The 57,671-nt window shown below is 64.8% G+C and carries 47 protein-coding genes (2 of these 47 running past the window's edge); 26 read left to right on the top strand and 21 right to left on the bottom strand.

Annotated elements, in window-relative coordinates:
- Positions 1–1,088 carry the 3' end of an ABC transporter permease/M1 family aminopeptidase gene (locus ACZLHH_RS05515; RefSeq protein WP_049461458.1) on the top strand. It extends 2,497 nt beyond the left edge of the window, so only the last 1,088 of its 3,585 coding nucleotides appear in the window; its start codon lies beyond the left edge, outside the window; the stop codon is at positions 1,086–1,088.
- 115 nt (positions 1,089–1,203) lie between these two features.
- On the opposite strand, the gene ACZLHH_RS05510 is transcribed toward ACZLHH_RS05515, so the two are convergent.
- Entirely contained in the window at positions 1,204–1,497 is a 294-nt protein-coding gene (locus ACZLHH_RS05510) for a hypothetical protein (RefSeq protein WP_049461457.1), read from the bottom strand.
- Positions 1,494–1,958, bottom strand: a complete 465-nt coding sequence (locus ACZLHH_RS05505; protein ID WP_049461455.1) for a GNAT family N-acetyltransferase — start codon at positions 1,956–1,958, stop codon at positions 1,494–1,496. Before ACZLHH_RS05505 ends, ACZLHH_RS05510 begins: the two co-directional genes overlap by 4 nt.
- A gap of 269 nt (positions 1,959–2,227) precedes the next feature.
- On the opposite strand from ACZLHH_RS05505, the gene ACZLHH_RS05500 reads away from it, so the two are divergent.
- Positions 2,228–3,190: an IS110 family transposase gene (locus ACZLHH_RS05500; RefSeq protein ID WP_132808894.1), complete on the top strand. Its 963-nt coding sequence runs from the start codon at positions 2,228–2,230 to the stop codon at positions 3,188–3,190.
- A gap of 46 nt (positions 3,191–3,236) precedes the next feature.
- Here the strand turns inward: ACZLHH_RS05500 and ACZLHH_RS05495 are convergent, their stop codons facing one another.
- The 4 genes from ACZLHH_RS05495 to ACZLHH_RS05480 form a co-directional block, all read right to left on the bottom strand.
- Positions 3,237–3,623 carry an SseB family protein gene (locus ACZLHH_RS05495; protein ID WP_049462191.1) on the bottom strand — a complete coding sequence of 129 codons (387 nt, stop codon included), beginning with the start codon at positions 3,621–3,623 and terminating at the stop codon, positions 3,237–3,239.
- Between the two features lie 122 nt (positions 3,624–3,745).
- Entirely contained in the window at positions 3,746–5,461 is a 1,716-nt protein-coding gene (locus ACZLHH_RS05490) for an alpha-amylase family glycosyl hydrolase (RefSeq protein WP_049462190.1), read from the bottom strand.
- Positions 5,461–6,948 (bottom strand): MFS transporter, encoded by a 1,488-nt coding sequence (locus ACZLHH_RS05485; protein ID WP_049462189.1) that lies wholly within the window; start codon positions 6,946–6,948, stop codon positions 5,461–5,463. Before ACZLHH_RS05485 ends, ACZLHH_RS05490 begins: the two co-directional genes overlap by 1 nt.
- On the bottom strand, positions 6,945–9,137 hold the full coding sequence (locus tag ACZLHH_RS05480; RefSeq protein WP_049462188.1) for a glucosidase family protein: 2,193 nt from the start codon (positions 9,135–9,137) through the stop codon (positions 6,945–6,947). The genes ACZLHH_RS05485 and ACZLHH_RS05480 overlap by 4 nt, the downstream gene beginning before the upstream one ends.
- 237 nt (positions 9,138–9,374) lie before the next feature.
- Here ACZLHH_RS05480 and ACZLHH_RS05475 point away from each other — a divergent pair, with 237 nt between their 5' ends.
- Both ACZLHH_RS05475 and ACZLHH_RS05470 read left to right on the top strand, forming a co-directional pair.
- On the top strand, positions 9,375–11,426 hold the full coding sequence (locus ACZLHH_RS05475; RefSeq protein WP_180845374.1) for a glycoside hydrolase family 97 protein: 2,052 nt from the start codon (positions 9,375–9,377) through the stop codon (positions 11,424–11,426).
- A 251-nt stretch (positions 11,427–11,677) separates the two neighbouring features.
- Positions 11,678–14,446, top strand: a complete 2,769-nt coding sequence (locus ACZLHH_RS05470; RefSeq protein WP_049462193.1) for a TonB-dependent receptor — start codon at positions 11,678–11,680, stop codon at positions 14,444–14,446.
- Between the two features lie 205 nt (positions 14,447–14,651).
- Here the strand turns inward: ACZLHH_RS05470 and ACZLHH_RS05465 are convergent, their stop codons facing one another.
- On the bottom strand, positions 14,652–16,265 hold the full coding sequence (locus tag ACZLHH_RS05465) for an alpha-glucosidase family protein (protein WP_049462186.1): 1,614 nt from the start codon (positions 16,263–16,265) through the stop codon (positions 14,652–14,654).
- Between the two features lie 214 nt (positions 16,266–16,479).
- On the opposite strand from ACZLHH_RS05465, the gene ACZLHH_RS05460 reads away from it, so the two are divergent.
- A complete protein-coding gene (locus ACZLHH_RS05460; protein ID WP_049443874.1) occupies positions 16,480–17,478 on the top strand; it encodes a polyprenyl synthetase family protein in 999 nt (332 codons plus the stop codon).
- 159 nt (positions 17,479–17,637) lie between these two features.
- On the opposite strand, the gene ACZLHH_RS05455 is transcribed toward ACZLHH_RS05460, so the two are convergent.
- Positions 17,638–18,429 carry a dienelactone hydrolase family protein gene (locus ACZLHH_RS05455; RefSeq protein WP_049462185.1) on the bottom strand — a complete coding sequence of 264 codons (792 nt, stop codon included), beginning with the start codon at positions 18,427–18,429 and terminating at the stop codon, positions 17,638–17,640.
- Positions 18,430–18,563: 134 nt separating this feature from the next.
- Here ACZLHH_RS05455 and ACZLHH_RS05450 point away from each other — a divergent pair, with 134 nt between their 5' ends.
- The gene (locus tag ACZLHH_RS05450; protein ID WP_049462184.1) at positions 18,564–19,157 is read left to right on the top strand and encodes an SMI1/KNR4 family protein; all 594 of its coding nucleotides are present in this window, start codon (positions 18,564–18,566) and stop codon (positions 19,155–19,157) included.
- Positions 19,158–19,217: 60 nt separating this feature from the next.
- On the opposite strand, the gene murD is transcribed toward ACZLHH_RS05450, so the two are convergent.
- From murD to ACZLHH_RS05435, 3 genes are all read right to left on the bottom strand, one after another.
- Positions 19,218–20,627, bottom strand: coding sequence for a UDP-N-acetylmuramoyl-L-alanine--D-glutamate ligase (murD, locus tag ACZLHH_RS05445; RefSeq protein WP_049462183.1), 1,410 nt, complete (start codon positions 20,625–20,627; stop codon positions 19,218–19,220).
- The gene (gene murL / locus ACZLHH_RS05440; RefSeq protein ID WP_049398826.1) at positions 20,608–21,960 is read right to left on the bottom strand and encodes a UDP-N-acetyl-alpha-D-muramoyl-L-alanyl-L-glutamate epimerase; all 1,353 of its coding nucleotides are present in this window, start codon (positions 21,958–21,960) and stop codon (positions 20,608–20,610) included. The genes murD and murL overlap by 20 nt, the downstream gene beginning before the upstream one ends.
- Positions 21,961–22,036: 76 nt before the next feature.
- A complete protein-coding gene (locus ACZLHH_RS05435) occupies positions 22,037–24,631 on the bottom strand; it encodes a bifunctional aspartate kinase/diaminopimelate decarboxylase (protein WP_049462182.1) in 2,595 nt (864 codons plus the stop codon).
- A gap of 75 nt (positions 24,632–24,706) precedes the next feature.
- On the opposite strand from ACZLHH_RS05435, the gene ACZLHH_RS05430 reads away from it, so the two are divergent.
- Positions 24,707–25,579, top strand: coding sequence for a PhzF family phenazine biosynthesis protein (locus tag ACZLHH_RS05430; RefSeq protein WP_049462181.1), 873 nt, complete (start codon positions 24,707–24,709; stop codon positions 25,577–25,579).
- A gap of 131 nt (positions 25,580–25,710) precedes the next feature.
- A complete protein-coding gene (locus tag ACZLHH_RS05425) occupies positions 25,711–26,589 on the top strand; it encodes a PhzF family phenazine biosynthesis protein (protein ID WP_049462180.1) in 879 nt (292 codons plus the stop codon).
- A gap of 99 nt (positions 26,590–26,688) precedes the next feature.
- On the opposite strand, the gene ACZLHH_RS05420 is transcribed toward ACZLHH_RS05425, so the two are convergent.
- Complete coding sequence (locus ACZLHH_RS05420) at positions 26,689–27,120, bottom strand: OsmC family protein (RefSeq protein WP_005408443.1); 432 nt, start codon at positions 27,118–27,120, stop codon at positions 26,689–26,691.
- Positions 27,121–27,491: 371 nt separating this feature from the next.
- On the opposite strand from ACZLHH_RS05420, the gene ACZLHH_RS05415 reads away from it, so the two are divergent.
- The 4 genes from ACZLHH_RS05415 to ACZLHH_RS05400 all read left to right on the top strand — a co-directional run bounded on the left by ACZLHH_RS05415 (position 27,492) and on the right by ACZLHH_RS05400 (position 29,735).
- Positions 27,492–27,890: an HU family DNA-binding protein gene (locus ACZLHH_RS05415; RefSeq protein ID WP_010483539.1), complete on the top strand. Its 399-nt coding sequence runs from the start codon at positions 27,492–27,494 to the stop codon at positions 27,888–27,890.
- A gap of 254 nt (positions 27,891–28,144) precedes the next feature.
- Positions 28,145–28,453 carry a DUF3861 family protein gene (locus ACZLHH_RS05410; protein ID WP_032129232.1) on the top strand — a complete coding sequence of 103 codons (309 nt, stop codon included), beginning with the start codon at positions 28,145–28,147 and terminating at the stop codon, positions 28,451–28,453.
- 55 nt (positions 28,454–28,508) lie between these two features.
- A complete protein-coding gene (locus ACZLHH_RS05405) occupies positions 28,509–29,057 on the top strand; it encodes a hypothetical protein (RefSeq protein WP_049462179.1) in 549 nt (182 codons plus the stop codon).
- Between the two features lie 81 nt (positions 29,058–29,138).
- A complete protein-coding gene (locus tag ACZLHH_RS05400; protein ID WP_012510326.1) occupies positions 29,139–29,735 on the top strand; it encodes a YceB family lipoprotein in 597 nt (198 codons plus the stop codon).
- Positions 29,736–29,807: 72 nt separating this feature from the next.
- Here ACZLHH_RS05400 and ACZLHH_RS05395 read toward each other — a convergent pair whose 3' ends face one another.
- Positions 29,808–30,275, bottom strand: a complete 468-nt coding sequence (locus ACZLHH_RS05395; RefSeq protein WP_012479369.1) for an SET domain-containing protein — start codon at positions 30,273–30,275, stop codon at positions 29,808–29,810.
- 209 nt (positions 30,276–30,484) lie between these two features.
- On the opposite strand from ACZLHH_RS05395, the gene ACZLHH_RS05390 reads away from it, so the two are divergent.
- The 5 genes from ACZLHH_RS05390 (at position 30,485) to ACZLHH_RS05370 (ending at position 35,787) form a co-directional block, all read left to right on the top strand.
- A complete protein-coding gene (locus ACZLHH_RS05390; protein ID WP_005408436.1) occupies positions 30,485–30,940 on the top strand; it encodes an SUF system Fe-S cluster assembly regulator in 456 nt (151 codons plus the stop codon).
- A gap of 17 nt (positions 30,941–30,957) precedes the next feature.
- Positions 30,958–32,433 (top strand): Fe-S cluster assembly protein SufB, encoded by a 1,476-nt coding sequence (sufB, locus tag ACZLHH_RS05385; protein ID WP_043396952.1) that lies wholly within the window; start codon positions 30,958–30,960, stop codon positions 32,431–32,433.
- Positions 32,434–32,507: 74 nt separating this feature from the next.
- On the top strand, positions 32,508–33,272 hold the full coding sequence (gene sufC, locus ACZLHH_RS05380) for a Fe-S cluster assembly ATPase SufC (RefSeq protein WP_019337095.1): 765 nt from the start codon (positions 32,508–32,510) through the stop codon (positions 33,270–33,272).
- The gene (gene sufD / locus ACZLHH_RS05375) at positions 33,272–34,534 is read left to right on the top strand and encodes a Fe-S cluster assembly protein SufD (protein WP_049462178.1); all 1,263 of its coding nucleotides are present in this window, start codon (positions 33,272–33,274) and stop codon (positions 34,532–34,534) included. Before sufC ends, sufD begins: the two co-directional genes overlap by 1 nt.
- Positions 34,531–35,787, top strand: coding sequence for a cysteine desulfurase (locus tag ACZLHH_RS05370; RefSeq protein ID WP_005408431.1), 1,257 nt, complete (start codon positions 34,531–34,533; stop codon positions 35,785–35,787). Before sufD ends, ACZLHH_RS05370 begins: the two co-directional genes overlap by 4 nt.
- A gap of 548 nt (positions 35,788–36,335) precedes the next feature.
- Here ACZLHH_RS05370 and ACZLHH_RS05365 read toward each other — a convergent pair.
- The 8 genes from ACZLHH_RS05365 to ACZLHH_RS05330 all read right to left on the bottom strand — a co-directional run bounded on the left by ACZLHH_RS05365 (position 36,336) and on the right by ACZLHH_RS05330 (position 47,960).
- Positions 36,336–36,869: a hypothetical protein gene (locus ACZLHH_RS05365; RefSeq protein ID WP_239684302.1), complete on the bottom strand. Its 534-nt coding sequence runs from the start codon at positions 36,867–36,869 to the stop codon at positions 36,336–36,338.
- Positions 36,870–36,886: 17 nt separating this feature from the next.
- Positions 36,887–37,150, bottom strand: a complete 264-nt coding sequence (locus ACZLHH_RS05360) for a hypothetical protein (RefSeq protein ID WP_049462176.1) — start codon at positions 37,148–37,150, stop codon at positions 36,887–36,889.
- 246 nt (positions 37,151–37,396) lie between these two features.
- Complete coding sequence (locus ACZLHH_RS05355; RefSeq protein WP_152911145.1) at positions 37,397–37,903, bottom strand: hypothetical protein; 507 nt, start codon at positions 37,901–37,903, stop codon at positions 37,397–37,399.
- 1,401 nt (positions 37,904–39,304) lie between these two features.
- The gene (locus ACZLHH_RS05350; RefSeq protein WP_143048183.1) at positions 39,305–39,628 is read right to left on the bottom strand and encodes a hypothetical protein; all 324 of its coding nucleotides are present in this window, start codon (positions 39,626–39,628) and stop codon (positions 39,305–39,307) included.
- A 386-nt stretch (positions 39,629–40,014) separates the two neighbouring features.
- Positions 40,015–40,584, bottom strand: a complete 570-nt coding sequence (locus ACZLHH_RS05345; RefSeq protein WP_180844675.1) for an RHS repeat domain-containing protein — start codon at positions 40,582–40,584, stop codon at positions 40,015–40,017.
- 648 nt (positions 40,585–41,232) lie between these two features.
- The gene (locus tag ACZLHH_RS05340) at positions 41,233–41,694 is read right to left on the bottom strand and encodes a hypothetical protein (protein WP_143048182.1); all 462 of its coding nucleotides are present in this window, start codon (positions 41,692–41,694) and stop codon (positions 41,233–41,235) included.
- Positions 41,695–41,699: 5 nt separating this feature from the next.
- Positions 41,700–42,638: an RHS repeat-associated core domain-containing protein gene (locus ACZLHH_RS05335; RefSeq protein ID WP_080355180.1), complete on the bottom strand. Its 939-nt coding sequence runs from the start codon at positions 42,636–42,638 to the stop codon at positions 41,700–41,702.
- A gap of 3 nt (positions 42,639–42,641) precedes the next feature.
- Entirely contained in the window at positions 42,642–47,960 is a 5,319-nt protein-coding gene (locus ACZLHH_RS05330; protein ID WP_049463143.1) for a wall-associated protein, read from the bottom strand.
- Between the two features lie 241 nt (positions 47,961–48,201).
- Here ACZLHH_RS05330 and ACZLHH_RS05325 point away from each other — a divergent pair, with 241 nt between their 5' ends.
- The 9 genes from ACZLHH_RS05325 to ACZLHH_RS05285 form a co-directional block, all read left to right on the top strand.
- On the top strand, positions 48,202–48,741 hold the full coding sequence (locus tag ACZLHH_RS05325; RefSeq protein ID WP_049463142.1) for a GNAT family N-acetyltransferase: 540 nt from the start codon (positions 48,202–48,204) through the stop codon (positions 48,739–48,741).
- Entirely contained in the window at positions 48,738–49,070 is a 333-nt protein-coding gene (locus ACZLHH_RS05320) for a non-heme iron oxygenase ferredoxin subunit (protein WP_032129243.1), read from the top strand. Before ACZLHH_RS05325 ends, ACZLHH_RS05320 begins: the two co-directional genes overlap by 4 nt.
- Before the next feature lie 707 nt (positions 49,071–49,777).
- The gene (locus ACZLHH_RS05315) at positions 49,778–52,102 is read left to right on the top strand and encodes a catecholate siderophore receptor Fiu (protein ID WP_049463141.1); all 2,325 of its coding nucleotides are present in this window, start codon (positions 49,778–49,780) and stop codon (positions 52,100–52,102) included.
- Positions 52,103–52,149: 47 nt separating this feature from the next.
- Positions 52,150–52,827, top strand: coding sequence for a Fe2+-dependent dioxygenase (locus ACZLHH_RS05310; protein WP_049463140.1), 678 nt, complete (start codon positions 52,150–52,152; stop codon positions 52,825–52,827).
- A gap of 164 nt (positions 52,828–52,991) precedes the next feature.
- A complete protein-coding gene (locus ACZLHH_RS05305) occupies positions 52,992–53,393 on the top strand; it encodes a hypothetical protein (RefSeq protein WP_049463139.1) in 402 nt (133 codons plus the stop codon).
- 146 nt (positions 53,394–53,539) lie between these two features.
- Positions 53,540–55,966, top strand: coding sequence for a TonB-dependent receptor domain-containing protein (locus tag ACZLHH_RS05300; protein ID WP_049463138.1), 2,427 nt, complete (start codon positions 53,540–53,542; stop codon positions 55,964–55,966).
- 176 nt (positions 55,967–56,142) lie between these two features.
- Complete coding sequence (locus ACZLHH_RS05295) at positions 56,143–56,781, top strand: PepSY-associated TM helix domain-containing protein (protein ID WP_049463137.1); 639 nt, start codon at positions 56,143–56,145, stop codon at positions 56,779–56,781.
- 26 nt (positions 56,782–56,807) lie between these two features.
- Positions 56,808–57,326 carry a DUF2271 domain-containing protein gene (locus ACZLHH_RS05290; protein WP_004147429.1) on the top strand — a complete coding sequence of 173 codons (519 nt, stop codon included), beginning with the start codon at positions 56,808–56,810 and terminating at the stop codon, positions 57,324–57,326.
- 75 nt (positions 57,327–57,401) lie between these two features.
- Positions 57,402–57,671 carry the beginning of a DUF4198 domain-containing protein gene (locus ACZLHH_RS05285; protein ID WP_049398797.1) on the top strand. The gene runs 534 nt beyond the window's last position, so only the first 270 of its 804 coding nucleotides appear in the window; its start codon is at positions 57,402–57,404; its stop codon lies beyond the right edge, outside the window.

Below are 57,671 nucleotides of genomic sequence, written 5' to 3'. Positions count from 1 at the left end.
ACCTGTCGGCACGCTGGGAGGTGCGCAGGGCGAAGTACAAGGACATCCCGATCGAGGTCTACTTCGATCCGGCGCACGGCTACAACGTGGACCGGATGATCGAAGCGGTGCAGAAGTCGCTGGCCTACTACGAAGCGAACTTCACGCCGTACCAGCATCGCCAGGTGCGCATCATCGAGTTCCCGGGCTATGCGCGCTTCGCACAGTCGTTCGCCAATACCATCCCCTACTCCGAGGCCATCGGTTTCATCGCCGACCTACGTGATCCGGACAAGGTGGACTACGTGTTCTACGTGACCGCGCACGAGATCGCACACCAGTGGTGGGCGCACCAGGTGATCGGTGCCAACGTGCAGGGCGCGACGGTGCTCTCCGAATCGTTGTCGCAGTACTCTGCGTTGATGGTGATGGAGCAGGAGTACGGCCGCCAGCACATGCGCCAGTTCCTCAAGCGCGAGCTGGATGGCTACCTGTCCGGACGCGGTGGCGAGGCCATTGAGGAGCAGCCGCTGGAGCGCGTGGAGAACCAGCAGTACATCCACTACCAGAAGGGTTCGCTGGTGTTCTACCGGCTGCGCGAGGAAATCGGCGAGCAGGCGCTGAACCGCGCGTTGAAGCGCTTCCTGCAGGACAAGGGCTATCAGCAACCGCCGTACACCACCTCACGCGAACTGCTGGACTACATCCGGGCGGAGACCCCGGCCGACCGCCAGCAGCTGGTCACCGACCTGTTCGAGAAGATCAGCTTCTACGACAACCGGGTGATGGCCGCCAGCGCCCGCAAGCGTGCTGACGGTCGCTACGACGTAACCCTGGACCTGCACGCCGCCAAGCAGTACGCAGATGGCAAGGGCAAGGAGAGCGACGGCACGATGGATGACTGGGTCGAGATCGGCGTGTTCGCCAACGGGCCCTCCGGCAAGGAACGCGACCAGAAGGTGCTGTACCTGCAGCGCCACCACATCACCAGTGCCGAGCCGAAGATCACGGTGACGGTGGATGAAAAGCCGGATGAAGCAGGCTTCGATCCCTACAACAAGCTGATCGACCGGGTGAGCGATGACAACCGGCGCAAGGTGACGATGTGAGGCAACGGGGCGCCGGCCTGTCCGCCGGCGCTCCACGCAACAGCTGCGGGCTTGGCTCGGCCTTACTGTAGTGCCGAGCCATGCTCGGCATACTGCCCACGGTGACCGCGAAGCTTCAGCGCACCGTCGCCTTCGGCCCCAGCAACGCCAGCAGCACATAGACCACGATCGAGGCGACGGTGCCGAGCGCCGCCGGCAACCCGAATGCCCACGCCGAACGGCCCTGCTGGCGCGCCCACTGGGCCAGATGCCAGGCCGCGCCCAGATTGATCAGCCAGGCAATGACGAACACCGGCCACAGCACCATGCCCAGGGCGCGCAGCAGGGGCATGGAGACCAACGCGGCAACGATCGCCGCGATCAGGAAGATCAGGGCGGAGCGGGAGTGCCGGGCCGTTGCGGTGCTCATGCCGCCAACCTGCGCACCATCACCAGCACGCGGTGGCTGCGGTTGTCGGATTCCTGCAGCGGCTTCCAGCCCAACCGCGCATACAGGCCGCCATCCAACGATTCGGTCTGCAGGTACAGTTCGGAAACGCTCATCCGCACCGCCTGCGCCGCGGCCTGTTCGACCAGCGCGCCAGCCAGCCCACGCCCGCGATGACTATCGGCCACGAACACGCTGCCCAGCCAATGCTCGTACTGCGGGAAGGCCTGCATTTCCCGGCGCTTGAGCTGCACGGCACCGACCACCTGGTCTCCATCGAAGGCGGCGATCAGGTGCGGGAAACCCTCGGCGTCCTGAGGTGTGTTCAGCCGCTGCAGTTCCTGTTCCAGCGACAGGCCGGCGTCGCGGCCCCATTCGGCGTGGTACCACCGGGCCAACTGCTGCCGTTCCGGTGCATCGGCGGGTAATACCCTGAATTCCATGGCAATGCCTCGATGGGGAAGCGTTCTGTAGAGTCGAGCCAAGCTTGTATGTTCCTCCCGGCTCCTACGCGGTATGTAGGAGCCAGGGTGGAGGGACCGTCAAGCATGCATCTGCGGATACTAGCCGACAGACGAGTCGAGCGATCCCCATCCCGCACACGAACGTCGATAAAGGATCGTACGGCCCCCAAAGGGGATCGTCGATGTAGGCAAGCTAACGTCGGTGCGGTACCACCCCAGCCCCTTAAAGATAGCTGGGAGCCGTACAAATGTCTGATTCTCTCGATATTGGCGTGGACGTGGACTCCAAGGAGTTCGTACCGGCAGTGGCCGACCGCAAGGCCGGCGACAGGATCGCCAACACCCGGGCCGGCATAGCCCAGTGGCTCAACACCTTGCCCCAGCGATGCCGGATTGGCATGGAGGCGACGGGGCGGTACTACGAGTTGTTGGCTCGGATGGCTGGCCAGGCAGGCCACGTTGTCTATGTGATCAATCCACGTCTGATCAAGCACTACGGCCGGGCGACGGGCTCGCGTGGCAAGACGGACGCCATGGACGCCGAAGCGATCGCCCGGTACGTGAAGAAGGAGAACGATCGCCTGCGTGAATACGTACCGCGTACCGACGAGCAGCAACAGATGCACGATTTGCTGCGCAAGCGGCAGACGCTGGTAAAGACACGCGCGCGCCTGGAGCAATCCTTCGGGGTAAGCAAAAGTGCCCCCGGGGAGCTGTCAGATCTGTTCTGCGCTCTGGCTGGGACGCTGTCCGAGCTGGAAAGCGAACTGCAGCGCTTGGGTCGCGATGGAGAGCATGGCACGCTCTACAAGCGCCTGTTGACCATCCCTGGTATCGGCCCCGCCGTCGCCGCTCACCTGATTTACTACATGACGCGCTGGCCGTTGGCCAACGCCAACGCGTGGATCGCCTGCACGGGCCTGGATCCCCGGCCCAACGAGTCTGGCGGCAGAACGGGACGGCGTCGGCTGTCCAAACAGGGCGCGCCAGTGCTGCGCCAGATGCTCTACATGGCCGCCATGGGGCTCAAGCGGTGTCGTCGGGGGCAACCGCTCTACGACGAGCTGTCAAAACGCGGTCACCCCAGCACCGCCGTCTTCAACATCCTGGCCAGAAAGCTGGCCAGGATCGCCTGGGGTGTCTTCAAAAGCGGCCGGGACTTCGATCCGGCCATGCTGAAGGTGGGTCAAGCCTGCTTCCAGCAGGCTTGACCACGAACATAGGATCTCGACTCTACAAATATAGCGCGGTGGCGGTTCAGCCCTGGGCGAAGTCCTTCAGGATCTCGCCCACGCCGCTCGGCGAAATCTCAAAGCCCAGCGAAGTGCCCGGATTGATCACCACGCCATAGCCACCCGGCACGCGGCGCAGCACGTCCAGCATCAGCCAGCGGATCTGATGTTCGGCCTGCTGGCTGTAGATGCCCACCCGCGACGGGTCGGTGAACACGGCCACGTGCAGGGTGCCCTGCTTGTCGAACAGCAGCGGGTCGAAGCCGCTACCGTCGGGGGTGACCAGGCTGCCGGTCAGCAGCACCACTTCGGAGGCGACGAAGGCCTCCATGAAGGCGCGGATCGGCACCGCCCCGTCCATCGCCGCCTTCAGCAGGGTTTCGATCGGGGTCTGCGGGGCGAGGTCGGTCATGGCGGTACGGTGGGGCGTGAGGGGTGCCTATTGTGCCGGATGCAGGCAAACCAGGTAGTGCCGGCCGCTGGCCGGCACCTGAAGGTGCCATGGATTCATGGGTTGCCGGCCAGCGGCCGGCACTACCGTCCCAGACGCAGATCCCGCGCCTTCTGGTCGGCCATCGCCTTGTCCAGCTCAGCCTGCAATGCCGGTTGCTGCACGGCGGCATCCAGCACGTACACCTTCACGCCGTGCGCGGGCACGTCGGCCTTCAGGGATGCATCCACCTGCAACGAACCGCCGTCCAGTGCATCGCGCCAGCGGCCCGCCTGCACGTAACGCGACACGGTGAGGGTCCTGGTCCGGTCGCCCTTGTTCAGCAGCACCAGCGCGGTCTGCGCCACGTCGCCATACTGCAGCACGCGGAAGAACACCGCCTCATCACCCTGCAGGCGCTCGTTCACCTGCAGGCCACGCTGCAGCGCCGGCGTGGCTTCGCGCAATCGCGCGATACGCTGCAGCGGCGCGAAGATCGGACTCTCCGGTGCGGCATCCACACGCGGCTGGCCGAAGTAGGCACGATTGCCGGCATGCTCGGCGCGGCCGCGCATGAAGCCGGTTTCCGAGCCGTAATAGACCACCGGAATGCCGCGTGCGGTGAACAACCAGTTGTGCGCATCGATGAAGCCGCTGTCGCTGGCCTGCAGGCGCGGCATGTCGTGGTTGTCGTAGAAGCTCATCAGCTCATACGGGTTGGCGTACGGGTCACCGCTCAGGTGCAGCGGCTCGGCCAGGGTCTCGAAGCCCTTTCCGGCGGTGCCGAAGGTCTGTTCCAGTGCGCCGCGCAACGGGAAATCGAGCACGCTGACGTTGGCGTTGGCCGGCCAGGTGTGCTCGGCAATGCGCGCGGCATCGTAATCGAACGCTTCGCCGAACATGAACATGCCTGGGTGCTCGGCGCGGATGCGTTTGACGAAGGCATGCCACCACGGGTGCGGCAGCCAGCCAATGGTGTCGATGCGCAAAGCGTCCACGCCCTGCGCGGTCCACTGCAGGTAAGCGCCGACCAGGTAGTCCATCACTGCCGGATTGTCCTGATTGAAGTCGGACAGCTCGGCAAGGTTGCCGTCGAAGATCGATCCGTTCTTGCCGTCGACCGGACCGATGTTGTTGTAGAACGCGTGCAGCGGGTTGTGCTTCGGGTCCAGTTTCTGCGGCGGCAGGTTCTGGTGATCAGCGATCAGCGCTCCGTCCTTGTCGAAGATCTGGCCGAACTGCGGCTGCCGCGTCGGCATGGTCCAGGCTGGCGAGCCGTGGTTGCCGACGATGTCCAGCACCACCTTCAGGCCTGCGCCGTGCAGGCCCTTGGTCAACCCCGCGAAGTCCAGGTCCTTGCTGGGCAGGTGCTCATCGAGCTTGTAGAAGTTGATGCCCCAGTAGCCGTGGTAGCCGGTCTTGCCGCGATCGGTCAGCGTACTGGTGCAGCTGATCGGCTTGCTGCCGGTGAACGCCTCGTCCGGGTTGTCAACGATCGGCGTGATCCATACCGCGCCGAAGCCGAGGTTGCGGATGTACTGCGCATTGTCGAGCACGCCGCGGAAGTCACCGCCGAGATAGCCGATGTTGCCGTCCACCTTGTCCGGGCACGGCACCGGGATATCGAAGGTGCGATGCGTGCCGCCCTGGTCGCGATGGTCGTTGGACGGGTCGCCGTTGACGAAGCGGTCGGTGACCACGAAGTACACCGCATCGCTGGCGAACGGTTCGGTGGTGCCCACATAGTCCGGGCGTGGCGCGGCCGCCGCATGGCCGGCCAGCAGTACCAGGGAAACAGCAACAGACAGCGCACCACGCATCACACCACCTCCGGACGGGAAGGAACCCGCAGCACGCACAGGCCGGCGACGAACAGGCTGCAGCCGCCCAGCACCAGCACATGCATCGGCTGGCCACCCAGCCAGGCGCGCAGGGCGAAGCCGAGCGCACTGGCCGCGACCAGCTGCGGGATCACGATGAAGAAATTGAAGATGCCCATGTACACGCCCATCTTCGATGCCGGCACGCTGTCGGACAGCAGCGCATAGGGCAGCGAAAGGATGGACGCCCAGGCGAAGCCGACGCCGACCATCGACAGCAGCAGCCAGTGCGGGTCGCGGATGAACATCAGCGAGACCAGGCCGGCGCCGCCCAGCCACAGGTTGACCAGGTGGCTCCAGCGCAGGCCGATCGCACGCACCATCGGCGGGATCAGTACTGCGGCCAGCGCGGCGAAGCCGTTGTAGGCACCAAACAGCACGCCCACCCAGTTGGCGCCCTCGTTGTAGGCCGCTGACTGCGGATCGGTCGAGCCGAAGTGGGTACCCGCCACCGCGGCGGTGGTGTAGATCCACATCGCAAACAGCGCGAACCACGAGAAGAACTGCACCCACGCCAAACGACGCATGGTCACCGGCATCGCGCGCAGGTCGCCGACGATGGCGGCCAGCATATGCGTGGCCGGCAAGGCACGCGCGGCCGCCAGCAGCACGCCGTAACCCGCACACAAGCCCGCCAGCACGTACAGCATCTTGTCGCCCTGCCGCCAGGCGATCAGCAGCGCCAGCACCACGCCGAGCCCCAGCCACAGCGCCACCTGCGTCCACGGTGCGGGGCCACTGATCGCAGCCCCTGCGTGGTGCGCCGGCGGCTCGGCATCGTCAAACCCGGCCAGCTCTGCCGGCGAGTACTCGCGGGTGCTGACCACCGTCCAGGTGATCGCCGCCAGCAGCACCACCGCGCCGAAGTAGAACGCATAGCGCACGGTATCGGGCACTTCGCCGGCAGCTGCGGTATTGGCAACACCGAAGTGGGCCAGGATGAACGGCAGGAAGCTGGCGACGATGGCACCCACACCGATGAAGAAGCTCTGCATGGCATAGCCGGCCGGACGCTGGCGTGGTGCCAGCTGATCACCGACGAAGGCGCGGAACGGTTCCATCGACACGTTGATGGAGGCGTCCAGCACCCACAAGGTACCGGCGGCGATCCACAGCGTCGGCGAATTCGGCATCACCAGCAGCGCCAGCGTGGTCAGTACCGCACCGATCATGAAGAACGGGCGGCGACGGCCCCAGCGCGTCCAGGTGCGATCGGACAGGTAACCGATCACCGGCTGCACCAGCAGGCCGGTCAATGGCGCCGCGATCCACAGCCCGGGCACCGCGTCCATGTCCGCGCCCAGGGTCTCGAAGATGCGGCTGGCGTTGGCGTTCTGCAGGGCGAACCCGAACTGGATGCCGAGGAAGCCGAAACACATGTTCCAGATCTGCCAGAACGACAACTGCGGTTTGGCGGGACGACTCATCGTGCGCCCTCTTCCATCGCCACCGGCGCCACCTTCAGCGCCTGCACCTGGGCCTGGTTGAGCACACCCTCGCGTCCACCCTTGCCGCCGGTGTAGTGCGCGAAGTGCTGCAGCGCGCTCATGTTGAAGCCCTCTTCAAGCGCGACCGTGCATTGCCCCTTGGGCACCGTGAATGTCGCCGAGGTCGAGTCCTGCATCGCCACGCTGTGCGGCAGGGTGACCGTATGCTGCTGCAACGGCTGGCCCGGGCACTGCAGCACCAGCTGCTTGACCGCAGCGGTGACGCCAGTGTTGATCGGCCCGTTCGGGTTGCGGTACTGCAGGCGCAGGCGCACCTGCCCGGCCCTGGCCGAGGTGAACTGCCAGCGATCATCGCCCTTCAGCACCTGCTGCGGACCGACGCAGAGCGTCGGGCTGTGCAGTGATTCCAATGCACCCACGCGCCGGGTCAGGCTGAGGCAGTGCTGCAGGCCATCGTCGCTGATGTGCACCTGGCCATTGCTGGCGGCGACATGCCTGCCGTCCTTCCATAGCGTCTGGTCAGCCGCAACCGGGACGCTCCAGCCAGTGCCTTTGCGGGTGGCCTGCGGCGTAGTCGGTGTAGCTGGCGCACGCGCGTTGGCATCCGCAGTCGTGGCAGCGAAACCGGTTGCTGCCGGGGCAGCGACCAGCTGCACCGTGGTGGTCGTGCCACGTGTGATGGTGCTGCCGGCCACCAGCAGGCCATCACCCACGTTCTGCGGGCGCTCCAGCACATAGCGCCTGCCGTTGGCTTCCAGCGTGATGCGGGGGTGCGTACCGAACAGCTCCGGCACCAGCACGGCCGGCAGCTTGGGCTGCATGCGGCCATCGTCCTGCACACCGAACACACCTTCAAGCACCATCGACAGGTAGCCGGCCACCGACCACAACTGGCGTTCGGAGTTGACCACCGGGCCGCTCAGCGCACCTTCCTCGACATGCACGGCCTGGCTGACCAGTTCGTAGTTTTCCATGTTGGAACCGGCCAGCGCAGCGCCCTGCATCAGCGAACGGATCTCGGCGGCGATGCGCGGCGCATCATCCAGCTGCCGTGCGGCACGCAGCGAGTAGGCACTGACGAACGGCCAGATCGCGCGGTTGTGGTAGATCGGCTGCTGCACCTCCTGCGGCCACACCACTGGGCTGCCGGCTGGCCCCATCGGGTAGGCAGCCAGTGCACGGCGCGCGCGCTCCGGCGGCAGCACCTCGGCGAGGATGCCCAGCGACAGGCCAAGCAGATCGACCTTGGCGTACGGCACCGGGTGCGCGGCTTCGCCGATGTAGCTCATGTACTGGCCGATATCCTCGCGCCAGAAGCGCGCATCGATCTGCTGCGCCAGCGCATCGGCCCAGGCCTTGTAGTCGGCTGCGCGGGCGTCGCCGTGCTGGCCGGCCAGGCGTTCGGCCAGGCGCAGTGCCTGGTAGTGCAGCACGTTGGTGGACAGCGCATAGGAATCACCGATGAAGCGCACGTCCTCGCGGGTCCAGTCCGGATAGGTCTGCTCACGCCAGTCCAGGAACGAGGTCTCGCCACGGTACAGGCCCATCTGCGCGTCGAACACCATCGCGCGATCCTGCGCCAGCGTGCCCTGCAGCGCCTGCCAGACCTGGTCGGCAAACGCGCGATCTTCCAGCAGGTGACGTGCCGCCAGGAACCACACCACGCGGTCGCTGCTGATCGGCCAGCTGCCGCCGGAACCGGTGTCCTGAGCGACGAACAGGCCGGGCATATGGCCATCGCGCGCTGCCGACAGCTTGAACTGCAGCGACTGCCGGGTGCGCTGCGGATCCAGCCGCGCCAGCGCCAGGTCGGCGGCGAAGCTGACATCGCGGGTCCACACGTAGGGCCAGCGCGCGCCCGTCTGGAAGCACTCGCACGGCACCGGCCGGCCTTCGTCGAACGCGGGATCGCGGATCGCATCCACGCGGTCCTGGTCCATCTCCTGCTGGGCCAGCGCGAACAGCGCATCGAACATCACGCTGCCGGTCTGGCTGCGCATCGGCATGGGCGCGATACGCACCTCACCCTTCGGCGCATGCAGCACGAAGCTGCCGTTGGCAGCGGCTTCGGCACGCGCATGGCGGCCGTCGAATTGCAGGTCGGCCGCCTGCGCGGTCGATCCCAGCGCTGCCCCCAGGGCAGCGGTCAGGCAAATGATCTTCAGCATCGAAGCGGCGGACCGGCTTGCGCCCGTCGGCCTCCCTCCCTCTCTGCACGCGTTGTAGGTCCGCACCGTCGTTGCCGGCGGGCGGGCGCGGCCCCTCCCTCAAGGTGCCTTGGCCCCATGGTAGACGCGGGGCTGTCGGCTGCGTCCAGCTGCATACGTATTCATGGCGTTGCACGGTAGCGGGCCTGCCGCGCTGGCTTATGGTCCGGGTCTGCCAACGGCGCCTTGGGAGGGGAAATGCCGATGTCACCCACTGCTGTACGCGCGGTGTTCGCGCACCTGCTCGGTCTGGCTCTGCTGGGCCTGGCCACGCTGGCGCAGGCCGCGCCGCAGGTGGCCAGCGTCGAATCACCGGGAAAGGTGCTCAAGGTCAGCCTGGTGCTGGACGGTGGCGCCGCGCGCTATCGCGTCGAGCGTTTCGGCGAGACCGTGGTGGAAGATTCGAAGCTGGGCTTTGCCTTGCGCGATGGGCGCCTGGACCGGGATTTCGCCCTGCTCGGCCAACAGCAACGCAGCGTCGATGACCGCTGGGAACAGCCCTGGGGCGAGCGCCGGATTACCCGCAACCGTTTCAACGAACTGACCGTGCAGCTGGCCGAAACCACCGGCAGCAAGCGGCGGCTGGACGTGGTGTTCCGCGTCTACGACGATGGCGTTGGCTTCCGCTATGTGTTCCCCGAGCAGCCGAACCTGCACGAAGCGATCATCGATGACGAGCTGACCGAGTTCGCCATCGCGCAGGATTCCACCGCGTGGTGGATCCCTGCCGGCGAACCGATCCACTACGAGTACCTGTACCAGCGCACGCCGCTGCGCGAGGTTCCGCTGGTGCATACACCGATGACCCTGCGCAGCCGCGACGGCCTGCACGTGGCGATCCATGAGGCCGCGCTGGTGGACTACGCCGGCATGTGGCTGCGCCGCACCGAAGGCCAGCGCCTGCGCGCGCAGCTCTCGCCCTCGGCCGAAGGCTGGAAGGTGCGCCGCGCCCTGCCCTTCGCCACGCCGTGGCGCACGCTGCAGATTGCCGACCGTGCCGGTGGCCTGGTCGAATCGGACCTGATCCTCAACCTCAACGAACCCAATGCGCTGGGTGATGTGAGCTGGGTGAAGCCGGCCAAGTACCTGGGGGTGTGGTGGTCGATGCACCTGGACAACGAGAGCTGGGCGACCGGGCCGAAGCATGCGGCCACCACCGCGAAGACGAAGAAGGTGATCGACTTCGCCGCCGCGCACGGCTTCCGTGGCGTGCTGGTGGAAGGCTGGAATCCGGGCTGGGACGGCATGTGGGTGGGCAATGGCTACGACTTCGATTTCACCCGTGCCACGCCCGATTTCGACATTGAAGCGCTGTCGGCGTATGGCCAGAACAAGGGCGTGCACCTGATCGGCCACCATGAAACCGGCTGCGCCATCGAGCACTACGAGGAGCAGCTGGACGCTGCGCTGGACCTGTACGCGCGGCTGGGCGTGGACCAGTTCAAGACCGGCTACGTCTGCGACGACGGTCAGGTCGACCGCCGCAATCCCTCGGGCGGCCCGCTGTGGCGTGAGTGGCATGACGGGCAGTTCATGGCGCGCCACCACCTGAAGGTGGTCCAGGAATCGGCACACCGCCATCTGTCGGTGAACCCGCATGAGCCGATCAAGGACACCGGCCTACGCCGCACCTATCCCAACTGGATCTCGCGCGAAGGCGCACGCGGCATGGAGTACAACGCCTGGGGCCAGCCGCCGAACCCGCCGGAACATGAGGTCAACCTGGTGTTCACCCGCATGCTGGCCGGGCCGATGGATTACACCCCCGGCATCCTCAGCCTGAAGGGCCGCCACGGCCAGGCCATCCCCAGCACGCTGGCCCGCCAGCTGGCGCTGTACGTGGTGCTGTACAGCCCGATCCAGATGGCCGCCGACCTGCCCGAGCACTACCTGCAGCACCGCGAGGCATTCCGCTTCATCGAGGACGTGGCGGTGGACTGGGAGCAGAGCCGCGTGCTCGATGGCGAAGTGGGCGACTACGTGACGATCGTGCGCCGCGACCGCGACAGCCGCGACTGGTTCCTGGGCAGCATCACCGACGAGCACGGCCGTGTGCTGCCGGTGTCGCTGGGCTTCCTGGAGCCGGGCGTGCGCTATCGCGCCGAGATCTACCGCGATGGCGAGGGCGCGGATTTCCGCAGCAATCCCTTCGCATTCGCGCGCGAAACCCGAGAGGTGACCAGCGCCGACGAGCTGACGCTGGTGCTGGCACCGGGGGGTGGGCAGGCCATTCGTTTCACGCCGCTTTGAATGCCGCGGTAGTGCCGGCCGCTGGACGGCAACCCGGTGAACGCGATTGCCGGCCAGCGGCCGGCATTACCGCAAACAGAACCTGAAAGCGATTACATCCCTGCAAACGCCATTGAATACGTATGCAGGGTGATTCCCGCGAAGAACGCGCTGCCTACCATAGCGGCGACGACAGCGGCCACCGCGTCGCACGTCCACGGTCACTCCGGGACGTTCACGAATCGATCTGCAACATTGCCTGGGAGGGGAAAATGTTGAACCACAAGCGCAGCGCGCTGAGCATCGCGCTGGCCGTTGTCCTGGCGCCGACGCTGGCGTCGGCACAGTCCACGCAGAGCACCACCACGCCGGCCGCCACCGCCGCCACCAACCTGGATACGGTGCAGGTCACCGGCATCCGCCGCGGCATCGAGAACGCAATCGCGATCAAGCAGGACGCCACCTCGGTGGTCGAAGCGATCTCCGCCGAAGACATCGGCAAACTGCCCGACGTCAGCATCGCCGAATCCATCTCGCGCCTGCCCGGCCTGGCTGCCCAGCGCGTGGCCGGCCGTGCGCAGGTGATCAGTGTGCGTGGCCTGTCGCCCGACTTCGCCACCACCCTGCTCAATGGCCGTGAAGTGGTCAGCACCGGCGACAACCGCGGCGTCGAATTCGACCAGTACCCGTCCGAGCTGGTCAACGGCGTGACCGTGTACAAGACCCCGGACGCGGCGCTGGTCGGCCAGGGCCTGTCGGGCACCATCGACATGCAGACCGCACGCCCGCTCAGCTTCGGCGAGCGGGTGATCGCGGTCAGCGGCCGCTACCAGAAGAGCTCCCTGGGCCGCGCTGCCAACATCGACCCGTATGGCAACCGTTTCAGCGCCAGCTACATCGACCAGTTCTTCGACAACACCCTGGGCATCGCCATTGGTTATGCGCACAGCGACATGCCGATCCAGGAGAACCAGGTCGGCCTGTACGAGCCCTGGACCACCGAACACACCGACAAGGGCGAGCGTCGCGGAATCGCACCTGGCACCTACTTCACCGATGGCATCAAGGCCCTGCGCCGCACCGGCAACAACAAGCGCGACGGCGTGATGGCAACGATCCAGTTCCGCCCCAGCAACAGCTGGACCAGCACCTTCGATGCGTTCCACACCGAAGCCGAGCAGATCGACACCGCCAACCAGTTCGAGCTGAGCCTCAGCGGCAACGGCGAGGACAGCAACAATCCCAACGCGATCCTGCCGGTGTTCAGCAATGTCGGCCGCAATGCCGATGGCAGCTTCACCGGTGGCACGATCAACAATGCGTACCCGCTGGTGCGCGGCATGTACAACAAGCGCAAGGACAAGATCGATGCGTTCGGCTGGAACAACGAGTTCAACGTCGGTGGCGTGAAGCTGGTCGCCGACCTGAACTATTCGAAGGCAACCCGCCGCGAGATCAACCTGGAGAACAACCTGCAGCTGGTGCCGCGCCCGCAGTTCGACACGATCGGCCTGGTGGTGAACAACAACAGCTTCTCGCAGATCACGCCGGGGCGCGACTATTCCAATCCGGACAGCCTGTTCCTGACCAACACGATCTATGGTTCCGGCTACGGCAAGGTGCCGGAGGTCGAAGACCGCTTGAAGGGCGCCAAGCTGGCGGCGACGCTGCCGGTTCCCGAGGCCATGTCCAGCTGGTTCTCGGATGTGGACGTGGGCGTGAACTATGCCGACCGTCGCAAGCAGAAGGCTCAGGCCGAAGGCAACATCCTGCTCGGCGCCCAAGGCGAATCCACCATCGCACCGGACCTGCAGTACCGCCCGGTCAACCTCGGTTTCGCCGGCATCGGCTACATCCCGTCGTGGAATGTGCCGGCAGCTGTCGGTCGTTACATGACCTTCAACCTGGTCGACAACCTGGACTACCTGATTCCGAAATCCTGGACGGTCGAGGAGAAGATCACCACGGCGTGGGCACGCCTGAACATCAACACCGACATCGGCGTGGTCGGCGTGCGCGGCAACATCGGCGTGCAGATGCAGCACACCGACCAGAGCTCGGACTCGCGCTACTGGGACAGCTCGCAGCCGGCGGGCAGCAACATCCAGCCCTTCTCTGCCGGCAAGACCTACAAGGATTGGCTGCCAAGCTTGAACCTGGTGTTCATGTTCCCGCACCAGCAGACGCTGCGCTTCGCCGCCGCCAAGCAGGTCGCGCGCCCGCGCGTGGACCAGATGCGTGCCGGCCTGGAATTCGGCGTGGATACCAACAACGGCCGCCCCGGTGGCAGCGGTGGCAATCCGCTGCTGGATCCGTGGCGCGCCACCGCGCTGGATCTGTCCTATGAGAAGTACTTCGGCGAGAAGGCCTACGTGGCTGCGGCGATCTTCTACAAGGACCTGAAGAGCTACGTCTACACGCAGTCGGTGGACAACTACGACTTCAGCGGCCTGCTCGGCAACTACGTGCCACCGCCGGGCATGACCGCACCGGTGCTGACCACCGGCACCTTCTCCACGCCGCAGAACGGCAAGGGCGGCACGTTGAAGGGGCTGGAGCTGACCGGGTCGTTCCCGCTGGAGATGCTGACCGACAGCCTGCGCGGCTTCGGCGTGCAGGCCAGCGCGACCTTCAACAAGAGCGACATCACCATCCTGGATCCGGAGAGTGCCTCCAGTGTGGGCACCGACCCGATCAGCCTGCCGGGCCTGTCCAAGCGCGTGTACAACTTCACCGCCTACTACGAGCGCAGTGGCTTTGAAGCACGCGTGAGCCAGCGCCGCCGCTCGGACTTCATCGGTGAGATCGGCAACTTCAACGGCAACCGCACGCTGCGTTACGTGGTGGGCGAGAACGTGACCGATGCACAGGTCAGCTACACCTTCAGCGACAGCAGCAGCCTGCGCGGGCTGACCCTGCTGCTGCAGGGCAGCAACCTGACCAACGAACCGTACCGCACCTACGCCGGCAGCAAGGACCGCCCGCTGGAATACATCGAGTGGGGCCGCACCTACATGCTGGGCGTGAACTACAAGTTCTGAGGTAGCGCCGGGCCGCGCCCGGCAACCCGGACCCGGTAGTGCCGGCCGCTGGCCGGCAACAGAAAACAGGGAGCAGGACCGGAAACCCGCTGCGCAGGCAGCGGGCTTTCTTTTGCGCGAATGCCCTTCACCGGCATCCCACCCACAAAAAAGGGACGGGGCGCTTCGGCCCCGTCCCCGCAAGTACCGCCACCGGAGAAAACGGTCAGCTGCGTCGGGCGCAATACACCGCGCGCGGCGGCAGCTGGAGTTCATTGCCCTGCACCGTGCCCGCATCCGGGCCCGGCACCGCCACCTGCTGCCAGTTGCCCGGCGGCAGCGGATGGCTCACCGCTTCGGCCGACAGGTTGAAGGCCAGCAGGAGGGTTTCATCTGCAAGCATACGCTCGAACAGCAGCACTGGCTCGGCGCTTTCGATGAATCGGATGCTGCCATGCAGGAGTGCCGGCTGGCTATGCCGCCAGGCCAGGAACCCGCAGAACGCAGCCAGGACCGAGTCCGGGTCGCGCTCCTGCACCGCCACGGCCGCGGCACGGTGCTCGGGCGGGATCGGCAGCCACGGCTGGCCGGCGGTGAAACCGGCCAGCGGCGCGTCGGTCCACGGCAAGGGGGTCCGGCAGCCATCGCGGCCCTTGAAGTTGGGCCAGAAGGTGATGCCATAGGGGTCCTGCAGGGCCTCGAACGGCACCTCGGCCTCGGCCAGGCCCAGTTCCTCGCCCTGGTACAGGCAGACCGAGCCGCGCAGCGAGCACAGCATCGCCACCAGCATCCGCGCCAGGCGCGGGTCGGCCGGGTGGCCGCCCCAGCGGCTGACCGCCCGCTCCACGTCGTGATTCGAAACCGCCCAGCACGGCCAGCCTTCGGTCATCGCCGCTTCCAGCCGCGAGACCGTGTCGCGGATATAGGCCGCGCTGTAGTCGTCCACCAGCAGCTCGAAGCTGTAGCCCATGTGCAGGCGGCCATCGCGGGTGTACTCGGCGGTGGTGGCCAGCGAGTCCTCCGAGGAGATCTCGCCCAGGCTGACCGCCCCCGGGTACTCGTCCAGCAGCGCGCGCAGCCGCTCCAGGAACGGCAGGTTCTCCGGCTGGGTATTGTTGTAATAGTGGTACTGGTAGGCGTACGGGTTGTCCGGGCTGAAGCCGCGACCGAAGCGCTTCTCCGCCGGCTTGGCCGGGTTGTCGCGCAGCTGCGCGTCATGGAAGCAGAAGTTGATCGCATCCAGGCGGAAGCCATCCACGCCGCGGTCCAGCCAGAAGCGCACGTTGTCCAGGGTCGCCTGCTGCACGTCCGGGTGATGGAAGTTCAGGTCCGGCTGGTCGACCAGGAAGTTGTGCAGGTAGTACTGCTCGCGGCGCGGCTCCCACTGCCAGGCGCAGCCGCCGAACAGCGACAGCCAGTTGTTGGGCGGCGTGCCGTCCTCGCGCGGGTCGGCCCAGACGTACCAGTCCGCCTTCGGGTTGCTACGATCCTGGCGGCTCTCGCGGAACCAGGCGTGCTCGATCGAGGTGTGGCTCAGTACCTGATCGATCATCACCTTCAGGCCCAGGCCGTGGGCCTTGGCCAGCAGACGGTCGAAGTCGTCCAGGCTGCCGAACAGCGGGTCGACGTCGCGGTAGTCGGCGATGTCGTAGCCGAAGTCGGCCATCGGCGATTTGAAGAACGGCGAGATCCAGATCGCGTCCACGCCCAGCGTTGCGATGTGGTCCAGGCGCTGGATGATGCCCGGCAGGTCGCCTACCCCGTCGCCGTTGGCGTCAAGGAAACTGCGCGGGTAGATCTGGTAGATGACGGCTCCGCGCCACCATGGATAGTGCGACATCGACAGCCCCCCTCCGGGCGTGCGGGACCCGCCGGGAGCGGGCCGAAATCCTGATGCCGCAAGCTTAGCGGTGGCCTCACGGGCATGGCGCAACCTGCATACGTATTCACGCAGGCGGCATCCGTGGCCGGGCCGCGGACGCCGGCCTGCCCGGTTTGCGCCCGAATTCACAGGCAACGCCTATAATCAGCGATGAGCCTGAAAGCCTGATCGCATGACCATCACCGAAGACACCCGTCCCGCCCTGGGCCTGCCCCAGATCCAGTCGCTTGCCGCGGCCGACATGGCCGCCGTCGACGCCCTGATCCGGCGCCGCCTGTCCTCGGACGTCGTGCTGATCAACCAGATCGCCGACCACATCATTTCCGCCGGCGGCAAGCGCCTGCGCCCGATGCTGGTGATGCTGGCCGGCCATGCGGTCGGCCAGGCCGGTCCGGACCACCACCAGTTGGCGGCGATCATCGAGTTCATCCACACCTCCACCCTGCTGCACGACGACGTGGTGGACGAATCCAGCCTGCGCCGTGGCCGCAGCACCGCCAACGCGCTGTGGGGCAACGCGCCCAGCGTGCTGGTCGGCGACTTCCTGTACTCACGCAGCTTCCAGCTGATGGTCGAGCTGGAGCGCATGTCGGTGATGCAGATCCTGGCCGATGCCACCAACCGCATCGCCGAGGGTGAAGTGCTGCAGCTGCTGCACGTGCACAACCCGGATACCGACGAAGCCGCCTACCTGCGCGTGATCGAGCGCAAGACCGCGGTGCTGTTCGCCGCCGGCACCCGCCTGGGCGCGCTGGCCAGCGGCGTGGATGAAGCCACCCAGCAGGCCCTGTTCGACTACGGCATGCACCTGGGCTACGCGTTCCAGATTGCCGACGACGTGCTGGACTATTCGGCCAATGCCGAGGAGCTGGGCAAGAACCTGGGTGACGACCTCGCCGAGGGCAAGGCGACGCTGCCGCTGATCCACGCGATGGCCCACTCCGACGACGCCACCCGCGAGCGCCTGCGCACCATCGTGCAGGACGGCGACGCCTCGGCGATGCCGGAAGTGCTGGCCGCGATCCGCGCTACCGGCGGGCTGGAGTACAGCCGCGCGCGTGCCGAGGAATATGCCGAGGCCGCCGAGCGCGCGCTCGATGGCCTGGCCGACAATGATGCCGTGGCTGCCCTGCGCGGCCTGGCCCGCTACGCGGTGCAGCGCTCGCATTGATGGGTTGAGGTGTGCCGACCAACGGTCGGCACGGAAACATCGGTGACTACCGACCGATCGCGTTTACCGCATTGTAGTGCCGGCCGCTGGCCGGCAACCTCATGATGCTGCGGATGTCACGGGAATGCCGGTCAGCGGCCGGCACTACCGCTGCACGGATCAACATTTCTCGAAGCGCTCCTCGAAGAACTCATCCAGCGCTTTCCAGGCGCGCTTGGCCGCCCGTTCGTTGTACTGGCAGCCTGGCGGACTGTTGGCATCGCGCTCGGCGAAGCAGTGCACCGCGCCGCTGTAGTTGGTGAATTCCCAGTCGACCTTGGCCGCGTTCATTTCCTTCTGGAAGCCGGCGATGTCCTCGGCGGTCACGCTGGTGTCGTCGGCGCCATTGAGCACCAGCACCGACGGGTGGCTGCCACCAGCCTGTGCCGGCAGCGGCGAACCCAGCCCGCCGTGCAGGCTGACCACCCCTGCCAGCGGCGCACCGGCACGGGCCAGCTCCAGCACCGTGGTGCCACCGAAACAGAAGCCCACCGCACCGATCCGGCTGGCATCCAGCGGTGCCTTGCCGGCCTGGGCCTTGAGCACGTTCACCGCCTCCAGCGCACGCGCACGCAGCAGCGGCCGATCATTGCGGAGCTTGGTCGCCACCGGCCCGGCCTCGGCATCGGTCTTCGGCCGCACGCTCTTGCCGTAGACATCGGCCACCAGCACCACATAGTCATCGCCGGCCAGCTGCTTGGCCTTCTCGACCGCCGATTCGTTCACGCCTTTCCAGTTCGGCACCATCACCAGCCCGGGGCGCTTATCGTTGTCGCCGTCGTCATAGACCAGCACGCCGCTGAAAGTCGTGCCCTGGTGCTTCCACTCCACCGGCTGCGTCTTCATCGCCGCCCACGCCGGCATCGCCGCCAGCCCCAGAACCACCGCCACACTGCATCGCCAACGATTCATGCGCCTGCTCCGCAAGAAAAAGGGGACGGAGGGGATTAAGCCGTATTCGCCCCTCCCGCGTCGCATTCTGCATTGGCGACGTGACGCAGGTGTGGTTGGATACGACTTAATCCCCTCCGTCCCCTTTTTTCTGCATGAACCTTGTTGATCGCTTCCTGTCTGGCCTGATCCCCCGCCTGCCTGCCGAGGATGCCCCGCAGTGGGCCCACGTGCAGGGCGCCAGCGGCGAAGACCTGCAGCGCCTGCGTGCGCAGTGGCCTCAGGTGCCAGACAGCCTGCTGGAACTGTTGTCCCGCGTGGATGGCACCCACTTCCGTGAGTACCCCGGCGGCGAGGTCTGCGTGCTGGTGCTCGGCTCGGACGTGGAGGACGGCGGCTATCCCTACTACCTGCGTTCGGTTGCGCAGATCTTCGAAGACCAGCAGCAGTGGGACGACAGCATCCGTTCGATCTACGAAGAGTGGCTGGATGACGAGCCAGAGATCCTGGGTGAGGGCATCGACGCCGATCTGCCGATGAACCGCCGCCTGTGCTTCTCGCACTGCATGAACAACGGCGGCACCTCGATGCTGTACCTGGATTTTGATCCCGCGCCGGGCGGCGCGGTCGGCCAGGTGGTGCGCTACCTGCACGATCCGGACAGCTATGCGGTGATCGCGCCCAGCTTCGATGCGTACCTGCAGCAGCTGATCGAAGGCGGCTACGCGTTCATCGAAGACGAACAGTAGATCCACGCCATGCGTGGATGAATTTCTCCGGAGGTTGCCGGCCAGCGGCCGGCACTACCTTCAAGCGATACCCAGCCCGGGAATCGCGCTGATGCTCTCCGGGTCAAACCCAGCCAGCTCAGCGAAATGACGGCCACGCGCCACGTAATCCCGGTAGGCACCAAAGCTCGGCGCGCCCGGCGACAGCAATACCACCCCGCCTTCAGAACCCAACGCGGCACGTGCCAGCGCCATTGCCTCGGGCAGATCCGCCGCCGCGTGCAGACCGAAGCGACCAGCATCGGCCAGCGGCTGCAGCATCGCGTGGATGCGCGGGCCGTTGCTGCCCATCGTCACGATCTCCACCGGCGGCACGTCGTGCGCCATGTGCTGCATGAAATCGGTCCAGTCCAGGCCACGGTCATGCCCGCCCACCAGCAACGCGATGCGCTGCCCGGCGAAGCACTCCAGCGCGGCCAGGCTGGCATGCGGCGTGGTGCTGATCGAATCGTTGACGTAGGTCAGGCCATCGGCCGCGCCGATGCGCTGCAGGCGATTCGGCAGCGGACGGAAATCCTGCACCGCCGGTGCCAGCGCCACGGCGTCCAGCCCCAGCGCTTCCAGCGCCGCCAGTACCGCACAAAGGTTGCCGCGGTTGTGGCGACCCGGCAGCGGCGTGTTGCGGGTATCGAACACGGCCTGCTCGCCGCGATGCACGATGTCACCGCGCATATGCCAGCCCTGCGGCTGGTTGAACCAGACCACTTCGCTATCGGGCAGCGACAGCGCAGCCAGATGCGGATCGGCGGCATTGAGCACGGCGATGCGCGGTGCGGCTTCAGTCACCAGCCGCAGCTTGTCCTCGATGTAACGTTGTTCGCTGCCATGCCAGTCCAGGTGTTCGGGGAACAGGTTCAGCACCACCGCCACCTGCGGGTGGGCGCCACTGCGTGCCACTTCGCCGGTCTGGTAGCTGGACAGTTCCACCGCCCAGTACTCGGGCGTGGGCTGCGGATCCAGCACTTCCAGCAGCGGCAGGCCGATGTTGCCGACCAGGCCGGTGCGGTGGCCGGCGGCACGCAGCAGGTGCGCGACCAGCGCGGTGGTGGTGCTCTTGCCCTTGGTGCCGGTCACGCACACGGTGTCGTGCACGATGCCATCGGCACCCGCATGCTCGGCAAACCACAGCGCGGTGCCACCGATGAAAGTGGTGCCCTGCGCCGCCGCGGCCAGCGCGATCGGCTGGTACGGGCTGATGCCGGGCGATTTGATCACCACATCGAAGGCAGCCAGCGCCTCGGCCGACGGCTCACCACGCACGTCCAGCACGCCCTGTGTTTCCGCACGCGCGGACTCCACTTCGGCCGCCGGGCAGAACAGGCTCAGCGGCAGTGCCGGCAGGCGCTCACGCAGCACCGCAAATGCCGCACGGCCCTCACGGCCCCAGCCCCACAGCGCAACGCGCTTTCCTTCAAGCTTCGAAATCTTCACGCACCCGTTCCCACAGCGCAGCCGGAACGCGATGCTCGCCCTGCAGCTGCAGCAGCGGTGCCAGTTCCAGTTCGGCGGCATCCAGCTGCGGCTGGATCTCATTGCAGAAGCGCTTCACCAGCACGTCTTCCTTCCACTCCGGGCGCTGCGCCAGGGTCGCCATCGCCGCACGCGATTCGCGGCCTTCGCCCACGCACTCGAACGGCTTGTGGTCCTGGAATTCCAGCAGCGCGTCGAAGCCGCCGGCCTGCTCGGCATCGTCCAGCAGGTTGCGGCCGAAGATGCGCACCAGGCGCGTCTTGGGCATGAACGGGGCCAGCGCCAGGAACACGAAATGGCACTTCGGGCAGACACCGCACCAGCGGTTCACCGGGCGCTCGCCGAGGATGTGGAAGTTGCGGTTGCAGCTGGAGAAATGCGCGTCGTAGAAATCGGTCTTGGCGAACTGGCGGGCCACTGCAAGCTCCGACATCGGGCGCAGCAGCGAGTAGTACTGCAGGTCCGCCGCTACGTGCGTCTGCACATGGCTGCCGAACGCCTGCTCGAATGCCCAGCCCTTGGACCACTGGTGGTTCACTTCGCCGGTGCCCGGAATCTGGCTGCCGTAGCTGGCCGAACGTTCGTTGGAGAACACCACCTGGTCCACGCCCTGCAGCAGCGCGGCCAGCACCATGATCGCCGAGTTCACCGCAGTGACCGGGATATGCCCGTTCCACGCACCCTGGCGGTTCAGCTCGAACAGTTCCGGCGCCAGCGCGCGGCCCAGGTTCAGCGTCGGCAGGCCGGTGCGTTCAGCGCAGGCACGGATCAGCTGCGAGCCACCGATCCAGGTCACCGTCTCGTCCACGCCGGCACGGCGCAGCGCTTCGATGCTGACCAGCGAATCCTTGCCGCCACCGATCGCCACCAGCGCGTGCGGCTGCAGGCCCAGCACCGGCGCCTGCACTGCCTCGCCCTGCACCGGCAGGCGGAAGCGCCCGCGCAGGTTCAGGCCATTGCGGTACGCGAATTCACCCAGGCCGTTGAGGTAGACCGTCTCCACCAGCGCAGCGGTATCGGCATCGATGGCGTAGCTGTCGATGCTGACCGTCTCCGGCACGCCCGCCTTGTAGTAGCTGACACCGGCGATCAGATGCAGCAGCTGCAGCGCGCGCTGCACAGCGGCGGTACGCGCTTCGTCCAGCACGAACGGGGCGCCCGGCACGGTGATGGTTTCCACCATCTCCGGGCCGTCATCAAAGGCGTAGACCAGCTTGGCCACGCCGGTGTCCGCGGCGAATTCGCAGCGGACGAAGCGGAAGCGGGAAACCTGGTGTTTGTCGAAAGCAGTCATGGTGTATCCGGTCAGGCACGGGCCCGCGCGATGGCGCGGGGCGTGTCGGTGGGCGGGTGCAGGGCGCGCGCGGTGGTCATTCGATCACGTCTTCGCGCGGCAGCATCCGCTGGTTGTAGGTGTTGGCCATCGAATAGCCGTAGGCGCCGGCATCGGCGATCAGCATCACGTCGTCCGGTGCGGTCGACACCGGCAGCTTGCGGCGCTTGCCGAACACATCGCTGGATTCGCAGATCGGGCCGACCACGTCGAATGCCGCTTCGGCATAACCGCCCTGGCGGCTGAGGTTCTCGATGTCGTGCCAGGCGTCGTACAGGGCCGGGCGCATCAGTGCGTTCATGCCGGCGTCCAGACCAACACGGCGCACGCCGTCCTTCTCCACCACCTGGGTGACATGGGTCAGCAGCACGCCGGACTCGGCCACCAGGTAGCGGCCCGGCTCGATCGCCAGGCGGAATGCCGGATGCAGCGCCTTGACCTCGGCCAGGCCCTCGGCCCAGGCGTCCAGGTCGAACGGCTCGTCTTCGTCGCTGTACGGAATCGGCAGGCCACCGCCGATATCGATGGTGTGCACGCTGCCGATGCGGCGGGCGAAACCGGCCAGCTCATCGCACATCAGGCGCCAGTGCTGTGCGGTTTCCACGCCGCTGCCCAGATGCGCATGCAGGCCGACCACGCGGCTGCCCAGATCGGTGGCCGCGCGCACGAACTCATCGACGCGGGCGATCGGCAGGCCGAACTTGGAGTCCTTGCCGCCGGTGCGGACCTTGGCATGGTGGCCTTCGCCACGGCCCAGATCCACGCGCAGCCACAGCTCGCGGTTGCGGAACAGGTCCGGCCAGCGCTGCAGCGCTTCGACGTTGTCGACGGTGACGGTCACGCCCAGCGCGAACGCGGCTTCGTACTCGCTGCGCGGGCAGAAGCTGGGGGTGAACAGCACGCGCTTGGGCGACAGTTCCGGCAGGTGCTGGAACACGTGCTTCAGTTCGCCGTGCGATACACACTCAAGGCCGAAGCCCTCGGCTTCCAGCAGCTGCAGGATGGCCGGGTGGCTGTTGGCCTTGATCGCGTAGTAGCGCTGGTCGATCGGCTTGATCGCGGCCAGCGCGCGGGCACGGGCGCGCACGGTCGGCAGGTGGTAGACATAGCGCGGCGTACCGGCGTCGGCCAGCTGCAGCAGGTGCGCCCGCTGGCCCCGCCACCACGGCGTGCCACGCGGGCGCACGGTGCCGGCGATCTCGCGCCAGCGTGGGCCGAACACTTCGGTCTCTTCCACCGGCATCGCACCGCTGTCGATCAGCTCGGCGTGCAGGATCGGCAGCAGGCCATCGGCATCGGCTTCGTCGATGACGAAGGTCAGGTTCAGGTCGTTGGACGACTGCGAGATCATGTGCACGCGCTCGCGGCCGAATGTGGCCCACACGTCCGACAGCTTGTGCAGCAGCGAGCGCATGCCGCGACCAACCAGGGTGATCGCCGCGCACGGCACGATCACCTTCACCTTGCAGATCTGCGACAGGTCGGCCGACAGCGCGGCCAGCACATCGGTGTTGACCAGGTTCTCGGACGGATCCAGCGATACGGTGACGTTGGTTTCGGCCGAACCGATCAGGTCCACCGACAGGCCATGCTTCTTGAACAGGTTGAACACATCGGCCAGGAAGCCGACCTGCTGCCACATGCCGATGCCTTCCATCGACACCAGCACGATGCCGTTGCGGCGGCTGATCGCCTTCACGCCCGGGACCGGCGCAGCGCTGCCATCGATGCTGGTGCCCGGCAGTTCCGGGCGCTCGGTATCGAGGATGGCCATCGGCACGCCGGCATCGCGGCACGGCTTGATCGAGCGCGGGTGCAACACCTTGGCGCCAGTGGTGGCGATTTCCTGCGCCTCGTAATAGTCCAGGCGGGTCAGCAGGCGCGCGTCCGGCACGTCCTTCGGGTTGGCGCTGAACATGCCCGGCACATCGGTCCAGATCTCCACGCGGCTGGCGCCGAGCAGCGCGCCGAAGTACGCCGCCGAGGTATCCGAGCCACCACGGCCGAGGATGGCGGTACCGCCATCGGCATGCCGCGAGATGAAACCCTGGGTGATCAGCAGGCGGGTCGGCTGCGCGCGGAAGCGCTGCATCCACTCCGCATCGGCACGCCACTGGCAGTTCACCGACAGGCGCTGCGACCAGTCGCTCTGGTTTGGCTGCGGCGGCATCGCGTCCAGCCACTGGCGGGCATCCATCCAGCCCATGTCCAGGCCCGAAGCGTGCAGATAAGCCGCGCCCAGGGTGGAGGACAGCAGTTCGCCCTGGCCCAGCACTTCGGCCTGCCACTGCAGCGGCCGGGTGGCCGCGCGCGCGTCGTCGAGCAGCCCCTGCAGCGTCGCCAGGCGCTCGGCCAGCACCTCGCGGCCCAGGCCGAGTTCAACCAGGAAGGCCTCGTGGCGTTCGACCAGCGCCGCCACGCGATCACGGCTGTCCGGCGCGCCATCGGCGATCGCGGTCAGTTCGTTGGTGACCCCGGACAGCGCCGAAACCACCACCAGCACGCGCGAGCCGGTTTCTTCCGCACGTTTTTTCGCCAGCTTCCCGATCGTGTCCCAGCGATGACGACGCGACACAGAGGTGCCGCCGAACTTCAGTACGATCCAACGATCGACAAGGGGGGAAGCTGACATGGATTGGCTATGTAGAATGTGGGGAAGCCGCCCTCGGGGGCGGAACCTTTGATTCTAAGCGCAATATCCCCGTAGATGGCCGTCCTCCGTTACCTGCAGCTCGATGTCTTCGCCCCCCGCCCCGGCACCGGCAACCCACTGGGCGCCATCCTGGACGCCGACGAGCTCTCCAGCAGCCAGATGCAGGCCCTGGCCGCCTGGCTGAACCTGTCCGAGACGGTGTTCTTCCTGCGCCCCAGCGCGCCCGGCGCCGATTACCACATCCGCATCTTCACCCCGACCCGCGAGCTGGCATTTGCCGGCCACCCCAGCGTCGGCGCCGCCTGGGCGGCGGTGATCTGCGGCCTGGCGCAACCACGCGACGGTGCCCTGCTGCAGCAATGCGCGGCGGGGTTGCTGCCGGTACGGGTGAGCGGCCCGGCCGAGGCACTGCAGATCCAGCTGGCCAGCCCAACGGCGCAGCAACTGGACACAGCGGCGGACAGAGCGCCGGAAGCGCTGCTGGCGCTGGCTGCCAGCGGGCACGTACCCGAACTCTGGGACAACGGCGCACGCTGGTGGCTGCTGCCGCTGCGCGACGCCTCCGCCGTACGCAACCTGGCGCCGGACATGGCAGCGCTGGCCGACTGGAGCCTTGCCACCGATGCCACCGGCTTGGCCGTGTTCGCCGACGAAGCGGGCACCGACCATACCCGGGTGGTGCGCGCATTCTGCCCCGCTGATGCGGCCGCCGTACCGGAGGACCCGGTTACCGGCAGCGCCAATGCCCTGATCGGTGCCTGGCTGCGGCAGCGCGATGCCCTGCCCGGCCGCGAGGGTCACTACGTGGCAAGCCAGGGCCGCGAAGTCGGCCGCGATGGCCGCGTGCAGGTGCAGGTCGATGCGCAGGGCACGGTCTGGATCGGCGGCCAGGTGCAGGCGGTCATCGACGGCCACATCCGCTGGTAGCCCACGGGAAAAAGGGGACGGAGGGAATTAAGTCGCTTATGGCACATGGGGCAAAAGCGACTTAATTCCCTCCGTCCCCTTTTTGGTGCCCCGCGCTACGCTATGCGGCCTATTTACTGGAGTGCCGCCTAATGTCCACCCGCCGTTTCCTGCAGCTGGATGTGTTCTCCCCGCGCGCCGGCGCCGGCAATCCGCTGGCCGTGGTGCTCGATGCCGAGGGCCTGGACGACGCCAGCATGCAGGCCATCGCGCGCTGGACGCGCCTGCCCGAAACCACCTTCGTGTTCCCGCCGCAGGTCGCCGGTGCCAGTTACCGGCTGCGCATGTTCAGCCCGCAGAAGGAAGTTCCGTTTGCCGGCCACCCCAGCGTCGGCACCGCGCATGCGGTGCTGCAGGCCGGCCTGGCCGCAGCGGTCGATGGTGTGCTGGTACAGGACGGCATTGCCGGTGCCCTGCCGCTACGCGTCAGCGGTGAGGGTGCGCAGCAGCGCATCGCCATCCGCACGCCGCGCGCGCAGCTGGCCGAGACTGCCGAGGCGACCGATCCACGCCTGCAGGCGGCGCTGAAGGACTGGCCGTTGGGCTCCCTGCCGCCGGCGCGGATGCAGGGCGGACGCAGCTGGTGGGTGGTGCAGGTGGCCGATGAGGCCGCATTGCGCGCATTGCAGCCGGACTGGGATGCGGTGGCCGCACTGGCCGAGTCCACCGACAGCATGGGCGTGTTTGCCTATGCCTTCAGCGATGGCGGTGAGGGCTTCGATCTGGCGGTACGTGCCTTCGTCGGCAATGGACGCCGCTTCGAGGACGCCGCCTCCGGTGCCGCCAATGCGGTGCTGGCCGCATGGCTGGACCTGCGCGATGCGCTGCCCCGTGGTCGCGCACCGTTCGAAGTCAGCCAGGGCCGCGAAGTCGGCCACGACGCGCGCCTGACCCTTTTCGTCGATGAAGACGGGGAAGTCTGGTCCGGTGGCCAGGTGCAGACGGTCATCACCGGCACCATCGATTGGTAAAGGGATGCTGTAGAGCCGAGCCCATGCTCGGCTGCTCTCCGGCCAGATCATGGCAGCCAGAGGAGCCGAGCATGGGCTCGGCTCTACAGATACGCCGGCTCAGCCCAGCTCGGCTTCCAGGCTGATCGGCACTGCGCTCAGCGCCTTGGATACCGGGCAGTTCTGCTTGGCGTCATCGGCAATCGCACGGAACTGCGTCGCGTCGATGCCCGGCACCACCGCTTTCACCTTCAGCCGGATCTGCGACAGCTGCGGGCCGCCTTCCAGCGACAGATCGACCTTGGCTTCGGTATCCAGCGAGGTCGGGGTGAAGCCGGCTTCGCCGAGCTTGGCCGACAGCGCCATGGTGAAACAGCCGGCGTGGGCGGCAGCGATCAGCTCTTCCGGATTGGTGCCCTTTTCGTCGCCGAAGCGGCTGTTGAAGCCGTAGCGGGTCTTGTCCAGCAGCCCACTCTGCGGCGTGCTCAACTGCCCCTTGCCCGACTTCAGATCGCCTTCCCAGTGCGCGGTGGCGTGTCGCGAGATTCCCATGTGCTGCTCCTGCGTGACGGTGATGAACGGTCACCCTCGCACGGGAGGCGTTAGCCCTGCGTCGCTCCGCCGCACGCCACAGGTCCGCCGGAAACCGGACAACTGGTCACTTCTTCGCCAGACCGGCGCGCTTTTTTCCCTTGTTTTCAGTGGTTTCGCGCATTCCTCCGATGGGCGGGCGCGGGCTATCGCGCGCGCTGCCACACCCCCTTCCCCCACTGCCGGCCATGTACTGAATCGGCCTGGATATGAAAAAACATGCACTTTCCACGCTTCGGGCTATTGGCGGCGCCCGAGAGTTGCCCTACATTGCGCTTGCCGACGGGGTTCGGCGCCGACCAAACAACCAACCGTTCACGGAACAGGAAACCATGGCAAAGACCGCTAAGAAGGCTGCCCCGAAGAAGGCAGTGAAGAAAGTCGCGACGAAGGCAGCCGCCAAGCCGGCCGCTCCGAAGCCGATCAAGGAAGTGCTGACCAAGTCCGGCCTGGTTGCACACATCGCTGAAGCCTCCGGCGTCATCGCCAAGGACGTCCGCGCTGTGCTGGCCTCGCTTGAAAGCGCCGTCGCCTCCTCGGTGCACAAGAAGGGCGCTGGCTCCTTCACCCTGCCGGGCCTGCTGAAGATCACCACCGTCAATGTGCCGGCCAAGCCGAAGCGCAAGGGCATCAACCCGTTCACCAAGGAAGAGCAGTGGTTCGCTGCCAAGCCGGCCACCACCAAGCTGAAGGTGCGTCCGCTGAAGAAGCTGAAGGACGCCGCGCTGTAAGCGCGCGCCCCAACGCGGATTCCGACGGGACGGCTCTGGCCGTCCCGTTTTTTTTGTCCCAACCACAGCCCGCAACACAGCGTTGCCGCATCCCCGGGAATGCGCGTACAGGCCCGTCGCCATTGGCTGGGCGTGGTCCGTTGCGGCCCCGGAACGTACCGGGTGGAACACTGCGTGCAGCCCCGGCCATCGCCGCCGGGCACGGCCTTGCCTAAGGTGGGCACATCCTCCACAGCTACGGCGAGCACACCCTCATGGCCAGCCCCTCCACCCGCTACCGGATCTCGGTGACCCCCATCGAAAAGGACGGGTTGCAGTGCACCGGGCGCTGCACCATCGAACTGGAACATCGCGCAAGCCGCGACCTGATGCGCCTGCTGGAAGCGGCGCCGCGCACCGCTGGTATCAGCGGCGACGAGCGCGCGACGCTGGTGATCGCCACCCAGCTGCTGCGCGACATCGTGCAGCGCCACGCCGACACCGAAGGGCATGCCCTGGCCGCCATCGCCACGCAGGTGCTGCCGGCGCTGGATGCACTGGAACAGCTGCCCTCCTCCCGCTGATCGCGGAACAGCCGATACACTGCCTCCTTCCGTTCGCCTCGGGGAGGAGGCAGACATGCGCAGGTTCCTGATACTGCTCGCACCGCTGGTGCTGCTGGCCTGTTCCCGGCCGACATCGCAATCCGATCCAGCGGATGCCACACCGTCGGCCACGGCCGAGGCGGCTGCCCGCACGAAGTCACAGACCGCCGCAGAAGGCGATGCACCGACCGTGCAGGGCATCGATGTCGATCCCCTGTTTGCCGCCGTCGCGGCCGAGGCCGAGCTGCCGGCGGGAATGCTCAATGCCTATGTCATGGCCCTGCTCAATCGCGATCGCAAGGCCGTCGACGCCGCGTGGACCTTCCCGCCCAGCGATGCACGACGCGCCGACGATGCTGCATTGCGCCAGCTCACGGACGTGCGCAGCCTGCGCCTGACCAGCGAACTACCGATCGCGCGCGACGGTCACCAGCCGCCGCAGCTGCTGGAGGTTCCGGTACAGATCCGCGCAGTGACCCCTGAGGGCACCTTCCGCTTCGGTGGCTGGTACCGGGTGCAACCCCGTGCCGATGGCCGCGCCTGGCAGATCCAGTCGGCGCAACTGCGGCCAACGCTGGACTGAACCGTTGCAGCGGCATGCACGCGCGATTCAGCCGGCACGGCTACTCTTTGATTCGTCCATTCATATCCACCGGTCACCGCCATGCGCCTGCGTTCCCTGATGACCCGCCTCGCGGCGTCCACCGTGCTGATCGCCGCTGCGATCGGCGCCCAGGCCGCCCCTTCCATCTCCGGCCGCGAACTGTCGGTCGGCGCCAGTGACGTGCAGCAGTACCTCGATGGCAGCTTCCCACGCACCCAGGACGCCCTCGGCGGCCTGATCGCGCTGACCATGAGCCATCCACAGCTGAGCCTTCCGGCCGGCGAACGGTTGAACCTGGGCATGGATGTGGCACTGGCCACCGCCGGTGGCAACCCGGCCAAGCTGGGCACGGTGAAGCTCAGCAGTGGACTGCGCTACGACGCGCAGACCCAGGGCTTCCACCTGCAGCAGCCCAGCGTGGATGACTTCACCCCGGCCAACCAGGGCGGTCGCCTCGATTCGCGCACCCGCGGCCTGCTCAATGCCTGGCTGAGCGACTACGCCCAGCGCGAACCGATCTACAAGCTGGACCCGGCCGTGGCCGGCCTGCTCGGCGCGCTGCAGGTGCAGTCGGCGCAGGTGAAGAACGGCAAGCTGGTGGTCACCTTCAACCAGAACCTGGGCAACCTGGTGCCGGCAGGCGTGCTGGGTAAGTAAGGTAGTGCCGGCCGCTGGCCGGCACGCTTTTCACATGTGTGCCGGCCAGCGGCCGGCACTACCCGCTGCGGGTCAGCGCTTGGGCTGCAGCATGGTGCCGGTGCACTTGGGCGAGCCGCAGCGGCACTCCCAGATCTTCTTCAGCTTGGCGGTGTGGCGCTCAGCCAGCGTGATGCCGTAGTTGTAGGTCAACTCTTCGCCGGCCTTGATGTCACGCAGCGCCTCGATGAACACCTTGTCGCCGCGGCTGTCGCCGTCCTCGTCTTCCTCGATCACCGCCTCGCAGTTCGGGTCGCAGCTGTGGTTGATCCAGCGCGCGTCATTGCCCTTGTAGTTGGCATCGATCACCCAGTCGTCGTTGAGGGTGAACAGGAAGGTATGACCACTTTCGACGTCGCCGCTGTCATCGGCATCAACGTCGCCGTGGCTGCGCAGCAGGCCCTTGTACTGGATCACGCGCTCGCCCTGCTTGATCGGGGCCACGGCGAACACGCCGTTGCCATGGATGGCGGACTTGCGGGCTTGGATCTTCTTCGGCATCGGCACGGGCTGTTTGCAGCGAATGGAACAGGGATTCTCGCGCATTCCGGGTGATTGCGAAAATCACCCCGTTGGCGCAGCATTGCGCCCTGGCAACGGCCCCGGTGTGTCCTCCCGACCCGGCCCCAGCGCCGGCTGAATGCCCGGGTTGGATGGCGGCGAATAAAAGCGTACAATTTCAGTCCGCTTTAAGAACCACTCGCATCCCCATGTTGCGCGTCACCAAACTCACCGATTACGCCACCGTCGTGCTGACCGTGCTCGCCGCCCGTCCGGGCGAGGTGCTCAGTGCCACCGAGCTGGCCGAATTCACCGGTCTGGAGCCGCCCACCGTCAGCAAGGTGCTCAAGCCGCTGGCCCAGGCCGGCCTGGTTGAAGGCCTGCGCGGCGTGCGTGGCGGCTACCGCCTGACCCGCCCGGCCATCGAGATCTCGCTGTTCGAAGTGGTCGAAGCGATGGAAGGGCCACTGGCCCTGACCGAATGCAGCCACGACCACCACCAGTGCGGCATGGCGCCCAAGTGCGGCGCGCGCAGCAGCTGGCGGCTGATCAACGACGTGGTTTCCGAGGCCCTGCGCGATGTCACCCTTGCGCAGATCCTGCCCCCTCTCCCCCTTGCCGATGACGAACAGCGCCGCACCATCGCTGTCGACGTCGTCTCCTGATCCGTAGGCAGCCCCCCATGGCCACCGAAACCATCGAAAACGTCGCCCACGACGACACCCCCAACCGCGAGATCCACGAGCAGCTCGGCCGCAAGTATTCGGCCGGCTTCATCACCGAGATCGAATCGGACTCCCTGCCGCCGGGCCTGGACGAGGACACCATCCGTGCCCTGTCGGCCAAGAAGGAAGAGCCGGAGTGGATGACGCAGTGGCGCCTGGACGCCTACCGCCACTTCCTGACCATGCCGATGCCGGACTGGGCCAAGCTGGAGATCGCGCCGATCGACCTGCAGGCGCTCAGCTACTACTCCGCGCCGAAGGGCCCGAAGTACGCCTCGCTGGATGACGTGCCGAAGGAACTTCTGGACACCTACGACAAGCTGGGCGTGCCGCTGCACGAGCGTGCCAAGCTGGCCGGCGTGGCGGTGGACGCGGTGTTCGACTCGGTGTCCGTCGGCACCACGTTCCGCAAGGAACTGGCCGAGAAGGGCATCATCTTCTGCTCGATGTCCGAGGCCATCAAGGAACACCCGGAACTGGTGCGCCAGTACCTGGGCACCGTGGTGCCGGTGGGCGACAACTACTTCGCTGCGCTCAATTCGGCGGTGTTCTCCGATGGCAGCTTCGTGTTCATTCCCAAAGGCGTTCGCTGCCCGATGGAACTGAGCACCTACTTCCGCATCAATGCCGGCCACACCGGCCAGTTCGAGCGCACCCTGATCGTGTGCGAGGACAAGGCCTACGTGTCCTACCTGGAAGGCTGCACCGCGCCGATGCGCGACGAGAACCAGCTGCACGCTGCGGTGGTCGAGCTGGTCGCGCTGGAAGACGCGGAGATCAAGTACTCCACCGTGCAGAACTGGTACCCGGGCGACGAGAACGGCGTCGGCGGCATCTACAACTTCGTCACCAAGCGTGCCGAATGCCGTGGTGCGCGCAGCAAGGTCACCTGGACCCAGGTCGAGACCGGCTCGGCGATCACCTGGAAGTACCCGTCCTGCGTGCTGCTGGGCGACGACTCGGTCGGTGAGTTCCACTCCGTGGCGCTGACCCATCACCGCCAGCAGGCCGACACCGGCACCAAGATGATCCACGTCGGCAAGCGCACCAAGAGCAAGATCGTCAGCAAGGGCATCAGTGCCGGCCGCGGCCAGAACACCTACCGCGGCCTGGTGCGTGTGGACCGCAATGCCGATGGCGCGCGCAACTACACCCAGTGCGATTCGCTGCTGATCGGCAAGCAGTGCGGCGCGCACACCTTCCCCTACATCGAGGTGAAGAACCCGGGCGCCACCGTCGAGCACGAGGCCACCACCTCCAAGATTTCCGACGACCAGCTGTTCTACTGCCGCGCCCGTGGCATCAGCCAGGAAGACGCGGTGTCGATGATCGTCGACGGCTTCTGCAAGCAGGTGTTCCGCGAACTGCCGATGGAGTTCGCGGTGGAAGCCAAGAAGCTGCTGGAAGTCTCGCTGGAAGGTTCGGTGGGCTGACCGCCCGCCCCTGTCCCTCGCAAACGCATTCTCTTTACCGGCGGGCCGCGGCCCGCCCCACGGAAACCCCCACCATGCTGAAGATCGAAAACCTCCACGCCCGCATCGGCGACAAGGAAATCCTCAAGGGCCTGTCGCTGGACGTCCAGCCCGGCCAGGTGCACGCCATCATGGGCCCGAACGGCGCCGGCAAGTCCACCCTGGGCAATGTCCTGGCCGGCCGCGACGGCTACGAAGTGACCGAAGGCAGCGTGCAGTTCGACGGCGTCGACCTGCTGGAGCAGGACCCGGAAGCGCGCGCCGCTGCCGGCCTGTTCCTGGCGTTCCAGTACCCGGTGGAAATCCCGGGCGTGAACAACACCTACTTCCTGCGCGCGGCACTGAACGCCCAGCGCAAGGCGCGCGGTGAGGAAGAACTCGATTCCATGCAGTTCCTCAAGCTGGTGCGCCAGAAGCTGGCCGTGCTGCACCTGAAGGACGAACTGCTGCACCGTGGCGTCAACGAAGGCTTCTCCGGTGGCGAGAAGAAGCGCAACGAGATCTTCCAGCTGGCCGTGCTGGAACCGAAGCTGGCGATCCTGGACGAAACCGACTCGGGCCTGGACATCGATGCGCTGAAGAGCGTGGCCGATGGTGTCAACGCACTGCGCGCCGCCGATCGCTCGTTCCTGGTCATCACCCACTACCAGCGCCTGCTGGACTACATCAAGCCGGACGTGGTGCACGTGCTGGCCGATGGCCGCATCGTCAAGAGTGGCGGCCCGGAGCTGGCACTGGAACTGGAAGCGCACGGCTATGACTTCCTGAAGGACCGGGTCGTGCCCGAGGCGGCGGTCTGATGAGCGCCCTGCTTGATTCGATGGCCCAGGCCTTCTGCGGCAGCGATGCGCGCCGCGAAGTGCTGGATGCGGCCCTGCGCGACGGCCTGCCGGCCGCCCGCAACGAAGCCTGGAAGTACACCTCGCTGCGCCAGCTTGAACGCCGTGCGTTCGCTGCGGCGCCGCTGCAGGGCCCTGCGCTGGACGCCGCGCTGCTGGACGACATTCCGGCGCCGCGCCTGGTGTTCGTCAACGGTCGCCTGGATGCCGCGCTGAGCGACGTGCAGGCGCTGCCGGCCGGCGTGCAGCTGCAGTCGCTGTCGGCCGCACTGGCCTCCGGCGAAGACGCCGCGCGTTTCCTTGGCCGCCGCTACGAGCGCAGCGAGGAGATCTTCGCCCGCCTGAATGCCGCGCTGGCCGATGAAGGCGTGGTGCTGCGCGTGGATGAAGGCGTGCAGGTCGAAACGCCGCTGCAGCTGGTATTCGCCAGCGTCGCCGGCGACACCGACCTGGCCTGGCACCACCGTCACCTGATCGAACTGCGTGCCGGCGCCAGCCTCGGCGTGGTCGAGCATCGCTTCAGCGTGGGTGACTCCGCCCACCTGGACAACACCGTGCTGCATGCCCACGTCGCCCGTGATGCCGTGCTCAAGCACGCCCGCGTGCAGGCCGGCAGCGCGCGCCAGACCAGCTTCCTGCGCACCGACGCGGTGCTGGCGCGCGACGCGCAGTACCACCGCGTCGACCTGGAACTGGGCGCCGCGCTCAGCCGCCATGAACTGAACGTGCGCCTGGAAGGCGACAATGCCCAGCTGACCGCCAACGGCGTGCTGCTTGGCAATGGCCGCCGCCACGTCGAAACCCGCCTGGGCATCGACCACATCGCACGCGATACCGCCTGCGAACTGCTGTGGCGCGGCGTCGCCGCCAACCGCAGCCGCGTGGTGTTCCATGGTGGCATCCAGATCCGCGAAGGCGCCGATGGCACCGACGCGAACCTGTCCAACAAGAACCTGCTGCTGTCGGCCGATGCCGAGATCGACACCCAGCCGACGCTGGTGATCGACGCCGATGAAGTGAAGGCCGCACACGGTGCGACTGTCGGCCAGCTCGACGCCAATGCGCTGTTCTACCTGCGCTCGCGCGGCCTGCCGCAGGCACAGGCGCAGGCACTGCTGAGCGCCGCGTTCTGCCACGAGCCGCTGAAGATCCTGCCCGACGCGCTGCGTGCGCAGCTGGCACGTCGGCTGGACAAGGCCCTCGCCGAGGCGGGTGTGGCATGAACCTGTCCACGCCGCGACCGATCGAAGAACGCACCGGCGCCCCCGACTGGGACCGCGTCCGCCTCGACTTCCCGCTGTTGATGCGTGAAGTGCACGGCAAGCCGCTGGTCTATTTCGACAACGCCAACACCGGCCAGAAGCCAGTGCAGGTGATCGGCGCGGTGGACGAGTTCTACCGCCGCTACAACGCCAACGTCAGCCGCGCGGTGCATGCACTGGGCAGCGAAGCCACCGATGCCTACGAAGGCGCACGCAACAAGCTGGCGCGCTTCCTCAACGTGCGCCCCAGCGACCTGGTGCTGTGCAGTGGCACCACCTTCGCCATCAACCTGGTGGCCTACTCGTGGGCGCTGCCACGGCTGAAGGCCGGTGACGTGATCCTGATCACGCGCATGGAGCACCACGCCAACATCGTGCCGTGGCAGCTGGTCGCGCAGCGTACCGGCGCCACCATCCGCGTGGCCGAGATCACGCCTGACGGCGCACTCGATCTGGATGCGCTGCGCGCGGCAATGACCCCGGAGGTCAAGCTGCTGGCGGTCACCCACGTCTCGAACGTGCTGGGCACGGTCAACCCGGTGCGCGAGATCTGCCGCGAAGCGCGCAAGCGCGGCATCATCACCGTGGTCGATGGCTCGCAGGCGGTACCGCACCGCAAGGTCGATGTCGCCGCGATCGGCTGCGATTTCTACGCCATTACCGGCCACAAGATGTGCGGCCCGACCGGCACCGGTGCGCTGTGGGCCCGTCGCGAGCACTTGGACGCGATGCCGCCGTTCCTCGGCGGCGGCGAGATGATCAAGGAAGTCAGCTTCGACGGCACCGTGTTCAACGATGCCCCGCACAAGTTCGAAGCCGGCACCCCGAACATCGCCGGTTTCATCGGCCTGGGTGTGGCTGCCGACTACCTGCAGCAGCTTGGCCAGGAGAACGTGGAAGCCCGCGAAGCCGAACTGCTGGCGCACTTCACCGAAGAGCTGCGCCGCGTCGACGGCCTGCGCATCATCGGCGAAGCGCCGGAGAAGGCCGCGGTGGTCTCGTTCCTGATCGACGGCGCGCATGCCCACGATCTGGCCACCCTTTTGGATCTGGAAGGCGTGGCCGTGCGCTCTGGCCAGCACTGCGCGCATCCGCTGCTGCAGTACTTCGGCGTCGCGGCTACCTGCCGTGCCTCGCTGGCGTTCTACAACACGCATGCCGAGATCGAGCGGTTCATGACCGCGCTGACCAAGGTACGGAAGCTGCTGGGCTGAGGATTCGCCAGAACCAGGAAAGTACAAGAACGCCGCAGGAAACTGCGGCGTTTTTTATTGCGCGCTGGACGCAACCAAGCAGAGGTGTAACCGGGAAACGCTGAGCGATGTCAGGAACGAGCAATCTCACCGTAATGCCGATCCATCCACCATCAACGGCCTTGAGGCACCGTCTTTTACATGCCAACAAGCATGGATACCCCGGAGGCAATCAAGAAGACGTACATCATCACGACGCCCCTCAACACCCACCGTGCCCCCTGATGGAGCGTCTGCCCTTTGGAAGTAAGGGCAAGCACTGCAATACCGCGCAAGCACCTAAGCCACCAATCAACCTTGATGATTCCGACTGCAGCGAGTACTTCCGGCCGTTCACGCTCGATTTTCAGCAACATCCTGTGAGCCGCAAATGCGTTTATCCACATGGCACCTAGAATGATGGAAGCCCAAATGGGGAAGCTTTCAACAAACCCTGGCACTCAGCTCCTCCTTTTGAGGCTACTCCATCACATAGCACCTGCACACCCAATCTTCTACGCAGCAATCAGCTATGGAGTCGATGCGTTCAATGGCGCAAGAAGACCCTTGACGTATCCACCGAGGCCAACTACGTCCTCAGCTGTGCCAATCAGGTCCCGTCGCATCATCTTCTCGACATGCTCTACACCACCAAGTCGCGCGACAACATCCGCAAGGAAAGTGACATCTCCCGCAAACAACGTCACGTCCTGATCCAGCTTTACAACCCAGCGACCATCATGCGAATACAAATAATGATCACGCACGAAGTTCCCATCTTCGAGCCAGTAGGAGCGCAGGCCATCCAGACCTCGCTCAATTTCCACGGGGTTTCCGCCGTCGGAGCTCTCTGAACATCGAACCGCGCACATCGCGATATCTGCAAAGTTCTCCGAAAGTACTTTCAGCCACGCCACCCAAACATCATTCGGAGCAAAATCCTCATACAGGTTGCGATCAAACGCCATCCCCGCCCAGTCTTCCCGGAGAAGAGGGAGATCCGGAGGGGTAGCATCCGAGAGGGATGCCGCAATGAAGTCTGGCAAGCAACATTTATTGCTCATGGCTTCTCTGACTGCACTCAAGCCCACTCATCAATACTCTGCCTAACGGCCAACACCTGTGCTTCGGCATAGCGGGGATCGCGAATACGGATATCGGCGTCATCAAGATAGTGCCATATCACGTGAGGAACCCCGATTTCATACGAAATTGACCGAAGCACGTCCTTGATAAATTCCGCCCTCTGGTACCAGCCAGACGCCTGTTCCACGGAAGCAGGCTCGGATTCCAACAGTCTCCGCAGACAGGCTAAAACGAGATTCTTTTCATCGATAGCGCTCAATGCGAAACCTCATATTCATCAACCAAGAGGAAATTCCCCCAAAGTCTATCGACGTGATCGATCAGTTCGCAATGGAAGCCGTGGCGTTGTCCTTCCCGTGGTTGCGCATGCTGCCCCACTGCACGTCGACCTTAAACATCATCTGCAGAGGTATGTAGTGACCTGTCGGCACCCGCCTCGGACACCAGCAGAAGAATCCCTGTTATCACGAACCGCTTCATGGGAGCCGCGATTGATACTTGAAACTCACTTCAGATCTTCGAGATCAACGGACACGTCTCCGAAAGTCGCTCTTGGAATCGGACCTGGGACCCTCAACGACTGAACGTCAAGCGGGGCATGCATTTCGCCGAGAAGAAGATCATCCGTCGACCCGTCCGTCTTCCTAAGCCTGAACTCTCCAGTCACTGATACCCACGAATAGGCATACCGATTAAACACGTCACGCTGGAGATCTATTGGGCCCTTGATGCGAACTTGGGTCTCCTCAGTCACTCCAGCTTCGAACAGCTCCTTGCTGGAGTTCAATACAAAGAGCCCCCGACTAACTCCGAGATAGCCCTCCACGCGTATCGATTTCCCATCGAATAGACGGGGGGTCGAAGCCAGCGCCCGGAAGCTGACTCGGCAAGCGGAGCTGCCCTCGACCCCACAGGTCTTTCCAGACGGTGCGCCCCCACCTTCTTGATACCTGCAACCAGCCCCATAGAAAATAAAAACAATAACCATGAAAAACCGGAACTTAAATTTCATGCCCATACCTCCGCGTCGCCATCCAGCGCCATGGATACCCGCTCACTTTCTTCGCTCCACACCCACAAACCCAAGCCCCCCCCTGTCAGCCGAAAAATTCACTGAATCACTGATAGCCAAGCTCATCAACAAAAGCCCTGCACTTGGAATCCCAATCGACATGAAATGACTTCAGCTCATCGGACTGCAGTTTCCCATTGTCCGAACGATTCATTACTGCATATCCGCGCCGCCCTCTCACTGCCCCTCAGTAGCGGTGCCGTATACATCCCATCCGACCGCCGCGACGCCTTATACGGGCCACGCGCACCAATACCGCGAGTGCCGTCCGAATCAGTGGGGAGTCAGCCCTTTTTCCAGCCGACAGCTCACCCTCGACCTCTCGGCAATAGTCATCACGCACTCATTCACAGGAAGCCCACAGGTGTCCGCCGACCTGACGACACCTTGATGATCGGCCAAGACGAAATATACCCTCTCCCTTTCGCTTCCAGCCTGATCAAATGATTTCCTGACATCAATTAAATGTACCCTACATATTTGCGCTTCTGGCACGCTCCCGGAAGAACTAAAAACTGACTCGAGCGCAAGTGCGTAGTTATTAGCCGCTGCGTTTCCCGGCTCATGATTTATGACCACACCCAAACCTTCATCTCTTCCGCCACAGGCTGTAAGCCCTAACAAGCAAAGCGCCGCTACAATAATATCGACCAGCCGCCCAAAGCGATCAAGCACTTGGGGATTTTTCACTGAAATACCTCCCAAAACTTAGCGCATCCGCAATCTACATCCTTTCACAGAACCCGATCATTCGCTTCAAAATGACCGAGGCACACTGGTCTTCGTCAATACCGCAAGTCCCCGCAGTCAAGAACTTCCCGCCGCCATCAGTCAATACATAGAAGATCCTTCTATTTCTCTGACCCTCCCGAGAGAGTTCGAGCTGCGATACCACCAACTCTGCATTCACTTCCCGCGCCCCATCCACAGGGCGCGAATGTATTACCTCATCCATATCAGCATGAATCTTCTGAGATGAGGAGCTGTCGTGGTCTTGGTTGGCCACCCGAAGAAGACAACCGCGGTTCTGCACACAGGAGGCAAGAAGCGGCATCGATAAGGCAGCAGATAGAAAAACTATGATCCTCATCGAAACCTGCCCATCCAATGACCTCGAGTTCAAACCAGAATACGCTCCACACCACCCGTTCCTATCATTGAATCCGAACGAATTATTATGGACATTCGCGCAATTGCAACCTCTAATTGGAAATCCCCACCCCGCAAGGTGGAATCCCGACCCGTTCATGCCGCAACCTCTGAAGATCCATCTCCATCAATTCGCGCGTAGTCTCCGGCGGATCAAGACGCAAGCCTTCCTCGAGGATTTGCATTGCGCGCCTACAGCCCCCCCGCCTTGCTCAAGGGAGAGGAACAGTGCCAATCGCTGCATTGAACTAACGTCAATTCGTGCGACTCCTCAAGCCAGTAGCGATACCGCTCCATGTCGCCACGCGTCGAGTAGTGCCATTCGAGCTTTAGACGGGCCTCTGCACTCCCGTTTTCAGCCATCGAAGTCTGACGTTCCAACTCCTCCTCGGAAAGGGCCAGACTTGGCGCCTCATCATATTTCTCATTTCGGGAAAGCCGCTCTTCCTGGGGCTCCCCGTTACCGCAGCCAACAAGCAGCAAAGACAAAGCAACAGAATTCGAAAGAATTTTCATTGCTTCACCTTCACCATTTCTACTCTACGAATTCTGGACCCCAATTTAGGCTCAGCAAACTGATAGGATATTGAACCATCAGCTTTGATCGTAATCGAACGAATGGCGGGACCTGCCGGCCCCGTCCCGCCAGGCGAGAACCTCTGTCATACACCTGCACCTCCGGTTCCGTTCTCACCCATACTGACACGGAGCGTCATATCATCTCCAGGCTTGTAGTTTTTTGGATAGCGAGCGAATCCGTTGGGAGCATATACGGACGACTTATTCAGGTTCGCCCATCCCTGAGAAAAAGCCTTTGCCTGACCGATTTCCGTCCCCAAGTGGCAACCTGCCATGAATATTTCCTGGCCCTGTTTTAGCCCAAACTGGGTCCGAGCCATATCCTAGGAGCTGACTGTGGAGTAGTTTTCCATGCGCCCCCCTCGCTGGTCCTGAATGACCATGTTATTGGCGTGCCCTGCGACCGTGAACTTGCCCGGAATGTTGAGCGCATCTCCTCCTGCTCTCAGCCCGTTCGGATCAGCTTCACCGAACACGTTCATGTCTGCCCTGCCGTCCGGATCCTTGAACTTATACAGATTGGCAGAAGCATAGCGATAGCGATTGAATGAAGCCCCTTCCGAACTAGCTGCAACTGGATCAGCCCCCAGAAATGCGACAGTTTGGAAGTCATAATATCGCTGCTGCATGTAACTCAGCCCGGCCCCCGATTCCGTCACATGCCCCGTATATCCCGGCCCATCCTTCAACGGCCGATTCACCACCGCCCCATACGGCTCATGGATTGTACGCTCGATGACGTTTCCGCTGGCATCGGTGATCGCCACCGGTGAACCCAATGCATCAGTGTGGATGTACTCGACCACTTCCTGGGCGGTCGCTGGCGCCATACAGGCCACCAGCACCACTATCGCAAGCACCACTCGAATCAACAACAAAGAGAGTCCATTCATGGCTTAGTCCCAGCTCGGTACACTCTGGGTGACAGGATGGTTGCTCCACCACGGCAAGCAATCTTCTGCATTGCAGGCACGCGCGCGATACTCATGCGCGCAATAGGTCCCGCCACTCGACTGCACGTAGGTCTTGCCGCGAAAAAATGCCGATGACGCAGTCTCCCGTTGCGACTGGCGCTTCAGCAGCCTGCAAGATAGCTACGCTTAAGAAGAGGCCCCATTCGGTGGACGTATCGCGTCTGCACAAGGCTGCTACGAACTCTTCCCGCGTAGCAAGCCAACGAAAAGAGGTATGTAGCCCACCGTGAACGCCGCCAGAAGTATGAGCGCCCATTCAATGAATGAAATCCATGTATGCCCGTACACCAGACGCAACAATCCATAGCTTACGATCGTGAAAACAGCAGTTTTCGCGTAATACACGGCGACGCCCTTCAAGATCAATTTGATCTTCATATTGGACCGACCAGGATTTCGTAGGCAACTCAGAGCCATAATCAATGGTAACGAGAGGGGTGTCTATGGTGAGCAAGCAGTACAGTCTCCTCAACCTGAGCTGTCATTGCCTCTCAGGTTGCCGGCCAGCGGCCCGCACTGCCCGGGAGTTCTTCAGAGCATCCCTAAACAACGACGTTAGTCACACCTTCAAGAGAACGGATTGGAGATGGCCGCATAAATCGCCTCAGGCGGCCCATCAAATCCGAACGCCTCTCTATGCATCATCTCCTCAATATAACGATGCTTTTCTATGTCCCCGGGATATGGGCTTGCCACCCCAAGAAAGTCACGACCACCAACAGCTATAACAAAGCGCTCATGAACATCCCAATAACACAATGAGCCCGACGAATCATGGCGCAGCACAACTTCAAAACCCGCGGCACGACTATCAATCTCATAGATATCGTAGGCATCAGCAATGAGAACATCCTCAATCTGCCTGCCATTATCAGATATCCTCGACAGCAGCGGCCGATCACTCCCAGAGACCTTGGAAAATGCGAGCCACATAAAATAGCAATCTACAATTGACAACGACCACGGGTATACAGCATTACCCCGCCCCTTCACATACCTCATGAATAGCGTGGAATCATCACCAAACATGCCACCTACTCCTCTTTAAATCTAACTTTAATAACCTCTTTAATCTTGGTTCCGGTTCGTTCAGCGCTGAGCCGAACTGAAGTCTCGCCCGAACCATCCCTTGTAATTCTTGCACTCATCTGAACCACTGAGCCGTCGCCCAGTTTCCCTAACTGCCCCCCATCCCGCGCCTCAGACTGACCGCGAGTCAATATATTGAACATTTTTTTTGCGCCAGCGGCGCCACCATGCCCCTCGTACTGGTTGGTTCTTCTGCCAGCACGCCCCCCGGTGGGACCCAACTGATCTGCAACCGAGTCAATGTACTTCCGTGCTTGGGAAAAATCCTTCCCGGCCATTATGGCGCCACGCATTGCCGCAGCCAACGCTGAAACGAATCCTCCACCCTCTATCGCTGCACCACCGGTTGTGCCCGCGACCGCCGATCCTCCAACAATTCTCAGCATCAGACGGCCATCTCGCCCGACTTGCTGTTGTGCCTGATCAAGGGTCAGGCAGCTGGAAGTGTCGTGGCAAGAACGTGGATCCGACACTTGACGCCCATCTGGGTCAGTAAAGCGGTAGGGATTGCCATCTCCGTACCTGTAGCGACTGAACTGTCCAATCGGGCTCTGATATGCAGCGACCGGATCGACAGACAGAAAGCCTGCCAACGCAGGATCATAGTACCGCTGCTGCATGTAACTCAGCCCGGTCCCCGAGTCCGTCACATGCCCCGTATATCCCGGCCCATCCTTCAACGGCCGATTCACCACCGCCCCATACGGCTCATACACCGTACGCTCGATGACGTTTCCGCTGGCATCGGTGATCGCCACCGGTGAACCCAGTGCATCAGTGTGGATGTACTCGACCACTTCCTGGGCGACTGCCGGAGCCACGCAGGCCGCCAGCACCACCACCGCGAGTACCGCCCGAATCAACAGCGAAGAGAGTCCATTCATGGCTTAGTCCCAGCTCAGTACACCTTGGGTGACCGGCCGTTCGGCCGACCATGGGGAGCAACCGCCTGCATTACAGGCACGCACGCGATACTCATGCGCGCAGTAGGTCCCGCCATTCGACTGCACGTAGGTCTTGGGGCCCGTGTAAAGACGCTTGCCACCGCCACCGCTTTCAAGCTGATACTCGGTTGCGTCTGCCACCAGACTCCATCCTGCAGAGCACTGGACCTGATAGGGCGGCCTGCGGGTCGTCAACCACTCTGCTAGATAGAGACTCGTCGCCCCCGGCGGCAGCACCACCGCGACAGTCACGACTCCCGAGTACGGACTGCACCCCGCGAAATTGCACGCCCTCACGCGATAGGCGTAGCTGCCTTTACCACGGCTGGCACCAAAGCTGTTCCCGTCGCCGTTATGCACCACCGTCCAGCCACCACCGTTGGCGCTCTCCTCCAGCACGAAGCTCTCGCTGTTGGCCGGCACCGACCAGCTCAGGCTGTACTGCGGCACGTTCACCAGGCCCGGCGCACTGATCACCGGCTCGATCGTCGGCGGCCCGATCACCGCTACCGTCGACGTAGCCGACCACGGTCCGCAGCCCGCGCCATTGCAGGCGGCAACCCGATAGCCATAGTTGCCCACACCGCGCGCAGCGGTGGCATAGGAACCCGCGTTGCCGTCGAACAGCGTGACCCATCCGCCACCATTGCTACTCTCCTGCAGGGTGTAACGCGTGGCACCAGCCACCCCGTTCCAGCCAATACCAATACTGCCCGGCGCAGCGCGTGCCGGCGCAGAGAGTCCGGGCGCAGTGGCAGGCGGATATACGACCGTCACCGCAGCCGTGGCGCTGTATCCCGTGCACCCTACCGGGTTACATGCGCGAACCCGGTAGTTGTAGCTTCCCGCTGCCTTGCCACTGAAGGCCTTGGACTGACCGATGGCGTTGTGCACCTGGGCCCAAGCGCCACCATTGGCGCTTTCCTCCAGCTCATAGCGCTCGGCACCGGAAGCCGCAGACCAAGCTACGTTGTAGCTGCCGTTGAAGGCTGTGGCAGGCACGTTCAGGGTCGGCACGGTGGATGGCGCCAATGCCACGGCCACTGACGCGACATTGCTCCATCCGCCGCACACCGCCCGGCAGCCGCGCACCCGGAATTGATAGGTCCCCGTGACCAGGCCTGTGCTGGTGAACGATTGCGCCGCGCCATCGAAGACTGTGCTCCAGGTGCCCGCAAGGGCACGCTGCAACTCATAGCGGTTGGCACCGCCGGCCGGGCTCCAGGTCAGGTTCACGCTGCCCTGGGTGATGTAGCCCGGCGCACTCAGCGCGGGAACGCTGGGTGCCGCTTCGCCATGCACCTGGGAAACCAAACTGCCTGACAGGTAGAGATAGTCGGTCTGCTTGCCGGTACGTTCGTTGCGCTGGAATCGCAGCACGCCGCCGTTGTCGTAGAACGAGTAGATTGCCCCCTTGCCACTGGCGCTGGCCTTCACCCGACGGCCGTGGGCGTCGTACTCGTAGCTCTCTGCTGTTCCGGCCGCGCGCAGCCGGTTGCCGTAGTCAAACGCGAAAGCCTGACCATTGCGCACCGAAAGATTGCCCTGCACGTCATAGCCAAGACCGGTCACGGTTGCGCCGGTTCCGGTTTCAATCACGTTGACCAGTCGATTGGTCGGATCGAAGTAGTGCGTACGATCGCGGCTGCCGACCTTGGCACGGCGCAGGTTGTCCAACGCGTCATACTCATACAAGGCGTTGCCGAAGCCCGGCGCAGTGACCGTCCGCAACCGGTCCAGGCCGTCATAGGTCATGTCCCGGTTGCCGGGCGCCCCGGGCAGACCATCGGAAATGGCCATCACGTTGCCGCCAGCATCGTAGTCATAGCTGTCATCCAGCACTGCGGCCGCTGCGGTGGCATCGCGGCTGCGGTCGGGCAGCCCGCGGGCATTCTGGGTCAACGTGTGCACGATCCCATTGCCATACACGAAGCGGGCCAACGCGCCATTGGCAAAGTAACTGGCCTCCTTCGCATAGCCGCCAACCGTCGTCGCCCGACCCAGTGCGTCCGGCGTATAGCTGACGACACGCCCACCCGGATAGGTATTGCTGGCCAGTGTGCCGTTGGCATCGTAGCCATAGGCCAGGCTCAGGCTTCCCAGATCCGGATGCTGCAGGGTTTCGCCGCTGAGCAGGCGGCGGCGGTTGTACTGGTAGCGGTTGACGACCATCGGCCGGGCCGGATCGTTCTGCGTGCTGATCTCGGCCGGCAGACCATCAGGCGCGTAGGACCAGTTCTGATTTCCGCGCCCATCCGGGAAGATCAGGGACGACAAGCGGTTGGCGGCGTCGTAACTACGCTTCACCGCACGTCCGCTGGCCAGGGCTTCACTTCGGTTGCAGTCGGTGGTGCTGGTCAAACCCGTGCCGGCCGCCGACCACAGCACGTTGCCTGCCGCGTCGTAGTCCTGCACGGTCGCACCGGTTTCCGGCTCGATGGTCTTGCACAGCTGCTGGTAGCCGTCATAGACGTAGCGGCGGGTGAGCGACTGGCTGCCGTCTGCATTGCGGCGGGTGATCGCCAGCGGCTTGCCCAGCGTGTCGCGCTGGATCTCGGTCACCACGCCTTCCGGGTGCTGCAGCGTCAGCGGCATCTCGTAGCTGGGCTGGTCGTAGGCAAGGTGACGGGTCGTCGTGGCCTGGCCGCGGGGGTTGGTCACCTTCACCGACAGGTTGCCCACGTACTCGGTGCGGGTAACCAGTGCCCCCAACTCGGACGATTGACTGACCACGGTGGGGCGGCCCAACGCGTCGTACTGCGTCGTGGTGCCAGTCAGGGTGGCATTGATATCGGAGAGCTGCCGCGTGGGATACGAGGCAAACACGGTCTTGCCGCTGGTGTCGTAGCGGGTCACCACGGCACTGTCCAGCACATTGTTGGCGTTTTCGGTCACCAGCACCGGGCGGAACATCGCATCCAGGTAGGTATCCGTGCGCCGTCCGCCCTGCGTGCGGGAGTGCTTCCACGCACCGGCGGGCACCCCCAGCTGCGCGCCACCCAGCCGCTGCAGGTCCATGGTTACGCCATTCCAGTTAACGCTGTCGCCGCCAGGGAACTGCTGGCTGCGCAGCCTGCCCATGCTGTCGTAGCTGAAGCTGGTGGTTGCGCCGGTTTCGTCGGTCAGCGAGGTGATCCAACCGTTGTCGTCGACGGCAACCGTGCGCACCGCACCATTGGGCGCTTCGGGCGTGGCCGGCATGCGGAGCTGCTGCGGAACACCACGCTTCCATCCCGACAGATGGCTGGTATTTCCACGGCCATCGGCCACCGAGGCAACCGTGCCGTCGGCTGCATAGGTCACCTGCTGCGCCAGGCGGCCAAATGCGTAGGCGCGCAGCGGCAGTGCTTTGGCCGTATCGAATTCGGTGCGGGACTGTTCGATGCCATTGAGCACACTGCGCGCCGTCTGGCCGTTCACCCATAGCGCGGGATTGTCGTAGTAGCTGGTGCTGGTGGTGCGACTCTGGCCAGCGGAATTCGCTTCGACGACGGTGACTTCGCGCGCAAATGCATCAAAGGCCTGCACGGTGCGGGTGAACTGCACGCCATCCTGTTCCACAACAGTGGATTGAACGGGGCGGTTGTAATGGGCCTTGAGATCGCTCGCACCGTACTTGAAGTCCTTGCCGGCCTCTTTCGGGAAGGGTGCCGCATCCAGCTGGGCATCCGGATAGTAGTTGTTGCGGTCAACGCGCACGACCGAGCCGCCCGATCGCGTTGTCGTGGACAGCAACAGGCCGTCGTTGTAGGCAACTTCCTTGCCGAACTCGTAGACGCGAACGACACCATCGGGCAACGTCTCGGTGGTGATCTTCGGCTCTGCCTGGCCTACGGGGATTACTGGACCGCCCAGGTCCTGGGCGAAAGCACCATTGAGATTGGTGTATTGATAGGTCCACTGTGCAGTGGGCATGCCCGGACCGCTGATGGTCTTGGTCACCAGCGACATTGCGTCACGGTAGACCGGCGTGTAGTTCCAGCCATCAGCAAACAGGTGATTGTCGCCAGAGGTCTGGCAATCCAGCTTCACATTCTTGCGCCCATGGCGGAACGGCCGGAACAGGAACGTCCCCAGCGCACCCGACGGATGCTGGATGCTCAGAGTGATCTCGCTGGGCACGATCTTGTTGACGCGCGAACATGTGGCCGGGTAGTCCATGTACTCCCAGATGCCCTGCCCGATGTAGTCGGCGTACTTGTGGGTGACTGACAGCGGCGGCAGGTTGTAGACCCATTGGGTTCCGTCCGGCAGCGTCACTGTCCGCAGGATATCGGCCTCCGTGTACCCGTAAATCCAGGTGCGCCCTGCAGCGGTTGCGGATGCGATCAGTCCTTTCGCGTTGTAGGCCAGGCTGATCTCGCGGCCATCGTTGGCAACCATGCGCAACAGCCGGTCGCCGCTCCACTCGTAGCGCACCCAGTTGCCGAAGCGATCCACAACCTGCGATGGGTACAGGAACACAAGCTTTCGATTCAGCAGTGCATTGCTTTCAGGTCCGTAGGGTTGCAGCGTTGCACCGTTGTGGGGCTTGGCGACCATCCAGTCGAAGTAGTACTTAGTGCCGTCGGGAGCATGGCCAAGGAAGCCTTGTCCCGGCTGTCCACTCTTCAGGGCGGTCAGGCAACTGAACGTCCAGCCGCCCTTGGTATTCCAAGGCGCCGGTTCGCCAAACTGTGGCTGCGGCTGACGCGCATCACCGCTGCCTCCCAGGACCGGCTCACCGCCACCACCTGGCAGGGAGAGGCGCACGCCATCCCAGAAAGTATTGGGATAGAAATTTACGGTCTGGGTGCGGCGACGGTTCCAGACCTCCAGTGACGGAGGCGCCGCCACCGTACTGCAGCGCGCAGCGGGCGCCCAATAGCCGACAGCAGCGGTCTCCGGCAGATCGCCATAGACGCCGGACATGGACGGGATATCCAGATCCCAATCCGAGAATGGGCTCTCACTACTACGATCGCCATCGCGATAGCTGCGGCCCAAGGTCATCGTCAGGCTGCCATTGCCCGGAATCGAAACATCCGTGGCCTTGAAGCTGATCGAACCGTCATAGAGGTTGACCTGCTCGCCGAAGATCTCGCCCTTCAGCGGTTCGACAATGTCCCCGTACTTCAGCCGCTTGTCGTACTCCTGGCGCCAGGTGGGAACAATCTGGGCGGAAACGCCGACCGGTGCCAGCACGCACAGGGCAAAGACACCCAGAAGCAGACCCTTGGCAGCCGTTGCGGCGCGCGGATGAGAAATGAGGCCAGACTGCATGAAGATCCTCCCTGGATCGACGTCCCTGTGTGCCCCACCTGCGCCGAACGGCAGTTGGCCTTCGACCAGGCGGCACCCACTCCGGCAGACAGCCACGCGTTGCTTCACGGTGGGCGGGTGCTGACCATGGATATGAACGAATAATGAAGATGGCGTCAACCCCGCGCATTGGCCAAACTCGGCAAAGCCACCCCAATCGGCTGCCTCCCGCGCCCTTCCCCGCTCCACCTAGAATGTCCCCATGAGCACCCTGACCTTCCGCGCCGCCACGTCGGCCGACATCCCCGCCCTCATTGCCCTCGTCACCTCGGCCTACCGCGGCGACGCCAGCCGCGCCGGCTGGACCACCGAAGCCGACCTGCTGGACGGCGCCCGCATCGATGCCGAGGGCATCCAGGCCGACCTGGACCGCCCGCGCTCCACCATCCTACTGGCCGAACGCGGGAACCAACTTGTGGCCTGCGCCCACGTCGCCGATGTCGACGGCAAGGGCTACTTCGGCATGTTCTCGGTCGACCCGGCACAGCAGGGTGGCGGCGTCGGCAAGCAGCTGATGGACGCCGCCGAAGCGCACGCCGCACGCGAATGGAAGGTGCCGGTGATGCAGATGACGGTGATCGACGTGCGCGACGAGCTGATCGCCTTCTACGAGCGCCGCGGCTACCAGCGCACCGGCATCAAGAAGCCGTTCCCCTATGGCGACGAACGCTTCGGCATTCCCAAGCGCGACGACCTGCGCTTCGAGATCCTGGAAAAGCCGCTGGCCGGAGCCGCCGCGTGAGCGATACCTGGACCTTCGTCTGTGCCGGCACCGAGCTGCTGCCGGGTGAAATGAAGAGCGTGTTCGACGAGGTAACCGGCACGCCGATCGTGGTGTTCAACCTCGACGGTGAGTTGTACGCGCTGGAAGACCAGTGCACACATGAAGAGTTCGAGCTGTCCTCGGGCGAGTTCAACACCATCGAGGGCAGCGTGGAGTGCGTGCTGCACGGCGCGCGCTTCGACGTGCGTGACGGCCGCGCCCTGTGTGCCCCGGCCTACAGCCCTGTACCCAAGTTTCCGGTGAAGCGCGAGCACGACGCCGTCTGGACCCGCGACGACCGGGATTGAGGCGGCGCTCGGCCCTCACGGACCTCCCAAAGGGCGCCCCGCGGGAGAGCATCCACCCATGGGGTGGATCTACCGGAAGGCCATGAGGGCGCCCCCAGGCCGCTCCGGGGCGGCCCCAGCGGCCCGTCACGCCCCGCAGATGCGAATCATTATCGTTGATGTTATTCTACGTAACATCTTCGTAACGACTCCGCCCCCGCGCCATGGCTTCGCCCGCGCCCACCGCCACGCTGTGCCAGCTTGCCCGTCAAGGGTGGCCGCTGCTCGTAGCCGTGCTGCTGACGCTGGTGTTGGGCTGGTCTGCGTTGCATGAAGGCAGGCACACGGCGACCGCCGATGCGCCGACTCTGTATGCTCATGATGTGTCGCCCGCGTCCCCGCCACACGTGCTGCCGCACGAACAGGCGATGCACCCCGCTGAATCCGAACCCGATGGCAGTCGCGGCGACAAACCTCGTGCCCTGCGGCGACTCTGCCTGCAGCACCCTGACAATGCACCTGCAGACGCTCCGGCGCCGGTGACACCGACCCCTCCGGTGCTCGCACCGGGCCGGCGCCAGCCCCCATCCCACGCACCGCCCGCGCTGCTGGCCTGACGCTCTGCTGCGCCATGCGCAGCCGCATCCGCACGTCCCCCCTCGTTCTACGTACTGCTGCCGCGCGGCCCGCGCCGGCCGCCTCTCCCTGCTCCCCTTCTGCAGACGCCCATGAACCCGATCAAGAGCCGCAAGCACGCTTCGCCGCTTCGTACCCTGCCGCTGGCCACCGCCAGTCTTGCCGCCGGCCTCGGCCTGGCCACCCTGCCCGCGCTGGCCCACGCTGAAGCCACCGACAACGCCCGCACGCTGGACAAGATCGACGTGCACGCCACCCGGGGCTACAAAGCCGACAAGGTGGCCTCGCCGAAGTTCACCCAGCGCCTGCAGGACACGCCGCAAACCATCCAAGTGATTACCAGCGACCTGTTCAACCAGCAGGGCGCAACGACCCTCACCGAGGCACTGCGCAACAGCCCCGGCGTGGGCACCTTCTACGCCGGTGAGAACGGCAACACCACCACCGGCGACGCGCTGTTCATGCGCGGCTTCGACACCTCCAACAGCCTGTATGTGGACGGTGTGCGCGACCTGGGCTCGATCTCGCGCGATGTATTCAACATCGAACAGGTGGAAGTGACCAAGGGGCCGGCCGGCACCGACAATGGCCGTTCGGCGCCGACGGGCGCGATCAACCTTGTCAGCAAGCAGGCCAACCTGCAGGACGCGACGTCGGCCAGCGTTTCGCTGGGCAGCGACCAGCAGCGCCGCGCCACCGCCGACTGGAACCAGTCGCTGGGCACCACCAGCGCGCTGCGCATCAACGGCATGTGGCAGGACAGCGACCAGCCCGGCCGCGACCACGTGCAGAACAAGCGCTGGGGCATCGCACCGTCGCTGGCCTTCGGTCTGGGTACCGCCACCCGCTACTACCTCAACCTGCTGTATGTGAAGCAGGACAACGTGCCAGATGGTGGCGTGCCCACCCTGGGCCTGCCGGGCTGGACGCCGCAGCCGACGCTGGAAGCGCTGGCCGGGCACCCGGTCGATCCGGAGAACTTCTACGGCACCCGCGCCGACCACGATGACGTGACCGCGAAGATGGCCACGTTCCGTTTCGAGCACGACTTCAACGACAGCGTGCGCCTGACCAACACCGCCCGCTGGGGTCGCACCGAACAGGATTACCTGCTCACCGCCTTCATGGGCACCGGCGTGCGCGGCGCAGGCGGCCGCCCGACCGGCAACATCACCTATGCCAACCCGGCCGACCTTTCCAGCTACGCCATCGCGCGCAGCCTGCCGACCTTCAAGGACCAGCGCAACACGATCCTCACCGATCAGCTGAACCTGCGCGCCGACTTCGCCACCGGCGCGGTCGGGCACGCATTGAGCGCTGGCCTGGAATTCACCCGTGAAGAACTGGACAGCTACGGCCAGGCCGCCGCTGCCGATACCAGCTGGCCCGCTGCGAACCTGTACAACCCGGACTGGAACGTCAGCGGCCTGAACTGGGCGCACAACGGCGCCGATGCACATGGCAAGACCACCACCTCCTCGGTGTACCTGTTCGATACCCTGTCCTTCGGCGAAAGCTTCCTGTTGACCGCTGGCGTGCGTGCAGACCACTACAAGACCGAGTACGCCAGCGCGTCGGTGTGTGGTGGCCGCGGCGGCCCGGCGTGTGGCAGCAATCCTGCCGGCACGGTGCTGCGCAACCCGACGCTGGACGCGTCCGATACGCTGCTGAACTGGAAGCTCGGCGCCCTCTACAAGGTCGGCGATACCGTCAGCGTCTACGCCAACTATGCCATCTCGCAGCAACCCCCGGGTGGCGCCAACTTCCAGCTGAGCAGCTCGGCCAACAGTGCCGACAATCCCAAGCTGGACCCGCAGAAGGCCAAGACCTTCGAAGTGGGCAGCAAGTGGGCGTTCCTGGATGACGCCCTGGCAGTGAACCTTGCATTGTTCCAGACGGACGTGGACAACGAGATCAACACCACCGTGCTCGACGATGCCGGCAACCCGACCCAGACCGGCAGCAAGCGGGTCAAGGGCGTGGAGCTCTCCGCAGTCGGCCGCCTGACCGACAACTGGTCGGTCAGCGCCGGATACAGCCACCTGGACACCGACGTAAGGGAAGGCGCGAAGGTGGCCGCCGATGGCACCACCAACCTGACCTATACCCCGGACGACACGTTCACCGGCTGGACCAGCTACACCCTGCCCTACGGCATCACCGTGGGCGGCGGCGTACGCTATGCCGCCGGCATGCACCGCGGCACCGACGGCGCGGTGGGCACCCCGTCGTTCACCAAGTCCTACGTGGTGTATGACGCGGTCGTGTCCTGGGCGATCAATGAGACGATCTCGCTGCGCTTGAACGGCTACAACCTGTTCGACAAGCAGTACGTGGCCAGCATCAACAAGAGCGGCTACCGTTACACCCCGGGTGCCCCGCGCACCTTCCTGCTCAGCGCGGACATCCGCTTCTGATGCAGCACGCGGGGGAGCCCACTCCCCGCGCCCCCAAAGGAACCGCCATGCTGCTGCACATTCCCGACGTGCTTTCACCCCAGGACGTGGCGCAGGCACGCAGGCGACTCGACGCTGCAGACTGGACCGACGGTCGCGAGACCGTCGGTGCACAGGGCGCGATGGTCAAGCACAATCTGCAGCTACCCGATGCATCTCCCCTGAAAGCGGAGCTGGGCAGGGACCTACTGGCCGCGCTGAGCCGCAGCCCCTTGTTCTTTGCTGCCGCGCTGCCCCTGAAGATCCTGCCGCCGCGCTTCAACCGCTACAGCGGTGGCGGCACCTATGGCTTCCATGTCGATGGCGCGGTGATGAACCTGGCCAACGGCGAACAGCTGCGCTCGGACATCTCCTGCACCCTGTTCCTGTCCGATCCGGACGAATACGAAGGCGGCGAGCTGATCATCAGCGATACCTACGGCGAGCACGAGGTAAAGCTGCCGGCCGGCGACCTGATCGTGTATCCGTCCAGCAGCCTGCACCAGGTGCGGCCGGTCACCCGCGGTGCGCGCGTGGCCTCGTTCTTCTGGGTACAGAGCATGATCCGCGACGATGTGCAGCGCCGCCTGCTGTGGGAAATGGATGGCTCGATCGAGCGCCTGCGGCAGACCGGCGGTGACGCCGAGGCGGTGCTGCAGCTGACCGGCGTGTACCACAACCTGCTGCGACGCTGGAGCGAAGTCTGAGCCACATCCGGCCGACCCGCGACAATTTGGCAATCATTCTCATTTGCAACAGCTAACAGCTCTCATTACAATCACGCCCCGTTGATGCCGGCCGCTGCCGGCAGACCCCTGGGGACCCCTGCTTGCTGCGCCCGCTTCGCCCTCGCCCACTCATCCATCGAAAGATGGGCACCGCCATGCGCGGTCAGCGTCCTGCGCTGGCCAGCCTGCTGGCGTGGGTGGCGATGCTGGCTTTGCTGCTGGGCACCCTGCCGCTGCTGCCACACGGCCAGGCCGGAATGGCCGTGCAGATGCCGCTGGAAGAGCGCGGTGGCGAAGCGTCCCCGCAGGAAGAAGCACCGGCCAAACTGCGCCGCTGTGCTGCCGCCCCGGTGAAATCGGCCGAGAAGGCGCGCCCGCCGCTGCTGCTGGCCAGCCAATGGCTGCGCACCGAGCTTGAACTCGTACCCGCCACGCCGGCCATGCCCGGCGTGCGCCCGGACTGGCCGCTGGCCGCTCCGGACACGCCCTGGGCCGACGCGCCCGGGCGCCGCCAGCAACGCGGCCAGGCGCCTCCGCTCGCCTGATTCACGGCCCCGCGTGACCGCCTGCGCGGTCGTGCCCGCACGCCGCTGCCTGCTTCATCCCTGCCGCCCCTGACCGGGCCTCCCCGTGCATGCCGCGCCGTTCGCGCCTGGCATTGCACCACCCTGCATCCTTCGAGGTTACTGCCATGGCCCAGCGCCATCGTGTCCGTTCGTCCCTGTCCCGTACCCTGCTGACCAGCGCCGTGCTGGCAGCCATGACCGCCCCTGCCTTCGCCCACGGTGACGCTTCCGGCGCGCCACAGACGCTGGACAAGGTGGTGGTCACCGCCTCCGGCTTTGAGCAAAAAATTACTGACGCGCCGGCCAGCATTTCAGTCATCACCCAGGAAGAGCTGACCAAGCGCCCATACATGACCCTGTTGGATGCAGTCCGCGATCTGGAAGGCGTGGACGTTGGCGAGACCCGCGACAAGACGGGCCAAGGCACCATTTCCATGCGCGGCATGGGCTCGGACTACACGCTGATCCTGATCAATGGCCGCCGCCAGAACAATCACGGCGACATCTACCCGAACAACTTCGGCGGCAACCAGTTCAACCACATCCCACCGCTGGACGCGATCGAGCGCATCGAAGTCATCCGCGGCCCGGCTTCCACACTGTACGGCGCCGACGCCATGGGTGGCGTCATCAACATCATTACCAAGCGATCGCTGGACCGCTGGAGTGGCTCGGCCACCCTTGCAGGCACCTTCGAGACCGATGACGATTTCGGTGACGACCGCACTGCAGACCTGTATGTGACCGGCCCAATCGTTCCCGGTGTACTGAACCTCAGCGCACGCGCCAGTTGGTATGACCGCGATGCTTCCAATCCCGTCTACTCGCCGGCGATCGACCCCAACGGCACCCCCCATGCGCGCACGCTGGGCTTTGGCGGCGGTGGTAAAACAGTCGACAACACGAATAAAGCAGGTGGTCTGAGCCTTGAATGGAACATCAACGAAGATCAACGCCTGACGCTTGACTACGACACCTCGCGCCAGGAATACGACAACTCGATCAAGATCAATGATGCCGGTGTCGAGGAGTACCCGGTTGGTACGGTAGACAACATCAACAGCATCTGGCGCACGGCCAATTTCTGCCGCAACGGCAGCGGTGCCAATGCCAACGCGTGCCGGACCAGTGGTGGTACGTGGGCACGCCGGGCCGACCCGCGCGTGGGCTATGGACCGACCCAGGAATTCACCCGCGATGCATGGGCGTTGACCCACGAGGGCAAGTGGGGCTTTGGTAACAGCCTGGTGTCCCTCTCGCACGTATCAACCAACAACGATGGCCGGACGATGCCATTCACTGTCGCGGAACGCGAGTTGCTGCTGCAGATGATCGACGGCACCGGTGCCTATAGCGGCCGCTCAACGGCTGAACGCCGCGCGCTGGCTGAATCGACCTTCCTGCCACGGCCTCGACGCACGCTCGAAAGCGCCCAGTACACCTTCGATGCAAAGTTGGACATTCCCTTCCAGGCCGCAGGCCAGCATGTCGCTGTTGTCGGTGCGCAGGTCATCCGTGGTGAACTGACCGACGGCGTGTTCGGCACCGAGCGCGGAATGCCCGGCCAGAAGCAGGAGCACAACATGTACTCGCTGTTCGCTGAGGACACCTGGACCGTCATCGCGCCGCTGGGAATCACCTATGGCCTGCGCTACGACGACCACGAGGTATTCGGCGACCACTTGAGCCCGCGCCTGTACGGTGTGTACACCGTCAATGAACAGTGGACGGTGAAGGGTGGTGTCAGCACGGGCTTCAAGACACCCAAGACCACTCAGCTGTACGACGGCGTCACCGGCTTCGGCGCGCAAGGCACGCTACCGATGTTCGGCAATCCGAACCTGAAGCCCGAAACCAGCACCAGCACCGAACTGGCGGTCTACTGGCAGCATCCAGACGGGCACAACTTCAATGCCACGGTGTTCCACAACCGCTTCGACGACAAGATCGCCTCACAACCCTGCGGCGGCCGCTTCGCTCTGGCCTGCACCTCAACGGGCGACTACGCCGAGCTGGGCTACGCCAACAGCAGCAAAACGGTGAACATCGATGAAGTGATCATTCAGGGCGCCGAAGTAGCTGGTCGATGGAACATCGGCGAGCGTTTCGGCCTGCGTGCGAACTACACCTACACGGACAGTGAGCAGAAGAGCGGCGCGGAGAAGGGCCTCCCGCTGGGCAACAGCGCGCGGCACATGGCCAATGCGACCTTCGACTGGCAGGTCAGCGAGCGCTTCAATATGTTTCTGACTGCAGAGGCGCGCTCCAAGCGCTTCCGTGGGCTCAACGCCACTACGCGCGAGAAGCTCTACTACAAGGACTACACCACTCTGCATCTGGGTGCTTCGTTCGAAGCGACGCAGTGGCTGACGGTCAATGCACGTATCAACAACCTGCTGGACCGCGATTTCACCACCTACCAAGCCAGCTTCACCGACCTGGACGGCAGTGGGGTATATGGCGATTCGAGCAATGAAGTGCTGTTCGAAGACGACTACAACAACAAGGACAAGGCCCGCAGCGTCTGGGTGAGCCTGAACTTCAAGTTCTGATCGTTAGCGCTCCATCCACGCATGGCGTGGATCTACTGATCTGCGGGATTGCCGGCCAGTCGGTAGTGCCGGCCGCTGGCCGGCAATTCCCCCCCAGGGATACAGAACGACACGCAATTGCGAGCTATTCTCATCAATGATGTAATGGGCAGTCCCCGTCCGCCTCGAACCGTGCCGTGAGCCGTCCTGCCTCTTCCACCGTGCAGCAGCAACAGAACCGTGGCTTCTGGCTGCGGACGCTGCACCAGTGGCACTGGATCAGCTCGGCGGTCTGCCTGATCGGCATGCTGCTGTTTGCGGTGACCGGCCTGACCCTCAACCATGCCGCGAAGATCGAGGCCAAGCCCGAGGTGCAGAACCAGCATCTGGAACTGCCGGCCGCGCTGCTGGGCCAGCTGGGCACGCGCGAGGATGGCAACGCGCCGATCCCGCGCCCGGCACGGCAATGGCTGGACACGCAGCTGGGCATCGCCATCGGCGGGCGCCCGGCCGAGTGGTCGGCCGAAGAGATCTACCTGTCGCTGCCGCGCCCCGGTGGTGACGCCTGGCTGAGCATCGATCGCGAGACGGGTGCGGTGGAGTACGAATCGACGTCGCGCGGCGTGGTGTCCTACCTCAACGACCTGCACAAGGGCCGCAACGCGGGCCCGGCGTGGGGCTGGTTCCTGGATCTGTTCGCCGTGGCCTGCCTGGTGTTCTGCATCACCGGCCTGTTCCTGCTGCACCTGCATGCACGGCAGCGGCGCATGACCTGGCCGCTGGTCGGCCTCGGCCTGATGATTCCGCTGCTGATCGCCCTGCTGCTGATCCACTGACTTTCCTTCGTTTCCGGAGCCGCCCCATGCGCGTCACCCTGACCATCGCCCTCAGCGGCCTGCTGGCCACCTCGCCGGCCTATGCCACCACCCTCGACATCAACGTCGAAGTGCCCAAGCTCAACGTGGCCGAGTACCACCGCCCGTACGTGGCGGTGTGGCTGGAAGGCGCCGACCAGAAGGTCGCGGCCAACCTGTCGGTCTGGTACCAGCAGACCAGCAACAGCGAAGGCCACGGCACCAAGTGGCTGCCGGACCTGCGCCAGTGGTGGCGCAAGAGCGGCCGCACCCTGCAGGTGCCGGTGGACGGCGTGACCGGCCCGACCCGCCCGGCCGGCAAGCACGCGCTGTCGTTCAACGACAAGCAGCCGGCGCTGAAGCAGCTGGCTCCGGGCAACTACACCCTGGTGGTGGAAGCGGTGCGCGAAGTCGGCGGCCGCGAGCTGCTGAAGATCCCCTTCACCTGGCCGGCCACCGCCGCACAGAACGGCAAGGCGCAGGGCGCCACCGAACTGGGCCAGGTCACCCTCGCCGTCAAACCCTGAAAAGGGGACGGAGGGGATTAAGTCGTAATTCCCTCCTCCTTGTCGCATCACCCCGCATCCACTGGAGTCTTCCGCATGAAGCGCACGCTCGTCCTCGCCGCCGCTCTGGCCGCTGCCCTTCCCTTCTCCGCCCTGGCCCACAAGGCCTGGCTGCTGCCCTCGCAGACCGTGATCGCCGGCAACGCGCCGTGGATCACCGTCGACGGTGCGGTCTCCAACGACCTGTTCTATTTCAACCACGTGCCGCTTCGCCTGGAGTCGGTGGTGATCACCGCGCCGGACGGCAGCACCGTGCAGCCGCAGAACGCGTCCACCGGCAAGTACCGCAGCGTGTTCGATGTCGAG

It is taken from the genome of Stenotrophomonas sp. 28608_Sma (assembly GCF_056486185.1).
This window is presented reverse-complemented; position numbering and strand designations above follow the sequence as displayed.

What these genes read in the sequence shown, in the direction of transcription:
- ACZLHH_RS05510 (WP_049461457.1), bottom strand. Translation starts at nt 1,497, where the DNA reads ATGAGCACCGCAACGGCCCGGCACTCCCGCTCCGCCCTGATCTTCCTG.
- ACZLHH_RS05505 (WP_049461455.1), bottom strand. Translation starts at nt 1,958, where the DNA reads ATGGAATTCAGGGTATTACCCGCCGATGCACCGGAACGGCAGCAGTTG.
- ACZLHH_RS05500 (WP_132808894.1), top strand. Translation starts at nt 2,228, where the DNA reads ATGTCTGATTCTCTCGATATTGGCGTGGACGTGGACTCCAAGGAGTTC.
- ACZLHH_RS05495 (WP_049462191.1), bottom strand. Translation starts at nt 3,623, where the DNA reads ATGACCGACCTCGCCCCGCAGACCCCGATCGAAACCCTGCTGAAGGCG.
- ACZLHH_RS05490 (WP_049462190.1), bottom strand. Translation starts at nt 5,461, where the DNA reads ATGCGTGGTGCGCTGTCTGTTGCTGTTTCCCTGGTACTGCTGGCCGGC.
- ACZLHH_RS05485 (WP_049462189.1), bottom strand. Translation starts at nt 6,948, where the DNA reads ATGAGTCGTCCCGCCAAACCGCAGTTGTCGTTCTGGCAGATCTGGAAC.
- ACZLHH_RS05480 (WP_049462188.1), bottom strand. Translation starts at nt 9,137, where the DNA reads ATGCTGAAGATCATTTGCCTGACCGCTGCCCTGGGGGCAGCGCTGGGA.
- ACZLHH_RS05475 (WP_180845374.1), top strand. Translation starts at nt 9,375, where the DNA reads ATGCCGATGTCACCCACTGCTGTACGCGCGGTGTTCGCGCACCTGCTC.
- ACZLHH_RS05470 (WP_049462193.1), top strand. Translation starts at nt 11,678, where the DNA reads ATGTTGAACCACAAGCGCAGCGCGCTGAGCATCGCGCTGGCCGTTGTC.
- ACZLHH_RS05465 (WP_049462186.1), bottom strand. Translation starts at nt 16,265, where the DNA reads ATGTCGCACTATCCATGGTGGCGCGGAGCCGTCATCTACCAGATCTAC.
- ACZLHH_RS05460 (WP_049443874.1), top strand. Translation starts at nt 16,480, where the DNA reads ATGACCATCACCGAAGACACCCGTCCCGCCCTGGGCCTGCCCCAGATC.
- ACZLHH_RS05455 (WP_049462185.1), bottom strand. Translation starts at nt 18,429, where the DNA reads ATGAATCGTTGGCGATGCAGTGTGGCGGTGGTTCTGGGGCTGGCGGCG.
- ACZLHH_RS05450 (WP_049462184.1), top strand. Translation starts at nt 18,564, where the DNA reads ATGAACCTTGTTGATCGCTTCCTGTCTGGCCTGATCCCCCGCCTGCCT.
- murL (WP_049398826.1), bottom strand. Translation starts at nt 21,960, where the DNA reads ATGACTGCTTTCGACAAACACCAGGTTTCCCGCTTCCGCTTCGTCCGC.
- ACZLHH_RS05435 (WP_049462182.1), bottom strand. Translation starts at nt 24,631, where the DNA reads ATGTCAGCTTCCCCCCTTGTCGATCGTTGGATCGTACTGAAGTTCGGC.
- ACZLHH_RS05430 (WP_049462181.1), top strand. Translation starts at nt 24,707, where the DNA reads ATGGCCGTCCTCCGTTACCTGCAGCTCGATGTCTTCGCCCCCCGCCCC.
- ACZLHH_RS05425 (WP_049462180.1), top strand. Translation starts at nt 25,711, where the DNA reads ATGTCCACCCGCCGTTTCCTGCAGCTGGATGTGTTCTCCCCGCGCGCC.
- ACZLHH_RS05420 (WP_005408443.1), bottom strand. Translation starts at nt 27,120, where the DNA reads ATGGGAATCTCGCGACACGCCACCGCGCACTGGGAAGGCGATCTGAAG.
- ACZLHH_RS05415 (WP_010483539.1), top strand. Translation starts at nt 27,492, where the DNA reads ATGGCAAAGACCGCTAAGAAGGCTGCCCCGAAGAAGGCAGTGAAGAAA.
- ACZLHH_RS05410 (WP_032129232.1), top strand. Translation starts at nt 28,145, where the DNA reads ATGGCCAGCCCCTCCACCCGCTACCGGATCTCGGTGACCCCCATCGAA.
- ACZLHH_RS05405 (WP_049462179.1), top strand. Translation starts at nt 28,509, where the DNA reads ATGCGCAGGTTCCTGATACTGCTCGCACCGCTGGTGCTGCTGGCCTGT.
- ACZLHH_RS05400 (WP_012510326.1), top strand. Translation starts at nt 29,139, where the DNA reads ATGCGCCTGCGTTCCCTGATGACCCGCCTCGCGGCGTCCACCGTGCTG.
- ACZLHH_RS05395 (WP_012479369.1), bottom strand. Translation starts at nt 30,275, where the DNA reads ATGCCGAAGAAGATCCAAGCCCGCAAGTCCGCCATCCATGGCAACGGC.
- ACZLHH_RS05390 (WP_005408436.1), top strand. Translation starts at nt 30,485, where the DNA reads ATGTTGCGCGTCACCAAACTCACCGATTACGCCACCGTCGTGCTGACC.
- sufB (WP_043396952.1), top strand. Translation starts at nt 30,958, where the DNA reads ATGGCCACCGAAACCATCGAAAACGTCGCCCACGACGACACCCCCAAC.
- sufC (WP_019337095.1), top strand. Translation starts at nt 32,508, where the DNA reads ATGCTGAAGATCGAAAACCTCCACGCCCGCATCGGCGACAAGGAAATC.
- sufD (WP_049462178.1), top strand. Translation starts at nt 33,272, where the DNA reads ATGAGCGCCCTGCTTGATTCGATGGCCCAGGCCTTCTGCGGCAGCGAT.
- ACZLHH_RS05370 (WP_005408431.1), top strand. Translation starts at nt 34,531, where the DNA reads ATGAACCTGTCCACGCCGCGACCGATCGAAGAACGCACCGGCGCCCCC.
- ACZLHH_RS05365 (WP_239684302.1), bottom strand. Translation starts at nt 36,869, where the DNA reads ATGAGCAATAAATGTTGCTTGCCAGACTTCATTGCGGCATCCCTCTCG.
- ACZLHH_RS05355 (WP_152911145.1), bottom strand. Translation starts at nt 37,903, where the DNA reads ATGAAATTTAAGTTCCGGTTTTTCATGGTTATTGTTTTTATTTTCTAT.
- ACZLHH_RS05350 (WP_143048183.1), bottom strand. Translation starts at nt 39,628, where the DNA reads ATGAAAATTCTTTCGAATTCTGTTGCTTTGTCTTTGCTGCTTGTTGGC.
- ACZLHH_RS05345 (WP_180844675.1), bottom strand. Translation starts at nt 40,584, where the DNA reads ATGAATGGACTCTCTTTGTTGTTGATTCGAGTGGTGCTTGCGATAGTG.
- ACZLHH_RS05340 (WP_143048182.1), bottom strand. Translation starts at nt 41,694, where the DNA reads ATGTTTGGTGATGATTCCACGCTATTCATGAGGTATGTGAAGGGGCGG.
- ACZLHH_RS05335 (WP_080355180.1), bottom strand. Translation starts at nt 42,638, where the DNA reads ATGAATGGACTCTCTTCGCTGTTGATTCGGGCGGTACTCGCGGTGGTG.
- ACZLHH_RS05330 (WP_049463143.1), bottom strand. Translation starts at nt 47,960, where the DNA reads ATGCAGTCTGGCCTCATTTCTCATCCGCGCGCCGCAACGGCTGCCAAG.
- ACZLHH_RS05325 (WP_049463142.1), top strand. Translation starts at nt 48,202, where the DNA reads ATGAGCACCCTGACCTTCCGCGCCGCCACGTCGGCCGACATCCCCGCC.
- ACZLHH_RS05315 (WP_049463141.1), top strand. Translation starts at nt 49,778, where the DNA reads ATGAACCCGATCAAGAGCCGCAAGCACGCTTCGCCGCTTCGTACCCTG.
- ACZLHH_RS05310 (WP_049463140.1), top strand. Translation starts at nt 52,150, where the DNA reads ATGCTGCTGCACATTCCCGACGTGCTTTCACCCCAGGACGTGGCGCAG.
- ACZLHH_RS05305 (WP_049463139.1), top strand. Translation starts at nt 52,992, where the DNA reads ATGGGCACCGCCATGCGCGGTCAGCGTCCTGCGCTGGCCAGCCTGCTG.
- ACZLHH_RS05300 (WP_049463138.1), top strand. Translation starts at nt 53,540, where the DNA reads ATGGCCCAGCGCCATCGTGTCCGTTCGTCCCTGTCCCGTACCCTGCTG.
- ACZLHH_RS05290 (WP_004147429.1), top strand. Translation starts at nt 56,808, where the DNA reads ATGCGCGTCACCCTGACCATCGCCCTCAGCGGCCTGCTGGCCACCTCG.